This is a genomic window from Streptomyces sp. NPDC111516 (assembly GCF_055635345.1).
Genome location: NZ_JBVKBV010000016.1, coordinates 57,167 through 112,450, shown reverse-complemented (window position 1 = coordinate 112,450; position 55,284 = coordinate 57,167). Strand labels below are relative to the sequence as shown.

53 protein-coding genes and 7 tRNA genes (2 of these 60 only partly in view) are annotated in these 55,284 nt (G+C 70.9%); 18 read left to right on the top strand and 42 right to left on the bottom strand.

Going from position 1 to position 55,284, the window contains the following annotated elements; genetic code table 11:
- The 10 genes from ruvB to pgsA form a co-directional block, all read right to left on the bottom strand.
- On the bottom strand, positions 1-935 hold the 5' portion of the coding sequence (gene ruvB / locus ACZ7L9_RS26560) for a Holliday junction branch migration DNA helicase RuvB (protein WP_471418874.1). 163 nt of this gene lie to the left of the window's left edge; 935 of the gene's 1,098 nt are visible here — the first part of the coding sequence; its start codon is at positions 933-935; its stop codon lies beyond the left edge, outside the window.
- A gap of 88 nt (positions 936-1,023) precedes the next feature.
- Positions 1,024-1,647 carry a Holliday junction branch migration protein RuvA gene (gene ruvA / locus ACZ7L9_RS26555; protein ID WP_471418872.1) on the bottom strand — a complete coding sequence of 208 codons (624 nt, stop codon included), beginning with the start codon at positions 1,645-1,647 and terminating at the stop codon, positions 1,024-1,026.
- Complete coding sequence (gene ruvC / locus ACZ7L9_RS26550; RefSeq protein ID WP_471418869.1) at positions 1,644-2,219, bottom strand: crossover junction endodeoxyribonuclease RuvC; 576 nt, start codon at positions 2,217-2,219, stop codon at positions 1,644-1,646. Before ruvC ends, ruvA begins: the two co-directional genes overlap by 4 nt.
- A gap of 136 nt (positions 2,220-2,355) precedes the next feature.
- Entirely contained in the window at positions 2,356-3,108 is a 753-nt protein-coding gene (locus tag ACZ7L9_RS26545) for a YebC/PmpR family DNA-binding transcriptional regulator (RefSeq protein ID WP_471418868.1), read from the bottom strand.
- Between the two features lie 61 nt (positions 3,109-3,169).
- On the bottom strand, positions 3,170-3,763 hold the full coding sequence (gene pdxT / locus ACZ7L9_RS26540; protein ID WP_471418866.1) for a pyridoxal 5'-phosphate synthase glutaminase subunit PdxT: 594 nt from the start codon (positions 3,761-3,763) through the stop codon (positions 3,170-3,172).
- 6 nt (positions 3,764-3,769) lie between these two features.
- The gene (gene pdxS, locus ACZ7L9_RS26535; RefSeq protein ID WP_392187595.1) at positions 3,770-4,690 is read right to left on the bottom strand and encodes a pyridoxal 5'-phosphate synthase lyase subunit PdxS; all 921 of its coding nucleotides are present in this window, start codon (positions 4,688-4,690) and stop codon (positions 3,770-3,772) included.
- 168 nt (positions 4,691-4,858) lie between these two features.
- Positions 4,859-5,356, bottom strand: a complete 498-nt coding sequence (locus tag ACZ7L9_RS26530) for a hypothetical protein (protein WP_389995719.1) — start codon at positions 5,354-5,356, stop codon at positions 4,859-4,861.
- Between the two features lie 188 nt (positions 5,357-5,544).
- Positions 5,545-6,753, bottom strand: a complete 1,209-nt coding sequence (locus ACZ7L9_RS26525; RefSeq protein ID WP_471418864.1) for a glycosyltransferase family 4 protein — start codon at positions 6,751-6,753, stop codon at positions 5,545-5,547.
- A complete protein-coding gene (locus ACZ7L9_RS26520) occupies positions 6,750-7,685 on the bottom strand; it encodes a phosphatidylinositol mannoside acyltransferase (RefSeq protein WP_471418862.1) in 936 nt (311 codons plus the stop codon). Before ACZ7L9_RS26520 ends, ACZ7L9_RS26525 begins: the two co-directional genes overlap by 4 nt.
- On the bottom strand, positions 7,682-8,368 hold the full coding sequence (gene pgsA / locus ACZ7L9_RS26515) for a phosphatidylinositol phosphate synthase (protein WP_471418860.1): 687 nt from the start codon (positions 8,366-8,368) through the stop codon (positions 7,682-7,684). Before pgsA ends, ACZ7L9_RS26520 begins: the two co-directional genes overlap by 4 nt.
- A gap of 268 nt (positions 8,369-8,636) precedes the next feature.
- On the opposite strand from pgsA, the gene ACZ7L9_RS26510 reads away from it, so the two are divergent.
- Complete coding sequence (locus ACZ7L9_RS26510) at positions 8,637-10,862, top strand: elongation factor G-like protein EF-G2 (protein WP_471418858.1); 2,226 nt, start codon at positions 8,637-8,639, stop codon at positions 10,860-10,862.
- A 147-nt stretch (positions 10,863-11,009) separates the two neighbouring features.
- Entirely contained in the window at positions 11,010-12,680 is a 1,671-nt protein-coding gene (locus ACZ7L9_RS26505; RefSeq protein ID WP_471418856.1) for a hypothetical protein, read from the top strand.
- Between the two features lie 67 nt (positions 12,681-12,747).
- On the opposite strand, the gene ACZ7L9_RS26500 is transcribed toward ACZ7L9_RS26505, so the two are convergent.
- Positions 12,748-13,308 carry an HIT family protein gene (locus ACZ7L9_RS26500; protein WP_471418854.1) on the bottom strand — a complete coding sequence of 187 codons (561 nt, stop codon included), beginning with the start codon at positions 13,306-13,308 and terminating at the stop codon, positions 12,748-12,750.
- A 66-nt stretch (positions 13,309-13,374) separates the two neighbouring features.
- Here ACZ7L9_RS26500 and ACZ7L9_RS26495 point away from each other — a divergent pair, with 66 nt between their 5' ends.
- Positions 13,375-14,052 (top strand): potassium channel family protein, encoded by a 678-nt coding sequence (locus tag ACZ7L9_RS26495; RefSeq protein ID WP_471418852.1) that lies wholly within the window; start codon positions 13,375-13,377, stop codon positions 14,050-14,052.
- 29 nt (positions 14,053-14,081) lie between these two features.
- Here ACZ7L9_RS26495 and thrS read toward each other — a convergent pair whose 3' ends face one another.
- The 3 genes from thrS to ACZ7L9_RS26480 all read right to left on the bottom strand — a co-directional run bounded on the left by thrS (position 14,082) and on the right by ACZ7L9_RS26480 (position 18,101).
- On the bottom strand, positions 14,082-16,067 hold the full coding sequence (thrS, locus tag ACZ7L9_RS26490) for a threonine--tRNA ligase (RefSeq protein WP_471418850.1): 1,986 nt from the start codon (positions 16,065-16,067) through the stop codon (positions 14,082-14,084).
- Positions 16,068-16,209: 142 nt separating this feature from the next.
- Positions 16,210-17,535, bottom strand: coding sequence for a hypothetical protein (locus tag ACZ7L9_RS26485; protein WP_471418848.1), 1,326 nt, complete (start codon positions 17,533-17,535; stop codon positions 16,210-16,212).
- Positions 17,535-18,101, bottom strand: coding sequence for a DUF4365 domain-containing protein (locus ACZ7L9_RS26480; protein WP_471418847.1), 567 nt, complete (start codon positions 18,099-18,101; stop codon positions 17,535-17,537). The genes ACZ7L9_RS26485 and ACZ7L9_RS26480 overlap by 1 nt, the downstream gene beginning before the upstream one ends.
- A gap of 205 nt (positions 18,102-18,306) precedes the next feature.
- On the opposite strand from ACZ7L9_RS26480, the gene ACZ7L9_RS26475 reads away from it, so the two are divergent.
- Entirely contained in the window at positions 18,307-19,032 is a 726-nt protein-coding gene (locus ACZ7L9_RS26475; RefSeq protein WP_471418845.1) for an exonuclease domain-containing protein, read from the top strand.
- Between the two features lie 96 nt (positions 19,033-19,128).
- Here ACZ7L9_RS26475 and ACZ7L9_RS26470 read toward each other — a convergent pair.
- Positions 19,129-19,200 (bottom strand) — tRNA-Val (locus tag ACZ7L9_RS26470).
- 39 nt (positions 19,201-19,239) lie between these two features.
- A complete protein-coding gene (locus ACZ7L9_RS26465) occupies positions 19,240-19,686 on the bottom strand; it encodes an SRPBCC family protein (RefSeq protein ID WP_471418843.1) in 447 nt (148 codons plus the stop codon).
- An 83-nt stretch (positions 19,687-19,769) separates the two neighbouring features.
- Between ACZ7L9_RS26465 and ACZ7L9_RS26460 the strand changes: the two genes are divergently transcribed.
- A complete protein-coding gene (locus ACZ7L9_RS26460) occupies positions 19,770-22,316 on the top strand; it encodes an SCO7613 C-terminal domain-containing membrane protein (protein ID WP_471418841.1) in 2,547 nt (848 codons plus the stop codon).
- A 284-nt stretch (positions 22,317-22,600) separates the two neighbouring features.
- Here ACZ7L9_RS26460 and ACZ7L9_RS26455 read toward each other — a convergent pair.
- Both ACZ7L9_RS26455 and ACZ7L9_RS26450 read right to left on the bottom strand, forming a co-directional pair.
- Positions 22,601-22,672, bottom strand: a tRNA-Val gene (locus ACZ7L9_RS26455).
- 54 nt (positions 22,673-22,726) lie between these two features.
- Positions 22,727-23,218 (bottom strand): TIGR02611 family protein, encoded by a 492-nt coding sequence (locus tag ACZ7L9_RS26450; RefSeq protein WP_471418839.1) that lies wholly within the window; start codon positions 23,216-23,218, stop codon positions 22,727-22,729.
- Positions 23,219-23,408: 190 nt separating this feature from the next.
- Between ACZ7L9_RS26450 and ACZ7L9_RS26445 the strand changes: the two genes are divergently transcribed.
- Both ACZ7L9_RS26445 and ACZ7L9_RS26440 read left to right on the top strand, forming a co-directional pair.
- Positions 23,409-23,822 (top strand): SsgA family sporulation/cell division regulator, encoded by a 414-nt coding sequence (locus ACZ7L9_RS26445; protein ID WP_003959770.1) that lies wholly within the window; start codon positions 23,409-23,411, stop codon positions 23,820-23,822.
- Between the two features lie 353 nt (positions 23,823-24,175).
- On the top strand, positions 24,176-24,748 hold the full coding sequence (locus ACZ7L9_RS26440) for a CGNR zinc finger domain-containing protein (RefSeq protein ID WP_471418837.1): 573 nt from the start codon (positions 24,176-24,178) through the stop codon (positions 24,746-24,748).
- A 4-nt stretch (positions 24,749-24,752) separates the two neighbouring features.
- On the opposite strand, the gene ACZ7L9_RS26435 is transcribed toward ACZ7L9_RS26440, so the two are convergent.
- The 3 genes from ACZ7L9_RS26435 to ACZ7L9_RS26425 form a co-directional block, all read right to left on the bottom strand.
- Entirely contained in the window at positions 24,753-24,908 is a 156-nt protein-coding gene (locus ACZ7L9_RS26435; protein ID WP_471418835.1) for a hypothetical protein, read from the bottom strand.
- Between the two features lie 285 nt (positions 24,909-25,193).
- The gene (locus tag ACZ7L9_RS26430; RefSeq protein ID WP_471418833.1) at positions 25,194-26,213 is read right to left on the bottom strand and encodes a LacI family DNA-binding transcriptional regulator; all 1,020 of its coding nucleotides are present in this window, start codon (positions 26,211-26,213) and stop codon (positions 25,194-25,196) included.
- A gap of 235 nt (positions 26,214-26,448) precedes the next feature.
- Positions 26,449-26,910, bottom strand: a complete 462-nt coding sequence (locus tag ACZ7L9_RS26425) for a hypothetical protein (RefSeq protein WP_471418831.1) — start codon at positions 26,908-26,910, stop codon at positions 26,449-26,451.
- 210 nt (positions 26,911-27,120) lie between these two features.
- Between ACZ7L9_RS26425 and ACZ7L9_RS26420 the strand changes: the two genes are divergently transcribed.
- Complete coding sequence (locus tag ACZ7L9_RS26420; protein ID WP_471418829.1) at positions 27,121-27,636, top strand: DsbA family protein; 516 nt, start codon at positions 27,121-27,123, stop codon at positions 27,634-27,636.
- A 12-nt stretch (positions 27,637-27,648) separates the two neighbouring features.
- Here the strand turns inward: ACZ7L9_RS26420 and ACZ7L9_RS26415 are convergent, their stop codons facing one another.
- The 3 genes from ACZ7L9_RS26415 to ACZ7L9_RS26405 all read right to left on the bottom strand — a co-directional run bounded on the left by ACZ7L9_RS26415 (position 27,649) and on the right by ACZ7L9_RS26405 (position 30,405).
- On the bottom strand, positions 27,649-28,485 hold the full coding sequence (locus tag ACZ7L9_RS26415) for a GNAT family N-acetyltransferase (protein ID WP_471418827.1): 837 nt from the start codon (positions 28,483-28,485) through the stop codon (positions 27,649-27,651).
- Between the two features lie 64 nt (positions 28,486-28,549).
- Positions 28,550-29,371: an aminotransferase class IV gene (locus ACZ7L9_RS26410; RefSeq protein WP_471418825.1), complete on the bottom strand. Its 822-nt coding sequence runs from the start codon at positions 29,369-29,371 to the stop codon at positions 28,550-28,552.
- Entirely contained in the window at positions 29,371-30,405 is a 1,035-nt protein-coding gene (locus tag ACZ7L9_RS26405) for a chorismate-binding protein (RefSeq protein ID WP_471418973.1), read from the bottom strand. Before ACZ7L9_RS26405 ends, ACZ7L9_RS26410 begins: the two co-directional genes overlap by 1 nt.
- Positions 30,406-30,568: 163 nt before the next feature.
- Here ACZ7L9_RS26405 and ACZ7L9_RS26400 point away from each other — a divergent pair.
- The 5 genes from ACZ7L9_RS26400 (at position 30,569) to ACZ7L9_RS26380 (ending at position 31,012) form a co-directional block, all read left to right on the top strand.
- Positions 30,569-30,641: transfer RNA gene (locus ACZ7L9_RS26400), tRNA-Gly, on the top strand.
- A gap of 37 nt (positions 30,642-30,678) precedes the next feature.
- A tRNA-Cys gene (locus ACZ7L9_RS26395) sits at positions 30,679-30,752 on the top strand.
- 1 nt (position 30,753) lies between these two features.
- Positions 30,754-30,825: transfer RNA gene (locus ACZ7L9_RS26390), tRNA-Val, on the top strand.
- 20 nt (positions 30,826-30,845) lie between these two features.
- A tRNA-Val gene (locus ACZ7L9_RS26385) sits at positions 30,846-30,917 on the top strand.
- A 23-nt stretch (positions 30,918-30,940) separates the two neighbouring features.
- A tRNA-Val gene (locus ACZ7L9_RS26380) sits at positions 30,941-31,012 on the top strand.
- 116 nt (positions 31,013-31,128) lie between these two features.
- On the opposite strand, the gene ACZ7L9_RS26375 is transcribed toward ACZ7L9_RS26380, so the two are convergent.
- The 3 genes from ACZ7L9_RS26375 to ACZ7L9_RS26365 all read right to left on the bottom strand — a co-directional run bounded on the left by ACZ7L9_RS26375 (position 31,129) and on the right by ACZ7L9_RS26365 (position 32,862).
- Positions 31,129-31,413, bottom strand: coding sequence for a TFIIB-type zinc ribbon-containing protein (locus ACZ7L9_RS26375; RefSeq protein ID WP_471418823.1), 285 nt, complete (start codon positions 31,411-31,413; stop codon positions 31,129-31,131).
- Between the two features lie 68 nt (positions 31,414-31,481).
- Entirely contained in the window at positions 31,482-32,438 is a 957-nt protein-coding gene (locus ACZ7L9_RS26370) for a phosphotransferase family protein (RefSeq protein WP_471418821.1), read from the bottom strand.
- 214 nt (positions 32,439-32,652) lie between these two features.
- On the bottom strand, positions 32,653-32,862 hold the full coding sequence (locus ACZ7L9_RS26365; RefSeq protein ID WP_471418819.1) for a hypothetical protein: 210 nt from the start codon (positions 32,860-32,862) through the stop codon (positions 32,653-32,655).
- 642 nt (positions 32,863-33,504) lie between these two features.
- Between ACZ7L9_RS26365 and ACZ7L9_RS26360 the strand changes: the two genes are divergently transcribed.
- Positions 33,505-34,899: a serine/threonine-protein kinase gene (locus tag ACZ7L9_RS26360; protein WP_471418817.1), complete on the top strand. Its 1,395-nt coding sequence runs from the start codon at positions 33,505-33,507 to the stop codon at positions 34,897-34,899.
- Between the two features lie 4 nt (positions 34,900-34,903).
- On the opposite strand, the gene ACZ7L9_RS26355 is transcribed toward ACZ7L9_RS26360, so the two are convergent.
- The 8 genes from ACZ7L9_RS26355 to ACZ7L9_RS26320 form a co-directional block, all read right to left on the bottom strand.
- Complete coding sequence (locus ACZ7L9_RS26355) at positions 34,904-35,722, bottom strand: TrmH family RNA methyltransferase (protein ID WP_362205524.1); 819 nt, start codon at positions 35,720-35,722, stop codon at positions 34,904-34,906.
- A gap of 103 nt (positions 35,723-35,825) precedes the next feature.
- The gene (gene cobA / locus ACZ7L9_RS26350; RefSeq protein ID WP_471418814.1) at positions 35,826-37,097 is read right to left on the bottom strand and encodes a uroporphyrinogen-III C-methyltransferase; all 1,272 of its coding nucleotides are present in this window, start codon (positions 37,095-37,097) and stop codon (positions 35,826-35,828) included.
- A gap of 259 nt (positions 37,098-37,356) precedes the next feature.
- Entirely contained in the window at positions 37,357-40,659 is a 3,303-nt protein-coding gene (gene cobT, locus ACZ7L9_RS26345) for a nicotinate-nucleotide--dimethylbenzimidazole phosphoribosyltransferase (RefSeq protein ID WP_471418812.1), read from the bottom strand.
- A gap of 332 nt (positions 40,660-40,991) precedes the next feature.
- Positions 40,992-42,230, bottom strand: a complete 1,239-nt coding sequence (gene cbiE / locus ACZ7L9_RS26340; protein WP_471418810.1) for a precorrin-6y C5,15-methyltransferase (decarboxylating) subunit CbiE — start codon at positions 42,228-42,230, stop codon at positions 40,992-40,994.
- Between the two features lie 107 nt (positions 42,231-42,337).
- Complete coding sequence (locus tag ACZ7L9_RS26335; RefSeq protein WP_471418808.1) at positions 42,338-43,024, bottom strand: GNAT family N-acetyltransferase; 687 nt, start codon at positions 43,022-43,024, stop codon at positions 42,338-42,340.
- 100 nt (positions 43,025-43,124) lie between these two features.
- Complete coding sequence (locus tag ACZ7L9_RS26330) at positions 43,125-43,991, bottom strand: MetQ/NlpA family ABC transporter substrate-binding protein (protein WP_471418806.1); 867 nt, start codon at positions 43,989-43,991, stop codon at positions 43,125-43,127.
- 72 nt (positions 43,992-44,063) lie between these two features.
- Positions 44,064-44,735 carry a methionine ABC transporter permease gene (locus tag ACZ7L9_RS26325; protein WP_471418804.1) on the bottom strand — a complete coding sequence of 224 codons (672 nt, stop codon included), beginning with the start codon at positions 44,733-44,735 and terminating at the stop codon, positions 44,064-44,066.
- Positions 44,732-45,793 (bottom strand): methionine ABC transporter ATP-binding protein, encoded by a 1,062-nt coding sequence (locus tag ACZ7L9_RS26320; protein ID WP_471418802.1) that lies wholly within the window; start codon positions 45,791-45,793, stop codon positions 44,732-44,734. Before ACZ7L9_RS26320 ends, ACZ7L9_RS26325 begins: the two co-directional genes overlap by 4 nt.
- Before the next feature lie 592 nt (positions 45,794-46,385).
- Here ACZ7L9_RS26320 and ACZ7L9_RS26315 point away from each other — a divergent pair.
- Both ACZ7L9_RS26315 and ACZ7L9_RS26310 read left to right on the top strand, forming a co-directional pair.
- Complete coding sequence (locus ACZ7L9_RS26315) at positions 46,386-46,745, top strand: hypothetical protein (RefSeq protein ID WP_406380183.1); 360 nt, start codon at positions 46,386-46,388, stop codon at positions 46,743-46,745.
- A gap of 2 nt (positions 46,746-46,747) precedes the next feature.
- Positions 46,748-47,185 carry a hypothetical protein gene (locus ACZ7L9_RS26310; RefSeq protein WP_471418799.1) on the top strand — a complete coding sequence of 146 codons (438 nt, stop codon included), beginning with the start codon at positions 46,748-46,750 and terminating at the stop codon, positions 47,183-47,185.
- A gap of 37 nt (positions 47,186-47,222) precedes the next feature.
- Here ACZ7L9_RS26310 and ACZ7L9_RS26305 read toward each other — a convergent pair whose 3' ends face one another.
- The 3 genes from ACZ7L9_RS26305 to ACZ7L9_RS26295 all read right to left on the bottom strand — a co-directional run bounded on the left by ACZ7L9_RS26305 (position 47,223) and on the right by ACZ7L9_RS26295 (position 49,600).
- The gene (locus tag ACZ7L9_RS26305) at positions 47,223-47,726 is read right to left on the bottom strand and encodes a GNAT family N-acetyltransferase (RefSeq protein ID WP_471418797.1); all 504 of its coding nucleotides are present in this window, start codon (positions 47,724-47,726) and stop codon (positions 47,223-47,225) included.
- Entirely contained in the window at positions 47,717-48,328 is a 612-nt protein-coding gene (locus ACZ7L9_RS26300) for a sigma-70 family RNA polymerase sigma factor (protein ID WP_471418794.1), read from the bottom strand. The genes ACZ7L9_RS26305 and ACZ7L9_RS26300 overlap by 10 nt, the downstream gene beginning before the upstream one ends.
- A 93-nt stretch (positions 48,329-48,421) precedes the next feature.
- Positions 48,422-49,600, bottom strand: coding sequence for a glycerophosphodiester phosphodiesterase (locus ACZ7L9_RS26295; protein ID WP_471418793.1), 1,179 nt, complete (start codon positions 49,598-49,600; stop codon positions 48,422-48,424).
- Between the two features lie 234 nt (positions 49,601-49,834).
- Between ACZ7L9_RS26295 and ACZ7L9_RS26290 the strand changes: the two genes are divergently transcribed.
- Entirely contained in the window at positions 49,835-50,506 is a 672-nt protein-coding gene (locus ACZ7L9_RS26290) for a lysophospholipid acyltransferase family protein (protein WP_471418791.1), read from the top strand.
- 111 nt (positions 50,507-50,617) lie between these two features.
- Here the strand turns inward: ACZ7L9_RS26290 and ACZ7L9_RS26285 are convergent, their stop codons facing one another.
- The gene (locus ACZ7L9_RS26285) at positions 50,618-52,162 is read right to left on the bottom strand and encodes an MFS transporter (RefSeq protein WP_471418789.1); all 1,545 of its coding nucleotides are present in this window, start codon (positions 52,160-52,162) and stop codon (positions 50,618-50,620) included.
- Positions 52,159-52,710, bottom strand: a complete 552-nt coding sequence (locus tag ACZ7L9_RS26280; RefSeq protein WP_471418787.1) for a TetR/AcrR family transcriptional regulator — start codon at positions 52,708-52,710, stop codon at positions 52,159-52,161. The genes ACZ7L9_RS26285 and ACZ7L9_RS26280 overlap by 4 nt, the downstream gene beginning before the upstream one ends.
- An 84-nt stretch (positions 52,711-52,794) precedes the next feature.
- Between ACZ7L9_RS26280 and ACZ7L9_RS26275 the strand changes: the two genes are divergently transcribed.
- The gene (locus tag ACZ7L9_RS26275) at positions 52,795-53,322 is read left to right on the top strand and encodes a hypothetical protein (protein WP_471418785.1); all 528 of its coding nucleotides are present in this window, start codon (positions 52,795-52,797) and stop codon (positions 53,320-53,322) included.
- A 39-nt stretch (positions 53,323-53,361) separates the two neighbouring features.
- Here ACZ7L9_RS26275 and ACZ7L9_RS26270 read toward each other — a convergent pair whose 3' ends face one another.
- Positions 53,362-54,261, bottom strand: coding sequence for a sigma-70 family RNA polymerase sigma factor (locus ACZ7L9_RS26270; protein ID WP_471418972.1), 900 nt, complete (start codon positions 54,259-54,261; stop codon positions 53,362-53,364).
- Positions 54,262-54,408: 147 nt separating this feature from the next.
- A protein-coding gene (locus ACZ7L9_RS26265) for an aldo/keto reductase (protein WP_471418783.1) crosses the window boundary here: on the bottom strand, positions 54,409-55,284 show its 3' portion. 135 nt of this gene lie beyond the right edge of the window; the window shows 876 of its 1,011 coding nt (coding positions 136-1,011); its start codon lies off the right edge, out of view; it ends in the stop codon at positions 54,409-54,411.

The following is a 55,284-nucleotide window of genomic DNA, read 5'->3' as shown; positions in this document are numbered from 1 at the left end:
TCCTCACCCACGGCAACCGCGAGGGTGGACAGCCCGACGGGGCCGCCGCCGAAAAGTTTCAGCAGGGCGCCGAGCACCGCACGGTCCAGCCGGTCGAGCCCGCGGGCATCGACCTCGTAGACCCCGAGGGCCGCGGAGGCGACGGCACGGTCGATCCGCCCGTCCGCCTTGACCTGGGCGTAGTCCCGGACGCGGCGCAGCAGCCGGTTGGCGATGCGGGGGGTGCCGCGGGAACGCCCGGCGATCTCGGCGGCCCCCTCCGTGTCTATCGCCACGTCCAAGAGGCGGGCGGAACGGTGGATGACGCGTTCCAGTTCGGTGGGAGCGTAGAACTCCATGTGGCCGGTGAAGCCGAAGCGGTCGCGCAGCGGGGGCGGCAGAAGTCCGGCCCTGGTGGTTGCGCCCACCAGAGTGAACGGCGGCAGTTCCAGCGGGATGGCGGTGGCGCCGGGGCCCTTGCCGACGATGACGTCGACCCGGAAGTCCTCCATCGCCATGTAGAGCATCTCCTCGGCGGGCCGCGACATGCGGTGGATCTCGTCGAGGAAGAGAACCTCGCCCTCCTGGAGCGACGAGAGAATCGCCGCAAGATCACCCGCATGCTGGATGGCGGGGCCGGAGGTGATCCGGATCGGTGCGCCCATCTCGGCCGCGATGATCATGGAGAGGGTGGTCTTGCCGAGGCCGGGGGCGCCGGAGAGCAGGACATGGTCGGCGGTGGCGCCGCGGGCCCTGGCCGCCTTGAGGACCAGGTCGAGCTGTTCGCGCACCTTCTCCTGGCCGACGAATTCATCGAGGTCCTTCGGCCGCAGCGCCGCTTCGACCGCGGTGTCCTCGCCGTCCGCGTCGGCGTCGACAAGGCGTTCGTCCTGCCGCTCACCGAGGCGCTCGCCGAGCGGCTCTTCGGTGTCGGGTCCGATCTCGTCCCAGTTCATTCAGTCTGTCCCGCCTCGGGTGTTTCGGTGCCGTGCGGTGCCCGGCCCTGCGTCGGGGTTCAGGTGCCCCGGGGGTGTCGCGCTCCGGTCAGCGCGCACGGTTGAGGGTCTGCAGCGCGGCGCGCAACAGTTGCGGCACGGGGGCCTGCCCGCCCTCGGCCAGCGCCGCCTCGGCCTGCGGGATGACCGCGGTGACCGCTTCGTCGGCCTCGCGGGTGGCGTAGCCGAGACCGATCAGGGCGGCCTGCAGCTGGTCGCGCCAGGAGGAGGTGACGGCGGTGCCGATGCCCTGCCGGCCGATCTGGGCGACGGGCTCGCCGAGTCTGTCCTTCAGTTCCAGGAGGAGTTTCTGCGCGCCCTTCTTGCCGATACCGGAGACGGCGGTGAGCGCCTTCTCGTCGCCGGCGGCGACCGCGATCCGCAGGGCGTCCGGGGTGTGGGTGGCGAGCATGGCCTGGGCGAGCCGGGGACCGACTCCGCTGGCGGTCTGGAGCAGCTCGAAGACCTGCCGCTCGTCGTCGTCGGCGAAGCCGTAGAGGGTGAGCGAGTCCTCCCGTACGACGAGGGAGGTGGCGAGCCTGGCCTCCTGGCCGATCCGGAGGCCGGCCAGGGTGTTCGGTGTGCACTGGACGGCCATGCCGATGCCGCCCACCTCGATCACGGCCGTGGTCGGGGCGAGCGCGGCCACGGGGCCGCTGACGAAGGCGATCATCGGGGGACCTTCCGGACGGGAGCTGCGGGTGTACGGGGAACACGAGCGGTGCGAGCCGCGGCGGCGGCCGCCGCGTGTGCCTGCTGGAGGCGGTTGACGGCGGGGACGCGCCAGATGTGGCAGATGGCGAGCGCGAGGGCGTCGGCCGCGTCGGCCGGTTTCGGCGGGGCGTCGAGCCGCAGCAGCCGGGTGACCATCGCGCCGACCTGCGCCTTGTCGGCGCGGCCGCTGCCGGTGACGGCCGCCTTGACCTCGCTGGGGGTGTGCAGGGCGACGGGGATGCCGCGCCGGGACGCGCAGAGCATGGCGACGGCGCTGGCCTGGGCGGTGCCCATCACCGTACGGACGTTGTGCTGGCTGAACACCCGCTCCACGGCGACGAATTCGGGCCGGTACTCGTCCAGCCATTCCTCCATGCCGCGCTCGATGGCGACCAGCCGCCGGCCGAGCTCCGCATCGGCCGGGGTGCGGACGACGCCGACGCCGAGCATCGTCAGGGGCCGCCCGGCGACGCCTTCGACGACGCCGACACCGCACCGGGTCAGCCCCGGGTCGACGCCGAGTACCCGCATGGGGCGCCCCCTCCGTACCGATCGGTCAACTGTTCCCGCAGGCTATCGGCTCGCACTGACAACGCGTCGGGCAAAGCGACGGGCCGACGGGGTGTGTCCCCGTCGGCCCGTCCATGAAGGCTGTGCCGATCCCGGCTCAGGCGTCCACCTTCTCCATGACCTCGTCCGAGACATCGAAGTTGGCGAAGACGTTCTGCACGTCGTCGCTGTCCTCCAGCGCGTCGATCAGCTTGAAGATCTTGCGCGCGCCCTCCTCGTCCAGCTCGACCTGCATGGTGGGCAGGAAGTTGGCCTCGGCGGAGTCGTAGTCGATGCCGGCCTGCTGGAGCGCCGTACGGACCGCAACCATGTCGGTGGCCTCGCTGACGACCTCGTAGCTGTCACCGAGGTCGTTGACCTCCTCGGCGCCCGCTTCGAGGACGGCGCCCAGGACATCGTCCTCGGTCAGCTCGCCCTTGGGGACGATCACGACGCCCTTGCGGTTGAAGAGGTACGAGACCGAACCCGGGTCGGCCATCGAACCGCCGTTGCGGGTCATCGCGACACGCACGTCGGAGGCGGCACGGTTGCGGTTGTCGGTCAGGCACTCGATGAGCACCGCGACACCGTTCGGGCCGTAACCCTCGTACATGATCGTCTGGTAGTCGACGCCGCCCGCTTCGAGACCGCCGCCGCGCTTGACCGCGGAATCGATGTTCTTGTTCGGGACGGAACTCTTCTTCGCCTTCTGGATCGCGTCCACAAGGGTCGGATTTCCGTCGGGGTCCACACCGCCGGTGCGGGCCGCCACCTCGATGTTCTTGATCAGCTTCGCGAAGAGCTTGCCGCGCTTGGCATCGATCACGGCCTTCTTGTGCTTCGTCGTAGCCCATTTAGAGTGGCCGGACATCTGCCTTCTCCTTCGCGTCACCCAAAACGATTCGAACCCGAGAGATCCTACCGGGATCGAGTCAGCCGACTGCGCGCACCATGTCCACGAACAACGCGTGAACCCGGTGGTCTCCGGTCAGTTCCGGGTGGAACGACGTAGCAAGGGCGTTTCCCTGGCGTACGGCGACGATGTGACCACCGTGCTCCGCCAGCACCTCGGCCCGTGCGCCGACCGATTCCACCCACGGGGCGCGGATGAACACGCCCTCGACCGGGCCGCCTTCGACACCGGCGACCTCGACGGCCGCCTCGAAGGACTCGTTCTGCCGCCCGAAGGCGTTACGGCGCACGATCATGTCGATCCCGCCGACCGTCTCCTGGCCCGCGCGCGGGTCGAGGATCTTGTCGGCGAGCAGGATCATTCCGGCGCAGGTGCCGTAGACCGGCATTCCGTTCCGTACCCGCTCGCGCAGCGGCTCCAGCATGCCGAACAGAGAAGCCAGCTTGGACATCGTGGTGGATTCGCCGCCGGGAATGACCAGGCCGTCGACCTCGGCGAGTTCCTCGGGACGCCGGACCGGCCTGGCCAGGGCATCCGCCGAGGCCAGGGCGATCAGGTGTTCCCGTACGTCGCCCTGGAGAGCCAGGACTCCGATCACAGGGGTGTCGCTCATCAGTGACTACCAGCCGCGGTTGGCGTAGCGCTCGGCCTCGGGCAAGGTGTCGCAGTTGATGCCGACCATGGCCTCGCCCAGGTTCCGGGAGGCGTCCGCGATGATCTTCGGGTCGTCGTAGAAGGTGGTGGCCTTCACGATCGCGGCGGCGCGCTTGGCGGGGTCGCCGGACTTGAAGATGCCGGAACCGACGAAGACGCCCTCGGCACCGAGCTGGCGCATGAGCGCGGCGTCGGCGGGGGTGGCGACGCCGCCCGCGGAGAACAGCACGACGGGCAGCTTGCCGAGCTCGGCGACCTCCTTGACCAGCTCGTACGGGGCGCGGAGGTCCTTGGCGGCGGCGTACAGCTCGTTGTTGTCGTAGCCGCGCAGCCGGGCGATCTCGTTCTTGATCTGGCGCAGGTGACGGACGGCCTCGACGACGTTGCCGGTGCCGGCCTCGCCCTTCGAACGGATCATGGCCGCACCCTCGGCGATACGGCGCAGGGCCTCGCCCAGGTTGGTGGCGCCGCAGACGAACGGAGTGGTGAAGGCGAACTTGTCGCTGTGGTTGACCTCGTCGGCCGGGGTGAGGACCTCGGACTCGTCGATGTAGTCGACACCGAGCGACTGCAGGACCTGGGCCTCGACGAAGTGCCCGATGCGGGACTTCGCCATCACCGGGATGGAGACGGCCTCGATGATCTCCTCGATCATGTTCGGGTCCGACATCCGGGCCACGCCGCCGTCCTTACGGATGTCGGCCGGCACCCGCTCCAGGGCCATGACGGCCACGGCGCCCGCGTCCTCGGCGATCTTCGCCTGCTCGGCATTGACGACATCCATGATCACGCCGCCCTTGAGCTGTTCGGCCATTCCGCGCTTGACGCGGGCGGTGCCGGTGGCCGGGGAGTCGGCGGACTGCGGGGTGGTGGGAAGCGTGGACACGGATCGACCTCACTCGGAGAAAAGTTGCTGAATGCGCTGGTTGGTGCAGAGGAAGCAAACTCTCCGGAACCAGTCCACAGCAAGGGCCAATGGAAGGCCGGTGGATCGTTTTGGACTCGTACGGGACGGGTTGTGGCCCCGGTCACGTGCGGGTGAGGCGCCGCCGGATCAGCTGACGGGGCGGTCCGCCAGGGCCACGGGCGGTTCGTCGTCCATCTCGAAGGCGAGCGGGAAAGGGGCGTGCCCGGCCAGCCGGAACCACCGCACCGTACGATGCCTGCGCAGCGCACGCGCCGCGCGCACCGCGTCGTTGTGGAACCGCCGGGCCATCGGGACCCGGCGCACGGCCGCGGCGAGTTCGGACGCCGCTTCCTCGCCGCCGGGGATCTCCTTCACGGTCTCCACCTGCGCCCGCTCGCCGAAGACCGCCCGCAGCGCGGTGCTCAGCTCGCTCTCCGCGACCTCGCGGTGTTCCTCCTCCGCCTGACGGGCGGCGTGTGCGGCCTCGTACAGCACGATGGACGCGGCCGGATCGAGAACACCCGAGGTGGCCAGTTCCTGGGTGACCGAGGCGCGACGCAGGAGCTGCGCGTCGAGGGCTGCGCGGGCGGCGTCGATACGCGTGTGCAGCCGGTCCAGCCGTCCGGCGGTCCAACTGAGGTACATGCCGATCGCGATGACCGCGACGGCGATCCAGATGAGGGTTTCGATCACGGGCGGCAAGGCTACCGTCGGGGCGCGGGCGGTGCGGCCGTCCGGCCCGGGGCACGGGGCGGATACGGGCGGGCTCGATTGCCGCCGGGGCCCGCTGCCCCGGGGCCCCGCGAAGATCGACAGGACAGGGGCCTAGCCGGCTAGTCCCGCGCCATTCCGAAGCGGGCGCGCAGGCCCGTGCGTTCGTCGGCCGCCACGGATGCCGCGCCGTCCGTCACCGTCTCGTACACCGCGAGGATGTCCGCCCCGACCGTCGACCAGTCGAAGCGCCGCACGTGCGCGGTTCCCCGCTCGCGCAGCTCCGCACGCCGCTCCGGATCGCCGAGCAGCCGGATCGCCGCCGACGCCAGCGCGTCCGCGTCCTCGTTGGCGAAGAGTTCACCCGCCGCACCCAGATCCAGGACCTGCGCGAACGCGTCCAGATCGCTGGCCAGCACCGGCGCGCCGGCCGACATCGCCTCGACCAGGATGATGCCGAAGCTCTCGCCGCCCGTATTGGGCGCGACGTACACATCGACGCTGCGCAACAGCCGCGCCTTGTCCTCGTCGCTCACCATGCCGAGGAATTCGACGCGCCCGCGCATCTCCTCGGGCAGCGAGGCGACGGCCTCCTCCTCGTCGCCGCGGCCCGCCACCAGGAGTCTGGTGTCCGGACGTGCGGCAAGGATCGTGGGCAGCGCCCTCATCAGGACGGGCAGGCCCTTGCGGGGCTCGTCGATGCGCCCGATGAAGCCGATCGTGCCGCCCTCCCGTCTCCCACCACCGCCCTCGACCGGGCTTCGCGTCCCCTCCGATTGCCACTCGGCCTTGGGCTCGGCGCCGGCGAAGAAGCCGACATCGACCCCGTTCGGGATGACGACCGCGTCACCACCGAGGTGCTCGACCAGGGTCCGGCGCGCGTACTCGCTCACCGCGATGCGCGCGCTGATCTTCTCCAGCGCGGGCTGCAGGATCGGGTACGCGGCGATCATCGCCCGGGAACGCGGGTTCGAGGTGTGGAACGTCGCGACGATGGGGCCCTGCGCGGCCCAGCAGGCGAGCAGCCCCAGCGAGGGCGACGTCGGCTCATGGATGTGGATCACGTCGAAAGTGCCGTCGTGCAGCCAGCGGCGCACCCGGGCGGCCGAGAGGAAGCCGAAGTTCAGCCGCGCCACGGAGCCGTTGTACGGGACGGGCACGGCCCGGCCCGCGGAGACCACGTACGGCGGAAGCGGAGTCTCGTCGTCGGCGGGCGCCAGCACCGACACCTGATGCCCCAGCCGGATCAGGTGCTCGGCCAGGTCCCGGATGTGGAACTGCACGCCGCCCGGCACGTCCCAGGAGTACGGGCACACGATGCCGATCTTCACAGCCGGTCCTCCCGGTTCTCCAGATCGGCCGACCAGAGCCGCTGCAGCATGTGCCAGTCCTCCGGATGTTCGGCGATCCCGACGGCGAAGGCATCCGCCACCGCCTGTGTCATCGAGGACGTCTTCTCGTCACGGTTGCCTGACTCGGGCACCTCGACGGGTGGATGAATGCGTGCCTTCATCACCGGCGTCTCGTCGTACCGGAGCGTCACGGGCAGCAGCAGCGCCCCGGTCTGCTGGGCGAGCAGCGCCGGTCCTGCGGGCATGCGCGCGGTTTCCCCGAAGAACGTCACCTCGATGCCGGAGGCCGACAGGTCGCGGTCGGCGACCAGACAGACCAGGCCGCCCGCGCGCAGCCGTCGCGCCAGGGTGCCGAAGGCGGCGCCGCCGCTGTGCGGCAGGACCTCCATGCCGAGCCCCTCGCGGTAGGCCACGAACCGGTCGTACAGCGTCTCGGGCTTGAGCCGCTCGGCGACCGTGGTGAAGGGCACCTTGAGGTCGGTGGTGACCCACGCGCCCGCCAGGTCCCAGTTCCCCAGGTGCGGCAGGGCGAGGATGACGCCGCGGCCGGTGCCCAGCACGTCGGTCAGCCGGTGCGCGTCCGTCACCTCTATGGACGCCTTGATCCGCGCCGGACTCCAGGTGGGCAGCCGGAACGACTCCATCCAGTAGCGCATGTACGAGCGCATCCCGGCCTTGGAGAGTGCGGCGAGCCGGGCCGGGGACGCCCCGGGCACGACCCGCGCCAGATTCGACTCCAGCCGCAGCACGCCCTTGCCTCGCCGCTTCCACGCCTGGTCGGCGATGGTCCGGAAGAGGGCCCTGGCGACCGGCTCGGGAAGCTTCTTCACAGCGGCCCAGCCGAGCCCGTAGAGCCCGTCGGTCAGCCGGTCCCGCAGGCCGGTCCGCGCGTCACCCGGTGCGCCGCTCACTGCGCGGCCCCGCTCCCCCGGTCCGCGGCGTCGGCCTCGGCCTCGGCCTCGGCGGCATCGGCCTCGGCGGACTCACGGCGCACCGTCACGACCCGCTGCACGAGCGTCACCAGGCTGCCCACGGCGACGATCCACAGCGCGATCGGCAGCAGTACCTGGATACCGGGGACACCGAACTTGTGCAGACCGGCGAGCCCGGCCGCGACCAGCGAGATCACCAGCCGCTCGGCGCGCTCCACGAGCCCGTTGACCGCGACCGGCAGCCCGATCGACTCGCCACGCGCCTTCGTGTACGAGACCACCTGGCCGCTCGCCAGGCAGAAGATCGCGACCGCGCACATCACGTCGTCGTCGCCCTTGCCCGCGTACCAGAGCGCGAATCCGCCGAAGATCGCCCCATCGGCGACCCGGTCGAGGGTCGAGTCCAGGAACGCGCCCCAGCGGCTGGAGATACCGGCCTGCCGGGCCATGTTGCCGTCGACGAGGTCGGAGAACACGAAGATCGTGATGACGATCGTGCCCCAGAAGAACCCCCCCATCGGGAAGAAGACCAGCGCACCTGCCATCACCCCGGCCGTACCGATCAGAGTGACCGCGTCGGGGCTCACGCCGAGACGGAGCAACAGTGCGGCGAACGGTGTGAGGACACGCGTAAAAAATGCACGCGCGTACTTGTTCAGCATGGCCTTCCCGAGGGTCGGTGGGCCGAGCGGCCCCTTCGGCCACCGGCTGGCCCATCGTAGTCACGCCCGCCGGACTCCACCGTCCGGGCACCCGGCCTCGCGCGGCGGCGCTCGACGTATGGACGCGCCCCGGCGGGAGTGGAAAGCTCGAATTACCGCGGGCGTCGCCGTAGCCGCCGTGGCGGCTCACCCGTGCCCGTGCACCCTTCTCCCCACACCGCGCCGGCTTTTCTTCCCGCTCCGCGCCACTACCTGGGAGGCACGCATCATGGGCGACAAGGCACACGTACACACCGGGGCCGCCGGCAGGGCAGCGGCGGCCGACCAGCCCTCATCGATACGGAATGTGGTGCTGGTCGGCCACAGCGGCTCCGGCAAGACGACCCTCGTCGAGGCCCTCGCACTGACCGCGGGTGCGGTCAACCGGGCAGGCCGGGTCGAGGACGGCACGACGATCTCCGACTACGACGAGATCGAACACCGCCAGCAACGCTCCGTACAGCTCTCCCTCGTCCCCGTCGAATGGGGCGGATACAAGATCAATCTGCTGGACACCCCGGGGTACGCGGATTTCGTCGGGGAGCTCAGGGCCGGTCTGCGCGCAGCGGACGCGGCCCTGTTCATCGTGTCCGCCGCCCAGGAGGCCGATGCCGTGGCGGGCGCCACCCGCGCCGTGTGGGACGAGTGCGCCGCCGTCGGCATGCCCCGCGCCATCGTCGTCACCCACCTGGACACCGCGCGCACCTCGTTCGACCGGATGACCCGGATCTGCGGCGAGATCTTCGGCGGCGACGACCCCGACGCCGTCCTTCCGCTCTATCTGCCCGTCCTCGGCCCCGAGGGCCCCGACGGGCACGCCCCGCTCACCGGTCTCACCGGACTCCTCTCCCAGCGGATCTTCGACTACTCCTCGGGCGAGCGGCAGGAGCACCCGCCCGCCGACGCCCAGCAGACCCCGCTCCAGGAGGCCCGCAACCGGCTCATCGAGGGAATCATCGCCGAGAGCGAGGACGAGACCCTGATGGACCGCTACCTCGACGGGGCCGACATCGACATCAAGACACTCATCGACGACCTGGAACGCGCCGTCGCCCGGGACGCCTTCCACCCCGTACTCACCGCGGCCCCCGCCGCCGAGGGCGCCCGCCAGGGCGTCGGTACCGTCGAGCTCCTCGACCTCATCACCGGCGGCTTCCCGACCCCGCGGGAGCGCCCGCTCCCCGAGGTCACCCCCCTGCACGGCGCGCCCCGCCCGGTCCTCACCTGCGCCCCGCAGGGCCCGCTCCTCGCGGAGGTCGTCAAGACGGCCTCGGACCCGTACGTCGGCCGCGTCTCGCTCGTACGCGTCTTCTCCGGCACCCTGCGCCCCGACGAAACCGTCCATGTCTTCGGCCACGGCCTCACCGACCCCGGCCACGAGACCCGCCCCTTCCACGAGGCGGAGGTACGCGTCGGCGCCCTCTCCGCCCCCTCCGGCAAACAGCAGCAGCCCCTCACCGCATGCATCGCCGGAGATCTGGCCTGCGTCGCCAAACTGGCCGGTGCCGAGACCGGGGACACCCTCTCCGCCAAGGACCAGCCGCTGCTGATGGACCCCTGGGCCACACCCGACCCACTGCTGCCGCTCGCCATCCAGGCACACAGCAAGGCCGACGAGGACAAGCTGTCCCAGGGGCTGTCCCGGCTCGTCGCCGAGGATCCCACCATGCGCCTCGAACAGAACCAGGACACCCACCAGGTGGTCCTGTGGTGCCTCGGCGAGGCCCATCAGGACGTGGCGCTGGACCGGCTGCGCAGCCACTACGGAGTCCAGGTCGACGCCGTACCCCACAAGGTGCCGCTGCGCGAGACCTTCGCCGGCCCCGCGACCGGGCGCGGCCGGCATGTGAAACAGTCCGGCGGCCACGGCCAGTACGCCGTCTGCGAGATCGACGTGGAGCCGCTGCCACCGGGTTCGGGCATCGAATTCGTCGACAAGGTGGTCGGCGGAGCGGTACCGCGCCAGTTCGTTCCGTCCGTCGAGAAGGGCGTGCGCGCCCAGGCCGCGCGCGGAGTGGCGGCCGGGCATCCGCTCGTCGACGTGCGCATCACCCTGCGGGACGGAAAGTCCCACTCCGTGGACTCCTCCGACGCCGCGTTCCAGACCGCGGGCGCCCTGGCCCTGCGCGAAGCGGCCGCGGACACCCGCATCCAGCTCCTAGAACCCGTCGCCGAGGTCCGGGTCCTGGTCCCCGACGACTACGTCGGGCCGGTCATGAGTGATCTGTCCGGGCGGCGCGGCAGAGTGATCGGAACCGAACAGTCCGGCCCCGGACGCACCCTCGTACGGGCCGAGGTGCCCGAGCTGGAGATCGGCCGGTACGCCATCGAGCTCCGCTCCCTCTCCCATGGGGCCGGTCGCTTCGACCGGACGTACGCCCGGCACGAAGCCATGCCCCCACAGCTCGCGGAACGCATCCGCGAACAGCAGCAGAACAATCCGAATGACGCGTAATCGACTGTGCCGCCCGCCCTTGTCCACAGGGGCGGGCGGCGCGTTGATCCGGACGATACGCTGTGGTCCCAGCTCAGAAGGTGTGCCGGGCACGCCAGTTGGGAAACAGCCGCAGGAGCGGTTCCTCGGCGGCGAGTGGGGGCGACAGTGGCGAACGACGGATTCGATTTCTCTCCCGGAGCGCAGATCCCGCTCCAGGGTTCGGGCGGACAGGCGGTGGCGACGAACGCCCTCGCCTCCGCCGCGTACCGCGACAGCCCGGTGGAGACGATCCTTGACGCCAACAGCGAATGGCACAAGTCCGAAGTCAAAGCAGGCCGTTCCAAGCTCTTCAAGTCCGACTACTTCAAGCCCAATCTCGGCGAGGCATTCTCCCGCGCCGTCCAGGAACGCATGCTGGGCGGCGCCCGGAAGGCCCTCATCCAGTCCTTCGGGACCGACCCGCAGACCGTCGTAGAACACTGCCTGTCCGCGACCCGCCTCCGCAGGGCACGCGACACCAAACTGACCGCCGTCACCGCCCTGTTCGGCTTCCTCTTCCTGCCCGGCATGCTCCTGTGGGTCATCGCCTTCCGACTGCGCGACGGGCTCGGCAACACCAAGGACAAGGCCCTCGCCACCCTGGGCAACGCCCTGCTCCCGGTCATCGGCATCGTGGCCCTGTTCTTCCTGATCAAGCTGCCGCTCACCGGATTCCTGGCGCTCTACCTACGGGCGATGATCGTCGCCCCCGTCATCGGCTGGCTCATCGCCAAGCGGATCGCCGAATCCTCCGCCAAGGACATGCGCGCCCGCTGGGAAGGACTGCTCTCCGGCGGCGGCGTCATCGCCAAGATCCCCGAGGCCGTACCCAAGAACCCCAACGAGACGTCCCGAGAGGCACTCCGCCAGGGCCTGGAGAAGCTCTCCGCCGAGCAGCAGTCCAACTCGGTCTTCTACGCGGGACCCAAGGGAATCCTCGGCATGGGGACCCGTTGGGGCAGCTGGCAGCTCGCCGAAGAGCTCGTCCCCAAGGAACCAGGCAAGGAATTCCACCAGTTCCGCAGCTGGGACCTGATACGCGTCATCCACGACCAGCTCAAGGTGCTGGAGCGCGGCCCGCTGAACACCGGTGGATTCCCCACGCCCTCGGTCACCCACTGGATCGTCTCGCCCGTCGGCGAGAACGCCGACTCGGTCTCCCGCCCCGACGGCGAGGACGTCGCCACTTTCCAGGTCAAGCCGCACGAGATACAGCGGATCTGCAACCATCAGCAGTTCGGCGGCGGCGACCGGCACTACCTGGGCGTCCAGTTCACCCTCTGGGACGGCCAGTTGGTCATCACCATGATGATCACGGTCACGGTGCTCTACGAAACCCTGCGCATCGAAGTCACCGGACACGCACTCGGCCCGGTCCACTCGCTCTTCACCAGCAAGCCCGCGGCCAAGACCAAGACCGTCAACAAGACCGTCCGGTTCTGGGAGACCCGCGACATCACCCTCGCGCTGGTCGAACCCCGCGAAGTCGTCCGCCTCGCCCTGCGCGCACCCTTCACCTGGTACCCGCCACTCCTCGACTACCTGGGTGGCAAGATCGCGCTGCCGGAGCCGTTCGGCCTGCGCCACGCCTGGGCCGAGAAGCCTTGGCGCCATCGCTTCATGGCCGACGACGCGATGCGCGCCGCCACCCCCGTCCTGCGTGCCGTGCACAGCGCCGCCCTGCGCGTCCTGGAGGAGAATGGGGTGAATACCGAACGCTTCGACAACCGCTCGATGATACTGAGCGGCCTGGTCCAGGACCCGACACCCCGCAAGGCCGACCTGTACGACGCGTAGAAAGCGAAAGGCCGCCCCGGCGACAAAGCGTGGACCGGGGCGACCCCCTTCGAAGCAACAGCCCGGATCAGCCCACCGGCCAGACGTCGGCCAGCATCTTGCGCGTATCGGCGAGCAGTTGCGGCAGCACCTTCGTGTGCCCGACCACCGGCATGAAGTTGGTGTCACCACCCCAGCGCGGTACCAGGTGCTGATGCAAGTGGGCCGCGATACCGGCTCCCGCCACGGTCCCCTGGTTCATACCGATATTGAACCCGTGCGCCCCCGACGCCGTCCGCAGAGCGACCATCGCCCGCTTGGTGAAGTCGGCCAGTTCCAAGGTCTCCGGGCCGTCCAGCTCCGTGTAGTCCGCGACATGCCGGTACGGCACCACCATCAGATGACCGCCGTTGTACGGGTACAGATTCAGCACGGCATAGACATGCTTGCCGCGCGCCACGACAAGCCCGTCCTCGTCCGACTGCGACGGAATGGCGCAGAACGGACAGCCATCGCCGGCCTCCGGACCGGACGGCTTGTTCTCGCCCTGGATGTACGCCATCCGGTGGGGCGTCCACAGGCGCTGGAACGCGTCGGGCGTCCCGACTCCGATCTGCTGCTCCGGCTCACTCGTCATGCCGATCAGCATATTGCTTCGCTCCCGGGCAGCGTGTCGCCGGGGCCGCACCCGTCGGCGTCCGGCGATGCTGAGGCGATGATCGACCAGCCGGCGGACTCCACCCCTCCTCGTTTCAGGCGTTGGGAGCAGCGCACGGAAGTGCCGCTCTTCGGCGCCTCGCTGCTCTTCCTGCTCGGTTACGCGGTCCGCGTGCTCGCCCCGCACGACGCCCGGGTCTGGCGCGACCTCGCCCTCGCTCTGGTCTGCGCGACCTGGCTGGTCTTCGCCGCGGACTATGCGGTACGGCTCCGCCTCAGCGGCCTCGGTCACCGTTTCGTCCGTGTGCACTGGCTGGACACGGTGGTCCTGCTGCTTCCCCTGCTGCGGCCGCTGCGCCTGATCCGGATCTACACGGCGGTCCAGCAGCGCAGGGAGCAGCCGCGGCTGAGCCTGTACACGCGCGTGATCGCTTACGCAGGTGCCAGCGCCCTGCTGCTCGGCTTCTCCGCCGCGCTCGCCGTTTACGACCAGGAGCACACCGCGGAGGGTGCCTCGATCCGTACGTTCGGCGACGCGGTGTGGTGGGCCTGCGAGACGCTCACGACGGTGGGGTACGGGGACACGGTGCCGGTGACCCCGGGCGGCCGGGTCGTGGCGACGGGCCTGATGGCCTGCGGGCTGGCGCTGCTGGGGGCGGTGACGGGTTCGTTCTCGTCGTGGCTGCTGCACGTCTTCCGGCGGGAGGACGAGAAGAGACCCCCGGAGGGCGGGTAGCTCTCCGGGGGTCTCTCACTCCGTGCCCGTCAGACCTGGACGCGGTCCTCGACGGCCTTCTGGATCTTGGCGATGGCGTCCTCGACGGGGATGCCGTTCTCCTGCGATCCGTCGCGGTAACGGAAGGAGACGGCGCCGTTGGCCATGTCCTCGTCGCCGGCGATGATCATGAAGGGCACCTTGGCCTTCTGCTGGTTCCGGATCTTCTTCTGCATCCGGTCGGACGAGGCGTCCACCTCGACCCGCAGCCCCTTCTTCCTGGCCTTCGCCGCGAACTCCTGGAGGTACGGGATGTGCGCGTCACCGATCGGGATGCCGACCGCCTGGACCGGGGCCAGCCACACCGGGAACGCACCCGCGTAGTGCTCCAGCAGCACGGCGAAGAAGCGCTCGATCGAACCGAACAGGGCACGGTGGATCATGACCGGGCGCTGCTTGGCGCCGTCCGGGCCGGTGTACTCCAGGTTGAAGCGCTCCGGCAGGTTGAAGTCGAGCTGGACGGTCGACATCTGCCAGGTACGGCCAATGGCGTCGCGCGCCTGCACGGAGATCTTCGGGCCGTAGAACGCGGCGCCGCCCGGGTCCGGGACCAGCGGCAGGCCTTGCTTCTCGGCGACCTGGCGCAGCGTCTCGGTGGCCTCTTCCCACACCTCGTCGGAGCCGACGAACTTGACCGGGTCCTTGGTGGAGAGCTCCAGGTAGAAGTCGGTCAGACCGTAGTCGCGGAGCAGGTTCAGGACGAAGGTGAGCGTCTTGTCGAGCTCCTCCGCCATCTGCTCCTTGGTGCAGTAGATGTGCGCGTCGTCCTGCGTGAAGCCCCGGGCCCGGGTGAGGCCGTGCACGACACCGGACTTCTCGTACCGGTACACCGTGCCGAACTCGAAGAGACGGAGCGGCAGTTCACGGTACGAACGCCCGCGCGCATCGAAGATCAGGTTGTGCATCGGGCAGTTCATGGGCTTGAGGTAGTAGTCCACGCCCTCGTCGAGCTGCATGGGCGGGTACATACCCTCGGAGTACCAGTCCAGGTGGCCGGACTTCTCGAAGAGCTTGCCCTTGGTGGCGTGCGGCGAGTAGACGAACTCGTAGCCCTCCTCCTCGTGACGCCGGCGCGAGTAGTCCTCCATGGTGCGGCGGATGATGCCGCCCTTGGGGTGGAAGACGGCAAGACCGGAGCCGATCTCGTCCGGGAAGGAGAAGAGGTCCAGTTCGTTGCCGAGCTTGCGGTGGTCGCGCTTGGCGGCCTCCTCCAGGAACTCCAGGTGCGCCTTCAGCTGGTCCTTGGTGGGCCAGGCAGTCCCGTAGATCCGCTGGAGCATGGGGTTCTTCTCACTGCCCCGCCAGTACGCCGCGGCGTTCCGCATCAGCTTGAACGCGGGAATGAACCGGGTGGTGGGCAGGTGCGGACCACGGCAGAGGTCCTTCCAGCACAGCTCGCCGGTCTTCGGGTCGAGGTTGTCGTAGATGGTCAGCTCGCCGCCGCCCACCTCGACATCCGCGCCGTCGCCGGCGTTCTCGACGGAGTCGGAGCCCTTGATGCCGATGAGCTCCAGCTTGTACGGCTCCTCCGCCAGCTCCTCGCGCGCGGCCTCGTCCGTCACGACCCGGCGGGAGAACCGCTGACCGCGCTTCTGGATCTCCTGCATCTTCTTCTCGATGGCCTTGAGGTCCTCGGGGGTGAACGGCTTCTCGACGTCGAAGTCGTAGTAGAAGCCGTCCTTGACCGGCGGGCCGATGCCCAGCTTGGCCTCGGGGAAGAGCTGCTGAACGGCCTGCGCCATGACGTGCGCGGTGGAGTGCCGGAGGATGTTCAGGCCGTCCTCGGAGGAGATCTCGACGGGCTCGACGACCTCGCCGTCGGCGACGGCGTACGCGAGGTCCTTCAGCTCACCGGCGACCCGGGCGGCGACAACGGTGCGCTCGCCGGGGAAGAGCTCGGCTGCCGTAGTGCCCGTCGTCACCACGCGCTCTTCCCGCTCGGAATCGCGTTGGATGATCACACGGACGTCTGACACCGGTCTCTCCTGACTCAGGGGGTACGCACGCATGCGTGGTGCGCGTGCGATACGAATCGTACCGAGCCGCGGGCCCCCTCTGCGAAACGGTGGAGCCGCGAAGGCCCCCGGCTCCCCCGCGGACCGCCCGCCATCCCCCCTGTCAGCTGTGCGTGTACGGCTCTGTCGGCCACTCACGCCGCCCCTGTTCGCCCGTGCACGCCTCCTCGAAATAGTCGACGTTCTCCTGGAGCGACTTCATCAGCCGGTCCCGTTCCGCCTCGTCCACCTGCACGGGCACCACCTGCGCGGTCCGGGTCAGCCGCCGGAAGCCGCCGCGGCTCTCCAGCCTGCCCTCCACCCTGATCGGAAGCCCCACCAGGTGGGCGTGGCCGGCGATCCGGTACGCCTCCTCGTCCAGCTCCAGCCGTACGTGCGACACCTCGGCGCCGGCCAGCACCCGCAGCCGTACGATTCCGGCGCCACGCGGTCCCGAGCGGCGCAGCCGGACGACGGCGCCGGTGATCCGTACCGTCACCGCGGGCTCGTCCCGAAGGTAGCGGGCGCCGGCGCGGCGCAGGGCGGGCAGGTCGCCCGGGGAGAACTCCACCGGCTCGGGACGGGCAGGGCAGCCTTCGGGGATCCCGGCGGCGGGCGCCCACTGAAGGGCGATCCCGGCCCCTTCCGAGCCCTGGACCAGCGCGATGAGGGCCTCGGTGAGTTCCCGGCCGGCTCCTGCCTCGACAGCGGCGTCGAAGGCGTCGAACCCGCCGGTGGCCCGCTGGTAGTCCACGGCGTCGCGGGTGGCGTGCAAGGCGTGGTAGAGCCGCACGGCGACGGGTCGGCCCGGGTCCACGGGGACGAACGCGGCGAGCTCGCGACCGCCGGGCGCGGGCCCGACGAGGATGCCGTCGAGGGCCGCCCGGGCCCTGCGGCGGTGGCGTGCGCCGTGGTAGCCGGCGCGTGCCCGGACGGCGAGGGCTCCGGCGAGCAGGATCTGCCGGGCGGCGCTGTGCAGCTGCTCCGCTCCCGTCCAGTCGGCCGCCCCGGCCGCTCCCCCGGCCGGTTCGGGGACCTCGCGCCACCACCGGATCTCGTCGCTGGGCACGGCGAGGGAGACCAGGACCTCGCGGGCGGAGGGCGCGGCGCTGCGGGCGAGGGCGGTCAGCGCCTCGCCGAGGAGGTCCTCGCTGTCCGGGAAGGCGGTGGTGTCGGGAACGAGGAGGCTCGTACCGCCGCCGGGCGGGGCCGGTGGTCCCGGTGGGGTCCAGCGGCTGTACCGTCCGGCCGCTCCGCCGCGGCGGAGCCAGCCGTGCCGGTCGAGCAGGGCGGCGAGGACCGCGGGGTCGACCCGGGCGGGGTCGGGGATGTCCCCGGGCTGCCGGGGAGCGGTGGACCACGGTCCCGCGGATTCGCCGGGGTGCGGACGTATGGCTGCCGGGATCACTTCGTTGACGGAGTTGACGGACTCGTCCATCGGCCGGTGCATCAGGGTCTCCCTCCCGCCCCTACGCGGGTCATGATCTCGCAGAGCGCCCGGTCGTCGAAGATGCTCGAGGTCGGGATCCGCACGGTGGTCCGGTGCCGGCCGGTGACCGCGTGACCGGCCAGGTTGGTCCAGTAGCAGCAGTGCCGCAGGTCGAGCCGGTCGTGTCCGGCGCGCAGCCACTCGTCCTGGCTGCGCGGCACGATCATCACGACGAGGATCTTGTGCACCGACACGGGGGTCCGGGCGAGCTTCACGAGATGTGCGTTGTCGAGCGTGAAGGAGAACGTCGGTCCCGGCGGGTGCGGCGGGATTTGGTAGGTGCATTTGAGCTGCACCTTTATGGTCACTTCGTCGTCCACGGAATGGCCGGGGGCGCCATGGCTGACGTGCCAGTCGATGCCGTTGTCGGGGAACGGCTGCGACAGGGAGCACCCCGCCGCGGCCGCGACCGCGTGCAAGTAGCCCACCTGGAGCGTCTCCATGCAGGCGGTGGTGGCGAGTGTGCCGCGCAGCGGTGCGATCCGCTGGGGCAGCAGCCCGCTCGGTTCGGGCTGCGCGAGCGCCATGGCTGCGTGGGCCTTCCCGGCTGTGCCGATCGGTATTCGACGGATGGTTCTCGATGGCGGGGTGACGGACAACTTCCGTTCCCCCCACCTGTGTTGTCACCGCACGGAACGGCGCGCAAACGGCGTATCAGGCAAAGGGTGCGGGTATCACCGGACCGGGCAGGGGAATCACGCCATCTGCCGCTCGGGCACGAGGAGTTCGGAGATGACTCACTGGTACGAAGGGCCACTGGCCGCATTTGACACCGAGACAACGGGAGTGGACGTCGAGGAGGACCGGATCGTTTCGGCCGCCCTGGTCGTCCAGGACACGGCAGGCGGGCGGGTGCGGGTCACCCGTTGGCTGGTGAATCCGGGGGTTCCGGTGCCCGTGGGGGCAACCGCGATCCACGGCCTGACCGACGATCATCTTCAGCGCAACGGCCGCTGGCCGGCGCCGGTGGTGGAGGAGATCGCCCGTGCGCTCGCCGAGCAGTGCGCGTCCGGCCGGCCGCTCGTCGTGATGAACGCACCGTTCGATCTGACCCTGCTGGACCGGGAGTTGAGGCGCCACCGCGCTTCGTCACTCGCCCGGTATCTGCAGAACACACCGCTGTGCGTGCTGGATCCGCGCGTGCTCGACAAGCATCTGGACCGCTACCGCAAGGGGCGGCGGACCCTCACCGATCTATGCGAGCTGTACGGGGTGGTGCTGGACGGCGCGCACGACGCGGCGGCCGATGCGGCGGCCTCGCTGGAGCTGGTACGCGCGGTGGGGCGGCGGTTCTCGTCCCGCCTGGAGCGGCTGTCCCCGCCGGAGCTGCACACGTTGCAGGCCGTGTGGCATGCGGCACAAGCGCGTGGGCTGCAGGCGTGGTTCGCGAAGAACGGCACGGTCGAGGCGGTGGATCCCGCGTGGCCGCTGCGCCCGGAGCTGCCCGCCGCGGCGTGATCGGACGCGTCGGGCCGATGGCCACCGGCACGGCTCCCCGCGCCTGGACATGCAGAGGCCGGTCCGTCGATTACTGACGAACCGGCCTCTTCCGGGTGGGCGATACTGGGTTCGAACCAGTGACCTCTTCGGTGTGAACGAAGCGCTCTCCCACTGAGCTAATCGCCCGGGAACGGGTTGAACCATACAGGGCTCGTGGCGTCCGGTTCAAACTCCTTCCAGCCAGGCCGTGAGGCCCCGGCGCCCGGAGCGCATCATCAGGGCGTGGTTGGCCCGGAACACGGCGCGTCCGGGCACGGCGAGGAGCCGCATCAGCCGTCGGTGCACCTCGACCTCCTGCTCGTACGTGGCACGGCTGCCGGCGCCGTGCGCGGTGACCGTCCACCGGGCCCAGCCGACGAGGTCGCCGCCGAGGGCCGCTTCGAGAACCCGGGCCGCGGGGTCGCGGCGGCGTTCGCGGACGGTCATGACGAGGTCGTACGGGAGGAAGGAGCGGATCCGGGTGGTGCCGGTGGTGCCGTCGACCGAGGTGACCTCGCGGACCTGCGGCCACCATCGCGGGTAGTCGTCGGGGCGTCCGAGGATCTCGTACACGGTGTCGGGCGGTCCCGGCAGGTCCCAGACACTCACGAATCGGTAGCGGCTCCAGTCCATGGCCCCAGTCTGCGCGTACTCAGCCGGGGAACTGAGTATCCGAGCCCATGTCCGGTCCTGTTGCCCGCGCCACACTCCCGTTCATGGAACATGTGCCGCCGCCCGCCGAGGAATTGGCGCTCCTCGATCGCGAGCTGGCCCGGCTGGATGCCCGCCGGTCCCAGTTGCTGGTTCGTCGCGCCTGGCTGGTGAGTGTGCTGGCGCGCCCCGCCGCGCCGCCGTTCGCCGCCCCGTTCGGGCCGTCGGCGCCGGTCCGGCCGCCGGCCCCGTTCGCGGCTCCCTTCGGCCCTCCCGCCGCGCCGGCCGGGCCGCGCAGCGCGCAGAACGTGCTGCTCACCCTGGGCGGTCTGCTGCTCACGGTCGCCGCGATCGCGTTCACCCTGGTCAGCTGGGGTCAGATGGGCATCGGTGGCCGCTCGGCGGTGCTGACGACGGTGACGGTCGCGGCGCTCTTTGCTCCCGCAGTGCTGCTGCGACGCGGGTTGCCCTCGACGGCCGAGTCGCTCGCCGCTCTGGCGTCGGTGCTGATGGTGCTGGACGCGTACGCGCTGCACCGGATGGCGGTGCCGGAGGCCGACGGTCCCGGTTTCGCCGCGGTCGCCTCGGCGGTGCTGGCGGTGCTCTGGGGCGCGTACGGGCTGCTGTTCGGCCGGCTTCGGCTGCCGCTGCCCCTGGCAGTGGTGACCGCGCAACTGCCGCTGTTGCTGTGGGCGTGGTCGGCGGGTGCAGGGGCCACGGTGTTCGGCTGGGCGTTGCTGGCGACAGCAGCGCTGGACTGTGCGATCGCGGTGTGGGGCAAGGGAGTTGCGGTACGGGTGACGGCCTGCGTCTGCTGCTGGACGACGGGTCTGCCGGCCCTGCTGGTTGGCCTGGGGCAGTCGGTGTCCGCCGATGCGGTGTCGGCCGCGGTGGCGCCGGGTGTGCTGTTGCTCGCGGGCGCGGCGGTCGCGGTGGCCGGGGCGTGGCGTGCGCCGGCGGGGCTCGCGGTGGCCGGTGGGGCGGTGGCCGGGCTCAGCGGGGTGGCCGCGGTGGGCGGTGTGCCGGGTGCCGGGGTGGCCGGGGGCTGGTCCGTGCCGCTGTACCTGCTGTGCGGTGTGGTGCTGTTGGCGGCGGTGCGTGCTCCGCTGCCCCGCCCGGTCGGGAAGGGGCTGCTGTGGGCCTCGTCGGCGGTGACCGTGGGCTCGCTGCTGGCTGCGGTGCCGCCGGTCGGCCTGTCGCTGGTGGGCACGGTGTCGCAGACGGCCCGGATGTGGTCGGGGGTGCCGGACGGCGGGGTCCGGGGCGCGTTGGGTATGGAGGGCATGGCGTGGTCCGGAATGGCTTCGGCCCCGGTGGTGCTGTTGGCGGTGGCCGCACTGTCGGGGTTGGCGTACCGGTCGTGGGCGTCGTGGGTGCGGATGGCCGGGCCGGGCGTTGCGCCGGGGGCGGCGTGGCGGGGCGCGGCGGGGGCTGGTGCGGTGGCGCTCGGCTGGGCGGGGTTCACCGCGTTGCCCGCGGTGCTGGGACTGTCGTACGCGGCTGCTGTGTCGGTGCAGTCGGTGCTGGTCGCCGGGGTGTTCGCGGTGGCAGTACGGGAATTGCGCCGGGGGACGGACGGGGTGGGGCCGACCGCGCTGGTGTGCGGTCTGCTCGGTGCGGTGAGCGTGGGGATGCTGTCGCTCGCCACGGAGACGGCCACGTACGCGGTGTTCACGGTGCTGCTGGTGGTGTTCGGGGCGGCTGCGGTGGTGCTCGGCGGTACCGCGGTCCCGGCGGCGCGGGCCTTGCCACCGCTGCCGGCCGCTCAAGCGGCGCGTGGGGCAAGGGTGTTGCGGATGGCGCAGGCGGTGCCGGCGTGTGGTGCGGTGGTGTGCGGGATGGTGGTGGCCCGTGCGGTGGGGGCGTCGTGGGGGCTCGCCGGGTATCGGGCGGCGCCGGTCATGCTGGTCGTCCCTGCGGTGACGGTGCTGCTCGGGGCGCGGCTGCGGGGCCGCCCCCCGGCTCTGCCGGTCGAGCTGACCGGGGCCGTGGCGGGTGTCGTGGCCGTGGGCATGGCGGTGCCGGACCGGCCGTTCCTGGCGTCGGTGCTGGCGCTGTGCGGGGTGCTGGCGGCGGGCACGGCCGTACGGGCCGAGCGCCGGCCGGTGGCCGGGTATCTGGCGACGGCGCTGTTCGTCCTGGCGGCCTGGGTGCGATTGTCGGCTTCGGGGGTGTCGGCCCCGGAGGCGTACACCCTGCCGGTGACGGTGCCCGCTCTGGCGGTCGGTGTGCTGCGTCGGCGCCGTGATCCCGAGGCGTCGTCGTGGACGGCGTACGGGGCGGGTCTCGCGGCGACTCTGCTGCCGAGCCTCTTCGCGGCATGGGCCGATCCGTACTGGGTGCGGCCGCTGCTGCTCGGTGCGGCGGCGCTGGTGATCACCCTGGCGGGGGCGCGGCTGCGGCTGCAGGCTCTGCTGCTGCTCGGCGGTGCGGTGCTGGCGCTGGACGCCGTGCACGAACTCGCGCCGTACGTGGTCCAGGTCGTCGGCGCGCTGCCGCGCTGGTTGCCGCCCGCGCTCGCCGGCGTGCTGCTGCTGGTGGTCGGGGCGACATACGAGCAACGGCTGCGCGATGCGCGGCGCCTGAAGGACACCCTGGGCCGGATGCGTTGAGGTGTGCTGCACGGCCGGGCCCGGGGCGCCCTCGGGGGCCTCGGGCCCGGCCTGTGGTCTGCGACGTGGGGGCGCCGGCCGGGACGAGTCGGGCATCCGAACAGGCAACGTCAACGGTTGCGACGAAATCGGTGGAAGCGCTTCGACCACATGCGCGGCGCAGCGGCTCGTACCGCCCCTGCGGGCGCGAGCCGCTCCGTACGGGAGCGTCGCCTCGCCTCGCCTGCGCGGGAAACGCAGAGAGCCCGTGAGACTCTGCAGTCTCACGGGCCCTCTGTCCCGGGTGGGCGATACTGGGTTCGAACCAGTGACCTCTTCGGTGTGAACGAAGCGCTCTCCCACTGAGCTAATCGCCCGGGCGCAGGCCAAACATTACCGCATGTCAGCGGCGCCCCATGACCATCCCCCGGTCACTCGTGGATCTTCCACGGCATGGTCACGCCGAACTTCCAGACGTAGATCCCCAGGAGCACCGCGATGATCACCAGACCGGTCACGGTGAGGATGACGTTGCGCCGCCGGACCTTGGGATCGAGCGCCCGCTGAGCGGCCTCGGTGACCTTCCGCCGCGTCCAGCGCAGCACCAGCTGCGCCCAGACGAACTCGGTGGCCCAGATCGCCATGCCGCCGAAGATCACCAGCCAGCCTGGACCGGGCAGCGGCAGCATGATGATCCCCGCGACGACCACCGCGAGACCGACCACGAAGACGCCGACCTGCCAGCTCAGATGCAGCGCCCGCGACGCCTTGATGAACCCGGGTGCCCGGGAACCGAGCTCCCGGTCCTCCTTCGTCACACCCTCCGTGATCTCAACGGTCACGCTCCGTGTCACATCCCCCGTGGCGGACAACGGTTTCGCCGGTCCGGCGCCTCCGTCCCGCTCGTCACTCTCCGCGTTCATGGGAGCCAATCTACCGGAACGCCCTTCATCACCAGAATGGCCGCATAACCCAAAGTTACCCACCGCTGTACGAGCTACCTGAAGCCACACAAAAAGGTCAGAGGGGTTTACAACGCCACCGTAGGTGGCATGTCGATTTCGCCGACGTGCGAATCCCCGAGCGCACACTGAGCGAAAGGCCCTGGCGCTTATGAACACCACGGTCAGCTGCGAGCTGCACCTGCGCCTCGTTGTGTCGAGCGAGTCCTCACTGCCTGTACCCGCGGGCCTGCGGTATGACACGGCCGACCCTTATGCCGTGCACGCCACCTTCCACACCGGAGCGGAGGAGACGGTCGAATGGGTTTTCGCCCGCGACCTCCTTGCCGAGGGGCTGCATCGGCCCACCGGCACCGGAGACGTCCGCGTCTGGCCATCACGTAGTCACGGCCAGGGCGTCGTCTGCATCGCACTGAGCTCCCCAGAGGGCGAAGCCCTGCTCGAAGCCCCGGCGAGGGCCCTGGAGTCGTTCCTGAAAAGGACCGACGCCGCGGTTCCGCCAGGCACCGAGCATCGTCACTTCGATCTCGACACGGAGCTCTCACACATCCTGGCCGAGAGCTGAGCCAGGCCGAGAGCTGCACGGCGCCGTCCGACTCGGGGAGACGGCGCCGCGCGGACAACCTCATAGGGCTGACACCGACGCCGTCATCACGGAATCCACCGTGGTGACGGCGTCGGTGCACGTTTCCCGCCCACCCGTGCGGCCACGCTCCGCTCACCGGTACGCGCCACGCAGGCCCACCGCCCCGCCACGGCCCGGACGGGCGGCCACCGGCCATGAATACCCGGAGGTGGCCGGTACGCACCCCTCGCGCCCCGCACGGACCCTCTCGGGCCTCTGTGCGGCGACACCGAGCCAGTAGAGTCAGCCGGCATCGGCGGGCACCCGCCCGCCGGAGGCCAGGGAGCGAAAGCGTGCTGATCCCCCACGACACCCGGATCGCCCTCGACACGGTGGTCGACCTGCTGAACACGGCGCCGGAGAGCGGGCAGCCGGAGGGCGGGCCGGTCGACGGTCTCGCCGACATCGAAGCGCTGCACGACTTCGCGCGCCGTCATCGCATCAGCGGCGTGGGCGAGCTCCACGAGAAGGACCTGCGGGCCGTACGGGACGTACGGAGACGCTTCGCCGAGATCTTCGCGACGGACGCCGCCCGGACCGCAGCCTCGCTCGTCAACGCCCTCGTCGCAGCCGCCGGCACCACACCGCAGCTCAGCAACCACGACGGCTACGACTGGCATGTGCACTACTTCGCACCGGATGCCTCGGTCGCCGACCACCTCGCGGCCGACTGCGGCATGGCCCTGGCGTTCATCGTGGTGGCGGGCGAGCAGGAACGGCTACGTCGCTGCGAGGCGCCGGACTGCCGACACGCCTTCGTCGATCTCTCCCGCAACCGCTCCCGGCGCTACTGCTCAAGTCGCACCTGCGGTAACCGTCTGCATGTGGCCGCGTACCGGGCACGCCGCAAGGAAGCGGCCGACTGACCGTTCACAGGATGAAGAGATCATGCACCGCGGCCATCAGCAGCAGGCTGCCGATCACCGCGAGGAAGATCATCAAAGGGGGCTGGGAAAGCGCGAAGAGGCAGCCGCGCGGCTCTTCGTCAGGGGGTGCGGGGGCATCGCCCCGGGAGGTGTCCACCATCTCGAGACGATCATGACTCAGACCGGGCCCCGTTGGCGATCAACACGCCTTTTCGCGCCGGGAGTTCACCCGCCGCGGAGTGCGGCGCGATTCGCTCCGGCGTCCGATCACCCGTCAGGTTTTCGGTACGACGACCCCTGAACCACCCGTCGTTGACGTCGACGTTGCACAACGCCACAGCATTCCCACCGAATTCGATCCCCTGCCGGACTGGACCAGGCGCCGGGCGCGGAGTCGGACCGGGAGTTGCGGGCAGGAATCGCGGGGAGGCGGCACAACCCGGTCTCAGCGAGGTGTCGCGCTGGAGGCGCGCACCACGAGCTCGGGCTGGAGCACCACACTGCGGTGCTCGTGGGTACCGCCCTCGTCGTCCGCCTCCTCCAGCAGGAGCTCCGCGGCCATCCTGCCCATCACGACGGCGGGCTGACGGACCGAGGTCAGCGGTACGGCAGCGGCCGCCGCGAACTCGATGTCGTCGTAGCCGACGATGGCGATGTCGTGCGGCACCCGCACGCCCGCCGCGTACAGCGACTGCAGCACACCGAGGGCGAGCAGGTCGTTGGCACAGAACACCGCGGCCGGCCGGGGCACGAGTCCGAGCAGCCGGGCCCCCGCATCGCGCCCCGCCGCCACGTCCAGACGGTCGGAGGGGATCTCGACGAGTGCCTCCGGCGGCAGTCCGGCCTCGGCAAGGGCCGACAGGGCGCCTTCGCGCCTGTCCCTGATCTGGTGGAGGTCTCCGGTGCCGCTGACGTACGCCACGGAGCGGTGCCCGGACGAGACCAGATGACCGACGGCGAGGGCGCCGCCACGGACGTCGTCGACGGAAACCGCACAGGTCCCCGCACCGGACGCGACCCGGTCCACCAGCACGAACGGAATCCGGTGCCGGCGGAACGCCTCCAGGTTGCGGCCGGTCGCGTCGGCCGGGGTGACCAGGACGCCGCACACCCGTTGCTCGGCGAAGAGCCCGAGGTACTCGGCCTCCTCCGTCGGGCTCTGGCCGCTGTTGCAGACCATGACACCGAGGCCGGCCTCACGGGCGACGCGCTCGGCGCCGCGGGCCACGTCGACGAAGAACGGGTTGCCCATGTCCAGGACGAGCAGTGCCATGATCCGGCTCCGGCCGGCCCTCAGCTGACGGGCAGACTCGCTGCGCACGTACCCGAGGTCATCGATGGCGGCCAGCACCCGGGTACGGGTCTCCGGCAGCACCGCCTCGGGCCGGTTGATCACATTGGACACGGTGCCCACGGAGACTCCGGCCTGCCGCGCCACATCCTTGATCCCTGCCACACGCGCCACTTGCCCTGCCCCACTGATGCCCTCGGCCGCACCGGTCCGCGGCGCCCCCCATCGTACGGACGCCACCGCGGGCCCCCCCGTCGTCCCGGGCCGGCCCCCCGGCATCACCCCCGGTCCGAATGAATTGTTTCAATCCGATCGCGACGCCGGCTCCACGGCTTACACCGCCGTCAAGGCAATCCGTGAATCGATTCAGTCGCCCATCACGCCCACACCCCCGCCGCGGTGGTGCGGATCAGATGCCGTGCTTCTTCAGGATGGCCTCGATGTCGCTGAAGTCCTCGCCCGGGGATGCGGACTGCTCCTTCGCGTTGGTCTTCGGGGCTGCCTGCGCCCGGGTCGCCGGGAGCCCGGAGCCGAGGGAGGGCGCCGAAGCCGCCGGAGCGACGGCCCCGCCCTGCGCCGCCCGTGCGGCGGCCTTGCGTTCCTTACGGGTACCGACGCCTCGGCGCTCGATCGCGCGCGTGGTCATGAACAGCAGCCAGGCCACGGCGAGGAGCCCGAAGCCGAGCCAGATGCTCGGCTTGAAGGCGATTCCGGCGACCCAGTCCACGATCCCGGTCAGCACCAGCCCGATCGGGACCAGGGAGTAGGCGGCGATCCGGGCCGCGGCGAGGAAGCGCTTCCGGTACGCGGTCACGGCGGCGATGCCCAGGCCCGCCGCTGACACCGCGGAGCAAATGGTCTCGGCAAGCATCGGGGGCCTCCAGGCACAAGGGGAAACGTCCCTTCCATCCTGCACCGCCCACCGCCCGGGTGGCCACGATCCGGGACCACATCAGGGACATTTCAGGGCCGGGATCCTCCCGAGGTGCCGATTCGGAAGCACTCCGGTCGTTCGAAGCCGGAGCGGACCGGACGGGGATGCGGATTGGGATGCTCGCGCGCGCCCTGGGAGACTGGCCGCATGAGCGATTCCACCGCCGCAGCGCCGGTCGTCCTCGACCTCTGGTGCGAGCTCCAGTGCCCCGACTGTCACCAGGCCCTCACCGATGTGCACGCTCTGCGGGCCAAGTACGGCGACCGGCTGGAGGTGCGGCTGCGGCACTTTCCACTGGAGAAGCACAAGCACGCCTACGCCGCCGCGCAGGCCGCCGAGGAAGCGGCTGCCCAGGGCAAGGGCTGGCCGTACGTCGAGGCGGTTCTCGCCCGCACCGCCGACCTCGGCCGCACCGGCGAGCCGCTCCTGATCGAGGTGGCACGGGAAATCGGCCTGGACGCCGAGGAGTTGGACACAGCCCTGATCGACGGCCGCCACATGCTGATCGTCGACGCCGACCAGGCCGAGGGCAAGGCGATCGGGGTCACCGGCACGCCGACGTATGTGATCGGCGACGAGCGGCTGGACGGCGGCAAGAGCCAGGACGGACTGCGCGAACGGATCGAGGAGATCGCCGACCGGCTGCTCGCAGCGCAGGGCTGAGCCGACGGAGAGTCAGAGCGTCTTGGCCAGGTTGTACTGAGTCGTTCGGTAACCGAGCGACTCGTACAGCCGCAGAGCCGGTGTGTTGGCGGCGAAGACATGCAGCCCGAGGCGGTGGGCGCCCGCGTCCAGGGTGATGCGCTCCGCCTGCCACATCAGGGCACGTCCGTAGCCTCGGCCCCGGTACTCCTCGTCCACTTCGACGTCGAAGACGTATCCGGCCTTTTCGCCCGGGCTGTCTTTGCCCACCGACACCCAGACATGGCCGACGACCGCGCCCTCGTGAACGAGGACGTGGAAATGCATACCCTCGGTGTCGATGCCATCCGGCAGGTTACGGGCATGGTCGGACCGGGACTTCTGCATGGCCTGGTCAGCCGGAACGCCCTGGTCGACCCAGGACTGCGCATAGGTGTCGACGCTGGTGCGCTGCCAGTGCGCGAACTCCTCGGCACTCATCTGCCGGGCGACGACACCGTCCGGCAGCGGCGGCGCCGTCCGGTCGAGCTCCTTGAGCATGTTCCGGCTGCGTTCGATGTAGCCGAGTGCGGCCGCCAGGCCCTGGGCTCCCTCGTTGCCCTCGGGTACCACCAGGCACACCTGGGTGCAGCCCCAGCCACGCAGCACCTCCTCGGCCGCCAGCGCCGCGATGGTGCCGCGGCCTCGCCTGCGGCGGGATTCGTCGACGCTCAGCGAACGCAGCACGCCGGCCGACCCTCCGAACCGCGGATCCGTGCCGATCTCGACGGCGCCGACGGGCCGCCCGTTGTCGCACACGTCATACGCGCGGCTCTTCGCGCCGTCGGCGCCTTGCTGGATCGGCCCGGTCGGCCGGAGGGTCGTAGTCATCGGAGTTGTTCTATCCGCTGGGCCCCGGCCCGTCACCCGGTTTTACGGAGTCGAGGCGTGGGTTCTACGGGTCGAGGTCGTTCCCGGCCCGCTCGTCGAAGATCCTCATGGCCTTGGCGGTCACCGGTCCGGGCCCGCCGGCCAGTTCCAGGCCGTCCACCCGGTGGACGGCCTGCACATCGCGCAGGGTGGAGGTCAGGAAGATCTCCTCGGCCCGTTCCAGGACGTCGAACGGCAGGTCGGTCTCCTGGGCCCCTGTCCACTCCACGGCCAGTGCGCGGGTGATCCCGGCGAGGCAGCCGGAGGCGACCGGCGGGGTGTGCACCTGCCCGTCGAGCACTACGAAGACATTGGACCCGGTGCCTTCGCAGAGCTGTCCGACCGTGTTGGCGAAGAGCGCCTCGGACGCGCCGTGCTCATGGGCGCGGGCGAGTGCGACGACGTTCTCGGCGTACGAGGTGGTCTTGAGCCCGGCGAGCGCACTGCGTTCGTTGCGCGTCCAGGGGACGGTGATCACGGCGGTGGTGTCGGGGCGGCGCCGCGCCTCCCCGAGGGCGACGACGAGGCCGGGACCGGCGTCGCCGCGGTCGGAACCGAGCGGGGAGAGCCCTCCGGTGTAGGTGATGCGCAGCCGGCCGAACGCCATCGGGTTGGCGTCGATGACGGCGGCACAGGCGCGGCGCACCTCGTCGAGGTCGGGCGCGGGGAGGCCGAGGCCGCGGGCCGAGCGGGTCAGCCGGTCGAGGTGGCGGGTGAGAGCGAAGGGCCTGCCGTCGACGGTCTTGACCGTCTCGAAGATGCCGTCCCCCACAGTGAGTCCGTGATCGAGTACCGACACCCGGGCGTCGTCGGCGTCCCGCAGTTCGCCGTTGACCCAAATCCTCATCACGCGGTCCTTCCAATCGCTTCGTGAGCGCCCGACGCTACAGCGAGCAGCCGGGAGGCCTTCAGTTCGGTCTCGTCCCATTCGCGCTCCGGGTCGGAGCCCCAGGTGATGCCGGCCCCGGTACCGAAGCGGAGGACCGGAGCGGCCGCGGTCCGGTCGATCCAGAACGTACGTATACCGACGGCCAGGGAGGCGGTGCGGCGGTCGGCGTCGACCCACCCGATGCCGCCGCAGTAGGGCCCGCGCGGTGCGGTCTCCAGTTCCTCGATGATCCTGAGAGCGCTGGATTTCGGCGCTCCGGTGACGGAGCCGGGCGGAAACGCGGCGTCGAGGAGTTCGGGCCAGCCGGCCCCCTCGGCGAGCTCCCCTCGCACGGTGGAGACGAGGTGGACGAGCCCGGGGTGCTTCTCCACCACGCAGAGGTCGGGGACCCGGACCGATCCGGTGGCGCAGACCCGCCCGAGGTCGTTGCGGACCAGGTCGACGATCATCACGTTCTCGGCGTGATCCTTCTCCAGCAGATCGTCCTCGGTCCGCCCGGTGCCCTTGATCGGTCCGGACTCGATGGTCCGGCCGTCCCGCTTCAGGAAGAGTTCCGGGGACGCGGTGGCGATCTCCACGCCGTGCGCGGGCAGCCGGATCGTTCCTGCGTAAGGGGCGGGGTTGCCGCGCGCGAGCAGCGCGGTCAGCGCGTCCACGTCCGAGGCGGCCGGGTCGGGCAGTGGAGCGGTCATCACCCGGCAGAGATTGGCCTGGTAGACCTCGCCGGCCGCGATGTACTCGCGTATCCGCCGTACACCCGCGGTGTACGCGCCACGGTCCAGGGACGAGTTCCAGTCACCGGCCGCGGGTCCGCGCCAGCCGCCGCGCACCGGGGCGGCCACCGCCTCCGTACGTACGGAGGCGAAGCGGGCGCAGACGAGACGGCCCTCGAAATCGGCGGACACGGCCCAGAAGCCGGACGAGTCGAGGGCGGTGGGATCACTGGTCACGTCCCGTAGGTCGGACGCGACGAGGCCGCCGAAGCGGGCCATCGGAGCGAGGTCGTGCACGCCGTTGAGTCTAGGACGGCGCACGACGACCTGCGCCGGGGCGAACGCACCTCAGCACGCTGCACAAACGCGTTTTTGTACTGGCCCGGGAATCCGCTAGAGTTCAACACGTCGCCGGGACGCGCAAGCGGGCCGGAAAAGACAAGCGGACGTAGCTCAGTTGGTAGAGCGCAACCTTGCCAAGGTTGAGGTCGCCAGTTCGAACCTGGTCGTCCGCTCGCAGAAAGTGGGGGATCTTCCCGAGCCCTCACTCCTGGTGGAGTGGCCGAGAGGCGAGGCAACGGCCTGCAAAGCCGTCTACACGGGTTCAAATCCCGTCTCCACCTCCAAGGACGATTAGCTCAGCGGGAGAGCGCTTCCCTGACACGGAAGAGGTCACTGGTTCAATCCCAGTATCGTCCACCGGTCCGCAAGGATCCCCCGCGCGATTAGCTCAGCGGGAGAGCGCTTCCCTGACACGGAAGAGGTCACTGGTTCAATCCCAGTATCGCGCACGCAGTACACGCAGTTTCACCCTGCGCGATTAGCTCAGCGGGAGAGCGCTTCCCTGACACGGAAGAGGTCACTGGTTCAATCCCAGTATCGCGCACGCAGTACAAGCCCCGGTCGTCTCGGCGACCGGGGCTTTGTCGTCTCCTCGATGGGCAGCGGTGCGAACGCACGGCGGGCCCGGACGTCTTCCGTCCGGGCCCGCCGGCGGTTCACTCAGGACGAGAAGAGCATGCGTCCGAAGCTCTTGTGCCGGTAATGACCGCCGTGGTGCTGAGGGGCGCCCCAGGCGGGCGCCTGGGCGGCCGGGTAGGCCTGCGGGGCGGGCGGGTAGGCCTGCGGGGCGGGCGGGGCCTGCTGCGTCCACTGCGCCTCGATGCGGGTCAGGGTCTCCAGCTCGCCGTAGTCGAGGAAGATCCCCCGGCAGCCGCTGCACTGCTCGATCTGTATGCCATTGCGGTTGTACGTCTGCATCTGTGCGTGGCACTTGGGACACTGCATGGTTCGACTCACTCCTCGCCGTCGGGTCACCGTCCCCGGAATGCGTGCCCGGCGACGGTCGGTTCAGCCTACGACGAGTGCTCGGTGGCCAATTCGGGCTGAAGGGAGGCAATTCGGGCACAGGCATCGATCACCGTCTGCTCCACTTCATCCGGACTCCGGTCCTCCGCCGCGGACTTGGCAAGTGCGAGCGCTGCGGTCTGCACGGTCAGGGCGCGGGCCGGGACGTCCAGTTCGGGCCAAGGGTCGCCCTCGGCCCGTACGGCGGGTCCGCCCGCCTTACGGTAGGCGCCCAGGAAGCGGTGCCAGACATCGGGGGGCAGCAGCCCGGCCGCGTACCAGGCGGCGGGGCGGGCGAGGTCCCAGGCGGGGTCGCCGAGGCCCGCGTCGTCGATGTCGATGAGCAGCCAGGGGCCGTGCGGCGCGGGGTGGCGGACGAGTTGGCCGAGGTGCAGATCGCCGTGGCAGAGGAAGCCCGAGCGGTGCGGGGGCGCGGCGGCTTCGTCGCGGGCCCAGGCCGGCAGGCGGCGCCAGGCTTCGAGTACGGGGGCGGTGGCCGGTTCGCCGGGCCGGGTGGCGCGCATCCGGGCAACGGCGAGCGCGGCCTTGGCGGGGCCCCGCATGGGTGGGAGCGGGACGGCGGGCGGGGTCCGGTGCAGCGCGGCCAGCAGTACGGCGGCCTCCTCCCAGGGGGCGGCGTCGGGGTCGTCGGGGTCGACGGGCCGGCCGTGGGGCCACAGGGTGACGGGGCGGCCGTGGAGCGGGGCGGCGGGCCGGGGCCGCAGGGGAGCGAGCAGGATGCCGGTCAGGCGGGGGTCGTTCGCGAGCGTCAGTCGGGTCAGTAGATCGGGGGTGTCCGTGCCGGGGGCGTGGGCCTTGGCGACGACGGGCCCGCTGCGGACCACCGTGCCGTCCGCGCGGTCCGCGAGCACGGCCGGTGGCGGGCAGGCGCAGTCGGCCGAGGGTCCGGTGTGGGCGGCCCGGTGGGCGAGGGCGCCCAGCGCGCGTACGACTGCGGTGGTCACGTTCTCCCCCGGTGGCGGACAGATGCGGGCGGGCCGGTCCGCGCCGGGCCCGTCGATGAGCGTACGCGCGCCGCGGAAAGGCCCCGGACAGCGCGATGTCCGGTCAGCTCCCCAGCTGACCGGACAAACGCTGCCGTCCGCCGCACCCCCGTCCCCACGGGGTTGTTGGCCGGATGTCCCGGTCCGGACCGCTCTTCCGGACCCGGGGCGCCGCTCAGCGCCCCAGCATCACGCCCACGGACGACGCCTGTGTGACCACCGCGTCCCAGCCGCCGAAGACGACTACGAGCAGGGCCGCCAGGGGAAGAACCATCGCCGTCGCCACCAGGGGGTGGCGCGTACCGGACGACGGGCGGCTGCCGAACGCGGCATGGGCCCTGCGTCCTCGCGTGCGGATCATGGTCCGCGTTGCCGTGTCCGCCATGGTTCCTCTCCTGACCGGATGTGGAGCGGCGGGCGTGTGACCTCGGGGGACGAGTGCTGCGCCCGCCGCTTGACCTCAACATTAGGGAAGCGGAGGGCGTACGACGTCATGCCCGCGTACCGAATGCCGGGCCTCCCGGAGGATGAGCCGTGGGTAGCCGATGTACTCCCCTGGGTGGAGATCGGGCGCCTGGTCCCGGGGTCATCCCGGAGGGATGCCCGGAATGTTGCGGATCAGGTGGCCGGACGGGGTACGGCGGCCGGTCGTCGCTGGGCCCCGGACGAGGCCGTCGGCAGGTCGGGCGACGACCGTGACTTCACTCACTCGCCCGCGTCGCGGCTCCGGGCAACGGGCCGGGGTCGCGTCGCCCCGGTCGGCGCCGTCCTGTCCGTGCCGGGTCGGTGTGCCGCGCGGCCGCCGTCGGGGCCGAGGCCCTCATGGCACCAACCTCTTGTCACCGCAACCGGTTTGGGCAACCGGCGCCGTCCGGCACACGAACGGCCGCGGCCGCACACCCTGTCATGCGCCGTGCTGTGCACCGACAATCGATCGGCGGGCGAGGGCGCGGCCTCTGAGCGCCCCGGGCGCCGGGTACGTAAGCTGTGCCTCGTCAGGCGTACCAGGCAGCGGGGATGGGCAGACATGGCGATGATGCGGCTCCGGCGCGAGGACCCGCGTGTCGTCGGCTCGTTCAGGCTGCACCGGCGGCTCGGAGCGGGCGGCATGGGTGTCGTCTACCTCGGTTCGGACCGGCGGGGCCAGCGGGTGGCCCTGAAGGTGATCCGCCCGGATCTGGCGGAGGACCAGGAATTCCGCTCGCGGTTCGCGCGCGAGGTGTCCGCCGCGCGGCGGATCCGCGGCGGCTGTACGGCACGCCTGGTGGCCGCCGACCTGGAGGCGGACCGCCCGTGGTTCGCCACGCAGTACGTCCCGGGGCCCTCGCTGCACGACAAGGTGGCCGAGGAGGGCCCGCTGTCGGCGGCCGAGGTGGCTTCGATCGGGGCGGCGCTCTCCGAGGGGCTGGTGGCGGTGCACGAGGCCGGTGTCGTCCACCGCGACCTGAAGCCGTCGAACATCCTCCTCTCCCCCAAGGGCCCCCGGATCATCGACTTCGGGATCGCCTGGGCGACGGGGGCGTCCACCCTCACCCATGTCGGTACGGCGGTCGGCTCGCCGGGATTCCTGGCTCCCGAACAGGTGCGCGGCGCGGCGGTGACGCCCGCGACGGACGTGTTCTCCCTCGGTGCCACGCTGGCGTACGCCGCGATGGCCGACTCGCCTTTCGGGCACGGCAGTTCCGAGGTGATGCTGTACCGCGTGGTGCACGAGGAGCCTCAGTTGTACGACGTGCACGACGCGCTCGCGCCGCTGGTGAGCGCCTGCCTGGCGAAGGACCCCGAGGAACGGCCGAGCACGCTCCAACTGTCCATGCGGCTCAAGGAGATCGCGGCACGGGAGGCGCAGGGTCTGCACGAGAGCCGTCCGCCCGTCCAGCGTTCGGCACAGGAACTGGACCGCCCGACCGGCCGGATGGACGGCCCGTACACCGAGCAGCAGACCCGGCGTACGGCTCCTCCGGCGCCTCGCCGGCAGAAGCAGAAACAACCGCAGAGCGGCCGGCAGGCCACGTCGTCGCGAGCCGGGTCGCCCCGTACCGGTGGTTCACGCCCTCAGCAGCATCAGCCTCCGCGCAACACGACACGGTCCGGCAGACGCCCGCAGAGCACGAACGGGACGAACGGCCGGCCGGGAACGCGCCCCGGGGCCCGCAAGACGTCGACCGGGCGGCGTCCCGCCAATCCGCGGCTGCTGCGGCAGCGGCTCGTCGTCTTCGTCGTGGTGACGCTGCTGGTGGCGCTGGGCATCGCGGCGGCACAGGGCTGCCAGGGTCCGGCCCGCGGGCTGGGCACGGACCGCCCCCAGGGCCGGGCGCAGAGCCAGGGCGCGCTATGGGCCCGGGCCCAGGGTCTGGACGAGACGCGGAGTGGGAGTCCGGGCCTGGCGGGGACCCTGGCGCAGAGTCCAGGACTTCGGTAGCCGGTCAGCTCTGCGGGCGGCCCGATGCCACGGCGTAGAACGCGACCGCCGCGGCGGCTCCCACGTTCAGCGAGTCGACGCCGTGCGCCATCGGGATGCGCACCCATTCGTCGGCGGCGACCAGGGCCTGGGTGGACAGCCCGTCGCCCTCGGCACCGAGCATCAGCGCCACCTTGTCCATCCGGTGCGGTGCCGCCTCGTCGATGCTGCTGGCCTTTTCGTCCGGGGTCAGCGCGAGGAGTTCGAAGCCCGCTTCCCGTACGGTCTCCAGGGCCTTGGGCCAGGTGTCGAGACGGGCGTAGGGGACGGAGAAGACCGCGCCCATCGAGACCTTGACCGAGCGCCGGTAGAGCGGATCGGCGCAGTCCGGCGAGAGCAGCACGGCGTCCATGCCGAGGGCGGCGGCGCTGCGGAAGATCGCCCCGATGTTGGTGTGGTCGTTGACGGCCTCCATGACGACCACCCGGCGGGTCGTCGCCAGTAGTTCGTCGGCCGTCGGCAGCGGTTTGCGCTGCATCGAGGCGAGGGCGCCGCGGTGGACGTGGTAGCCGGTCACGCGTTCGGCGAGCTCGGGGCTGACGGCGTACACCGGGGCCGGGACCTCGTCGATGACGTCGCGCATGAGGTCGACCCACTTCGCCGAAAGCAGCATCGAGCGCATCTCGTACCCGGCGTGCCTGGCGCGTCTGATCACCTTTTCGCCCTCGGCGATGAAGAGGCCCTCGGCGGGCTCACGCCTGCGCCGGAGTTCGACATCGGTCAGTCCGGTGTAGTCGCGCAGGCGGGGGTCGTCGGGGTCGTCGACGGTGATGAGATCAGCCACGGGTTCGATACTGCCTTGTCCGGTGTGTGATGCCAACGGCTCGGGGGAAGATCTGTTACCGCTGGTTACTCTGCGGGGTGCGGGCGGCGGGTGCTCGGGCCGGCTATCCGGCTGTCAGCGGTGCGGCGCTCGTGCCGACCGCGACGACGTCGCCGATGACGATGACGGCCGGGGGGCGTACGTCCTCGGCGACGGCCCGTTCGGCGACGGTCGCGAGCGTCGCGTCGACCCGGCGCTGGGCTGCCGTGGTGCCCTCCTGGACCAGGGCGACCGGGGTCTCGGGCGCCTTGCCGTGGGCGATGAGGGTACGGGCGATGGCGCCGATCTTGTCGACGGCCATCAGGAGCACGAGGGTGCCGCGCAGCTTGGCGAGGGCCTGCCAGTCGACCAGCGAGCGTTCGTCGTCGGGGGCGACATGGCCGCTCACGACGGTGAACTCATGGGCCACACCGCGGTGGGTGACGGGGATGCCGGCAGCGCCGGGCACGGAGATCGAACTGGAGATGCCGGGGACGACGGTGCAGGCGATGCCTTCGGCGGCGAGCGCCTGGGCCTCCTCCATGCCGCGGCCGAAGACGAACGGGTCGCCGCCCTTGAGCCGCACGACGGCCTTGCCCGCCCTGGCGTGCTCGATGAGCGCCTGGTTGATCGCCTCCTGGGCCATGTAGCGGCCGTACGGGATCTTCGCGGCGTCGATCACCTCGACGTGCGGCGGGAGTTCGTCGAGCAGGTCGCGCGGGCCGAGGCGGTCCGCGATGACGACGTCGGCCTCGGCGAGGAGACGGCGGCCGCGGACCGTGATCAGGTCCGGGTCACCGGGGCCGCCGCCGACCAGGGCGACGCCGGGCGTCCGGGTGCGGTGATGAGGTGCGGCGAGGGTGCCGTCGCGCAGGCCCTCGACGATGGCGTCGCGGACGGCGGCCGAGTGGCGCGGGTCTCGCCCGTGGGTGTCGGTGGTGAGGACGGCCACGGTCACGCCCTCGCTGCGGCCCGTGGCCGGCGTCCAGGCGGTGGCTGCATCGGCGTTGTCACTGCGGACGCACCAGGTGCGGGTGCGCTCGGCCTCGGCGGAGGCGGCGTCGTTCGCCGCGGTGTCGTCGGACGCGATCAGGGCGTACCAGGCGTCGGCCAGGTCCCCGTCGGCGTACGGGCGGCGCTCCCAGCGGATCTCGCCGGCGTCGGCCATCGCCTCGACGGACGGGGTCGCGGCCGGCGATACGAGGACGATGTCGGCGCCCGCCGCGATGAGCGCGGGGAGACGGCGCTGAGCGACCTGGCCGCCGCCGACCACGACGACTCGGCGTCCGCCGAGACGCAGTCCGACGGGGTACGCAGGGTGATCGGCGTGATCGGCGTGATCCGCGTGCTCGGCCATGACGGTGCGGGCTCCTCGTGCAGGGGACGGAATGCGGCGGCCGCTGCGGCGGTGGAGCGGCTGTGACGTGCGGGTTCGTGGGGGCGGGATCCACGATACGGGGTGAGTGCGGGGGTGCGGCCGGGTGCGGGTGGCGGCGCCCGCGGCGGGCTTGTTCCCCTACCCGCCCCTTCCCGTAACCGGGGCTGCGCCCCCGGACCCCTGCTCCTCGATCGCCGGAGGGGCTTGAAGGTGTCCGGAGACGGAGATCCAGGCCTGGCTACTTCTCCGTGACGCCTGCCGCGTCGAACGTCGCCACCTCGTGCATCGCCCGCGCCGCGCTCTGCACGATCGGCAGTGCCAGCAGCGCACCGGTGCCTTCGCCGAGGCGGAGGTCCAGATCGACCAGCGGGCGCAGGCCCAGCTTGTTGAGTGCGGCGACGTGGCCGGGCTCGGCGCTGCGGTGCCCCGCGATGCAGGCGGCGAGGGCCTCGGGGGCGATCGCCCGGGCGACCAGGGCCGCGGCGCCCGCGCTCACGCCGTCGAGGATGACCGGCGTACGGAGCGAGGCACCGCCCAGCAGGAAGCCGGCCATCGCCGCGTGTTCGAGGCCGCCGACCGACGCCAGGACACCGATCGGGTCGGCCGGGTCGGGCTGGTGGAGTTCGAGCGCCCGGCGGACCACATCGACCTTGCGGGCGTGCATCTCGTCGTTGATGCCGGTACCGCGACCGGTCACCTCGGCCGGGTCCAGGCCCGTGTACACGCAGATCAGAGCGGCCGACGCGGTGGTGTTCGCGATGCCCATCTCACCGATGAGCAGGCCCTTGTTGCCTGCCGCGACCAGGTCGCGGGCGGTCTCGATGCCGACCTCGACGGCCGCGATGACCTCTTCGCGGGTGAGGGCCGGGCCGGTCGTGAAGTCGGCCGTTCCGGCGCGCACCTTGCGGGGAAGAAGGCCGGGCGTCGCGGGCAGTTCCATGGCCACGCCGACGTCGACCACGCACACCTCGGCACCGACCTGGGCCGCGAAAGCGTTGCAGACCGCGCCGCCGCCGAGGAAGTTGGCGACCATCTGGCCGGTGACCTCCTGGGGCCACGCGGTGACGCCCTGGGCGTGCACCCCGTGGTCCCCCGCGAAGATCGCGACGGCCGCGGGCTCGGGGATCGGCGGCGGACACAACCGGGAGAGTCCCGACAGCTGCGCGGAGATGATCTCCAGCATGCCGAGTGCACCGGCGGGCTTGGTCATCCGCTTCTGGCGTTCCCACGCCTCGCCGAGCGCCTTGGCGTCCAGCGGACGGATGCTGGAGATGGTCTCCTGCAGCAGGTCGTGCGGTTCTTCGCCGGGCAGGGCGCGGCGACCGTATGTCTCCTCGTGGACGACCCAGGACAGCGGGCGGCGCTTGGACCAGCCCGCCTGCATGAGCTCGGGCTCCTCGGGGAACTCGTCGACGTAACCGACACAGAGGTACGCGACGACTTCGAGGTGCTCGGGCAGGCCCAGGGCGCGGACCATCTCGCGCTCGTCGAAGAAGCTGACCCAGCCGACACCGAGGCCTTCGGCGCGGGCGGCGAGCCAGAGGTTCTCGACGGCGAGCGCCGAGGAGTACGGGGCCATCTGCGGCTGGGTGTGCCGGCCGAGGGTGTGGCGCCCGCCGCGGGTGGGGTCGGCGGTGACGACGATGTTGACCGGGGTGTCGAGGATGGCCTCGATCTTCAGTTCCTTGAACTGCTTGGCCCGGCCCTTGGGAAGCGACTGGGCGTAGGCCTCGCGTTGACGCTGTGCCAGTTCGTGCATGGAACGACGGGTCTCGGCCGAGCGGATGACCACGAAGTCCCAGGGCTGCGAGTGACCGACGCTGGGCGCCGTGTGCGCGGCTTCGAGGACGCGGAGCAGCACCTCGTGCGGAATCGGGTCGCTGCGGAAGCCGTTGCGGACGTCGCGGCGCTCGCGCATGACCCGCAGGACGGCCTCGCGCTCGGCGTCGTCGTAGCCGGGGGCGGGCGCGGCGGCGGGAGCCGCGGACTCCTCGGACGCGGATCCCTCGGGGGCCGCCGCTTCCTCGGCGAGGGGCTGGGGCTCGGGTTGCACGGACTCCACGGGCGCGGTCTGCGTGGTTTCCGCCGTCTCCGTGGCGGTCGTGATTTCCGGGGTCTCGATGACCTCCGGGCCCGGCTCGGGCTCGGGCAGAGCCTCGGCCTCGGGTACGGCTTCGGCTGCGATGACCGTCTCGGGAGCTTCGGCGGTCTCGACGGCTGCCAGGACCTCGGCGGCAGCGGACTCGGTGGGCTGGACCGGCTCCATGACGATCGCGACCCGCTCGGGTTCGGGCTCGGCCTCCACGGCCTGCTCCACCACGGGCGTCGGCGCCAGGTGCGGAGTTGTCGGCACCGCCCCCTCCACGGGCACGAACCGGCCCATGGGAGCCGTTTCCACGGCCTCCTCCGGTGCGGCCTCCACCGACGCGGTCTCCTCGGACGCGGTCTCCTCGGAGGCGAGGGGGGCGACCTCGGTGGCAGGCACCTCGGCGGCAGCCTCGGTCTCGGACTTCGCCGCGCTCTCGACATCTGCCTCGGCAGCAGCCTCGGCCGGAGCTTCTACAGCGACCGGCGCCGCATCGGCCACCGGCGCGCTCACTGCTTCCGGCACCACCACCGGCGCGACCTGCACGGGCTGTGCCTCAGGTACCGGCTCGGCAACCGGCTCCGGTACGACGACAGGCTCCGGGGCGACTGTTTCTGCCGGCGCCGGGGCGGCGACCGCCTCCGGCGCCTGGGCCGCCCACGGGCTTCCGCCCTGCGGCAGGATCTCACCGAGCTGCGGGCCCGGCAGTACGGCCGCCTCCTCGCCCGGCGTCTCGAAGTACTCGGGTCCGATCGTGGGCGGTCCGGCGTGCCGTGCGGGTGCCTGGGGCTGGATCTGGGCCTGTGTCTGGGGCGCGCCCGCGGGTCCGCGGTCGGCGAGCGAGCGGACCACTCCCCCGGTCGGCGATCCGCCGTAGGACGGCCCACCGTCGGCCGCGACCGGACCGCGGTGCAGCGGTCGACGCGCCGGGGTCTGGGGCTGCGGCTGGCTCTGGGCCGCAGCGGCGGGAGCCGGGGTGGGCGCGGGGATGCGTACGCCCCTCAGATCGACCGAACCGGAGTCGCGGCCACCGGACTCGTGCGTCCCCTGACCGGTCTCGGGCACGGCACCGGGCGCCGACTGCTGCACGGCGTACGCGTCCGCGGCCTGGACCTGCACCTGACTCCGGACGGGTTCCTGCGCCTGTACCTGCACGGGCCCCTGGGGCTGCCCCGGAGCCTCGAACGCGAGCTGCGGCTGGACCTGGTAGGCGGCCTGTTCGGGCAGTGGTGCCTGCGCGGCGACGCCCTCGGGGTACTGGCCGGGGGCCGGTACCGCCTGCGGGTCGCTCCAGGCTCCCTGGGGGCTCGGCATCAGCAGGAGATCATCGTCCTCGGAGACATGCTCGGAGGGAGCGAGGTAGGTGTAGGCATCCGGGGCGGCGATGCCCGGCTGCTCCACCATGCCTGCGTTCTCCGGCAGTCCCTCACCCGGGATCTGGCCGGTGTCACTCATGCGTACCCCTCGCCCATCGTCAGTGCTCCTTCGGCCCTTCGCCCGGGACGCCCGAACACGGCACGCCGGCGCTCGTCAACAAGAACGAGCGGGCGCGCCGCGCGGCACGAAACGGTCGCGGACATACTGCATTCTCGCGGCCGTTCGCCGCCGCGGCAGCTCATTTCGCCACGGCCCGCTGTGGACTGCGCCACGTCGCGCATCTCCCGGTCTGCCGTACCACAGCGAGGGCCAAAACGGTCCCCTTTTCCGGACATTGACGAACGAAACGACGAACGTCCAGCCGCGGTGCAACGATCGGCCAGCCTACCTCGCGCTGTACGCCGACCGGGTCACGGGGCGAGGTCCGAACGCAGCGCGGAGAGCAGGAACACGACCGAGCGTTCGCGCTCCGACCATGCGGCCGTCTCGAGTTCGACGGACTGGAGGAGCGAACACCGGACGGTGTATCCGTTCCCGGCGAGTGCCGCGCCCAGCGCCTCGGCCTCGTCGCGCGTGGAGGCATGGGTCACGATGCGTTCCGGCCGACGTTCGGTGACGGCGGTGACGACGGGGACTCCGCCGCCTCCGATCCGTACGACGTCCGGCTCCGGCAGCCGCTCCAGCACATGCGGTGCCCGGCCCTCGACGACCTGGAGCTGGACGCCGAAGGACCGGGCCGCCGCCGCGGTGCGGGCACAGGCCGCCGGGTCGCTGTCGACCGCGAGGACCGCTGCCCCGAAGCGGGCGGCCTCCACGGCCAGGGCACCGCTGCCGGAGCCGATGTCCCACAGGAGGTCGCCGGTGCGGGGGCCCAGGCGGGCCAGTTGAGCGGCGCGCAGCCCCGGGGACTCGCCCTCGCCGCTCCCTTCCCCGGCGTCGGTGGCGCCGCCCGGGTAGGCCTCCGGGGGCAGTGCCCAGCCGCGTACGCCACGGGGGTAGGCGGGGTGGCGGCCGGCGATCCAGGCGCCGGTGGCCTGCGGTTCGGGGCCGCCGCCGATGACGATCACCACGTTGGGGTCGCGCCAGACGTGGTCGGCGGCCATCTCGGATGTGACGACGCTGACCTGTTCGCGCGCGGTGCCGAGTTCCTCGCAGATGACGAAGGTGCGGTGGACGCCTTCGAGGAGCAGGGCGAGTTCGGCGGGGCCCGCGCCGGGCGAGGTGAGGACGGCGACCTTGTGGTGGGCACGGCAGACGTTGACGGCGCGGCGCAGGGTACGGGGGTGGGCGACGACGATCTGGGCGTCCTCCCAGGGCATTGCGGCGCGGGCGAACGCGGTGGCGACGGAGGACACGGCGGGCACCACTTCGACTTCGAGGCCGTGCTCGGGTGCGCGGAGATTGCGTACGACTCCGAAGAAGCCGGGGTCTCCGTCGGCGAGCACCACGGCGCTGCCGCGGTGTCCGGCGATCCGGCGGGCGGCCAGGTCGATGGAGCCCAGGCGGATCCGTTCGGCGTCGGCCGGGACTTCGGGAAGTGCGAGGTGGTGGGCGGCTCCGGCGACGAGCGTGGCGGCCGAGAGGGCGGCGGTGGCCGCTCCGGTCAGTGGCGAGCCGTCCCAGCCGATCACGGTGACCCGATCGGCCATCTGTCGTCAGTCTCCTGGAGTCGTCGCAGGTACGGATGCCCGTACGGGGCGGGCAGGGTGAGAGTACCCGGTCCGTACCAGTACGGTCCCGGGACCCCTTCGAGGGCTCAGTTCCAGTCGTTGTAGGTGCCGTAGCCGCCCGCGTCGGCGAGCTGCTCGGCCACGCCTTCGAGGTCCTCCGGAAGCAGACCCCAGACGATCAGGTCGGTCCTGATGTCGGTCCAGCCTCCGTCTGTGCCGTTCTCGGTACGGGTGCGCGCTATGCGGGCGTTGCGCAGGACCCCCTCACTGATGCAGCCGAGCTTCTGGGCGACCTGCTGCGAGGCGGTGTTGTCGGCGGCGGTGCGCAGTTCGATGCGCTCGAAGCCCTGGTCTCGGAAGAGCCACTGGGCCAGCGCCAGGACGGACTCGGTGGCGTATCCCTCGCCGCGCGCCCATGGGGCGGTGATGTACGCGACCTCGGCGGCGAGGGTGCGCCAGTCGGTGTTGTGCAGGCGGACCGAGCCGACGAGCCGCTGGGTGAGGAACTCGGTGACGGCGAAGACGATGCCGTCGCCCGTGGTGCGCTGTGCGGGTGCGATCCTGCGGACCCAGCGTTCGGCGTCGACCTGGGTGTAGGGGTGGGGGGCCTCGGTCCAGGCGGTGACGAGTTCGTCGTTCATCATCTCGACGTACGCCGGGATGTCCGTCATGTCGAAGGGGCGCAGCACCAACCGATCCGTGCTGATGGAGATGGACGGAAAGGTGGAAGTCATGCGCAGCTCCATGCCGAAGACCGTGTAAAGGCACAGCATGCAGCATCGGACCGGCGTTGTGCATGGGCGGGTCCGTACGACGGAGCCCCGCGCCCCTGGTGGGGTGCGCGGGGCTCGTCGGTCACATGCCGTGCGGGTGTCAGGACTTGGCGGCGGTGCCGAAGGCCGGGACGACCGAGCCCTGGTAGGTGTCCTCGATGAACTTCTTGACCTCGTCGGAGTGGAGGAGCTTCACGAGCTTCTGGACGCGGGCGTCGTTCTCGTTGCCCTTCTTCACGGCGATGATGTTGGCGTACGGGTTGCCGTCGGCCTTCTCCAGCACCAGAGCGTCCTTGGAGGGCTTGAGCTCGGCCTCGATGGCGTAGTTGCCGTTGATGACGGCGGCGTCCACATCATTCAGGGCGCGGGGCACGGTTGCCGCCTCCAGCTCCTTGAACTGCAGGCCCTTCTTGTCGGTGATGTCGCTCAGCTTGGCGTCGGTGCCGACGCCGGACTTGAGGGTGATCAGACCGTTCTCGGCGAGCAACTGGAGGGCGCGGCCCTCGTTCGTGGTGTCGTTGGGCACCGCGATGGTCTGGCCGGACTTGATGTCACCGAGGGCCTTGACCTTCTTGGAGTAGAGGCCGAGGGGCTCCAGGTGGACGGTGCCGACGGAGACGAGGTGGGTGTTGTTCTTCTTGTTGAAGTCGTCGAGGTACGGCTGGTGCTGGAAGAAGTTGGCGTCGACCTGTCCGGTTTCGGTGGCGGTGTTCGGCAGGACGTAGTCCGTGAACTCCTTGACCTCCAGCTTGAGGCCGGCCTTGGCCGCCAGGTTCTTCTTGACGAAGTTCAGGATGTCGGCGTGCGGTGTCGGGGACGCGGCGACGACGAGCGCCTTGGATGTGTCGGCCTTGGCACCGGTCTCGCTCTTGGAGGCCGGGTCGGACGACGTGCCGCAGGCGGTGAGGCCGAAGGCCAGGGCGGCGGTGGCGGCGGCAGCCGCGGTGATCTTGATGTTCTTACGCACGAAAAGTGCCTCTTTCGGTGGTGAGGGTGGTGCGCCCGGACAAGGAGTTCGGGCTTGAGCGGAGAGGAGGTCTCAGGTGGTGGCGCGGCCCCGGCGGGCCAGCAGGCGTACGACTGTGTCGCCGATCAGCTGGATCACGGTCACGATGACGATCAGCAGCGCGACGGTGATGAGCATGAACTGGTTGTCGAAGCGCTGGAATCCGTAGGTGACGGCCTTGGAGCCGAGCCCTTCGCCGCCGACCGCGCCGGCCATCGCGGAGTAGCCGATGAGCACGATGACGGTGGTGGTGACGCCGGAGACGAGCGAGGGCAGTGCCTGCGGGAGCAGCACCTTGCGGACGATCGTCGGGATGGATCCGCCCATCGACTGGACGGCCTCGACGAGCCCGTGGTCGACCTCGCGGACGGCCGTCTCGACGAGCCGCGCGAAGAACGGGATGGCGCCGACGGCGAGCGGCACGATCATCGCGGTCGGGCCGATGAAGGTGCCGACGACCCAGGTGGTGAAGGGGATCAGGGCGATCAGCAGGATGATGAACGGCAGTGAGCGGCCGATGTTCACGATCACGCCGATGACCTTGTTCACCGGGGTGTTCCGGAGCAGTCCGCCCTTGTCGGTGAGGACCAGCAGGACGCCGAGCGGGAGTCCCACGAGGACGGTGACGACCGCGGACCAGAGCACCATGTAGAGGGTGTCGATGGTTCCCTGGGTGAGCAGTGGCTGCATTTCGGACCAGGTCACTTCGCCACCTCCTTGGTGAGCGGGGCGAGGGGCCGGGCGGGGACGGGGGCGGTGTCGTGCTCCACGACCTCGGCCTGGAGGCCCTGTTCACGCAGGAAGCCGATCGGGACGACGTTCTCCTCGAAGCGGCCGGGCAGTTCGATACGCATCCGGCCGATCTGCTTGCCGCCGACGGTGTCCATCGCGGCGCCCAGGATCGAGATGTCGATGTTGTATGTACGGGAGAGCTGCGAGATCACCGGCTGGGTGGCGGCCTCGCCGTGGAAGGTGACGTCGACGACCGTACGGTCGGGGCCGGAGGCCGTACCGCCGACGGGGAACAGTTCGTGGGCCAGTTCGGAGCCGGGGGTGGCGAGGAGTTCGCCGACGGTGCCGGATTCGACGACGCGTCCCTTCTGCATCAGCGCGGCGGAGTCGCAGATCGTCTTCACGACGTCCATCTCGTGCGTGATGAGCAGGACGGTCAGGCCCAACTGCTGGTTGAGGTCGCGGAGCAGTTGGAGGATGGAGCGGGTGGTCTCGGGGTCGAGGGCGGATGTCGCCTCGTCGGAGAGCAGCACCTTGGGGTCGCCGGCGAGTGCGCGGGCGATACCGACGCGCTGCTTCTGGCCGCCGGAGAGCTGGCCCGGGTAGGACTTGGCCTTGTCGGCGAGGCCGACCAGGTCGAGGAGTTCGAGGGCTTTGCGGGCACGGTCCTTGCCGGATACGCCGAGGATCTCCAGCGGAAGTTCTACGTTGTCCTGGACGGTGCGGGAGGCCAGCAGGTTGAAGTGCTGGAAGACCATGCCGATGCGGCTGCGTGCCTCGCGCAGTTCCTTGCCGGCCCGGCGGCCCCGGCCGGCGAGGGCGGTGAGGTCCTGGCCGGCCACGGTGACGGTGCCCGAGGTGGGGCGTTCCAGGAGGTTGATGCAGCGGATGAGGGAGGATTTTCCGGCGCCGCTCTGTCCGATGACGCCGTACACCTCGCCTTCGCGGACGTGCAGGTCGACGCCGTCCAGGGCGGTGACCTCGCGGTCGCGCGACTGGTAGACCTTCGTGAGGCCCGTAGTGGTGATCACAGGGTTTCCGTCACTGTCGAGTGCGCGGCGCGGTGTCCGCCGGGCACGGGGCATTCGTCTGATGAGACTGTCCGGGCGTTTCGATCGGCCGTCCCGAGCGGGGGTCTCGGCGCGGCTGCGGGCGGCGGGTGGCCGGGCAGCGGTGCTCGGACGAGCTCGTTCCGCCGGGTGCGGACGGCTCGGGCTCGGTCTCGCTTCGGGGCGCGAGGATCGGGCGGGGGCCCTCAGAAGGTGCGCATTCGACACATACAACGAGCACCGGGCGTCATGATCGCCTCGGTCGCAAGGGTGCGGTCGCTCGTCGTGGTCATGCACGAAGTAAAACAGACGTAACGTTCCGCCCGACCTGCCTGTCCGAATAGCGGACAGGCATGGATGGTGGCGTGAGACGGTTCGGCCGGCCGTCGTGATTCCCGTTTCCTGCGCCGTGACCTGCACCGATACGGCAGAGAGGGCATCGACGACGAATTCCGCGGCCGGCGCGGAGCGGTCGCGCGTTGTGGTCAAGGCCACGGTCCCACCCGGGTGCGGGCAGCGCCCCGGGTGCGGGGGCGCACGCAGCGGGCCGTTCGGTCCGTAATACCCTCGCCTCATGCTTGACGCCCTGACGGTCGCGGTCGCCGTGACCGCGCTCGCCCTCACCGCCTGGTGCGGACTCGCCGCTTACCGGGACCAGCCGACCAAGGACTGGCACTTCATCGGGATGGCCGTGGTCTCGCTGCTGGCGCTGGCCCAGCTGGTGGTGGGCATCGTGCAGATGTCCCGGGGCGAACGGCCCGAGCAGGGCATGACGATCTTCATCGCGTATCTGATCGGGTCCTTCCTCGCCGTGCCCGCGGCCGGATTCCTGTCGCTCACCGAGCGGACCCGGTGGGGTTCGGTGACGGTGGCGGCGGGCGCGGTCGTGCTGGCCGTCCTCGAAGTACGGCTCTACGACATCTGGGGAAACTGACCGTGACCGACACCGATCGCACCCCCGCCGCTGCCACCGGTGAGAAGGGGCCCTTCGACCTCGGCACCGGCCCCGGCCGGGTACTGGTCTGGTTCTACGGGGTGTTCACCGTCGCGGCGGCCTCCCGCTCGATCGTCCAGATGATCCTGGACTTCGGCAGGGCACCGCTCGCCTATGTGCTGTCGGCCGTCGCCGCCGTCGTGTACGGGTTCATCACGTACTCGCTGGTGCGCGGCGGCGAGAGGGCGCGCAGGTCGGCGCTGGTGTGCTGCGCCGCCGAGCTCCTGGGTGTGCTGGTCGTCGGGACCTGGACGATGGTGGAGCCCTCGGCGTTCGCCGACGCCACGGTCTGGTCCGACTTCGGCATGGGCTACCTGTTCATCCCGGTGATCCTGCCGATCACCGGGATGATGTGGCTGCGCCGCGCGAAGAACGCGTAGGACGGGCACGGGACGGACGGCGTACGCGTAACCGTCGCTACGCGCTCGCCACGTAGGCGGGCGCGGTCGCGTCCTTCTCCAGCAGGATCATCCGGACGCCGTCCTGACTGGTCTTGTTGCCCACGGGGGCGTATCCGGCCCGCCGGTAGAGGCGCAGGTTGCCCTCGCTGCGATGCCCGGTGTGCAGCCGGAAGCGGGTGGCCGACCGCTCGTCGGCGAGTCCCGACTCCGCGGCCCGCAGCAGCCGGGCGCCGAGGCCGTGCCCCTGGAGCCGCGGGTGGACGCAGAGCCTCCCGATCTGCCCGGCGCCGTCCTGATCGATGGATCCGCGGACGGAACCGACGACTTCGTCACCCAACCGCGCCACGAACACCAGATTCGTGGCGATCTCGGCGCGCACCGAATCGAGCGTCTGGACGAGCGGGTCGATCCGGTAGTTCCCGTACAGCTCCGCCTCGGTCTGGAAACAGAGGTACTGAAGCTTCAAGATCTGTTCGGCATCCTGTGCCGTCGCCGCCGAGATGATCACACTCATGCCCATGTGCGCATGCCTCCGCCCACCCGATCCACCGGTTGTCCAACGCTCCTTCCCCGCGGTTCAGGAGCGACAACCTCCGCCGCGAGAATTCTGCGCAGACATCCAAGGCATCGGGAACGGATCGGACCCAAACTCCCCTGTGACATACCCAACTTCCCTGCGATTTCCCGGTAGGTGGGATCACCGGGCGCCAGCATCGCCGCCAGTAGCCGGGAGCAGCGGCCGGGCAGCCGGTCCACCGCGGCGCGCAGCGCCCGGCGTTCGTAGGCACCGACGGCGATCCGCTCGGGGCAGGCCGCCGGGTCCGCGGAGGTCTCGTCGCGGTAGGGGCGTTCGCGCCGGGCGGTGCGGCGGGCCCGGCGAGCCTCCGCCCGTACGGCGTTGCGCACCCAGCGCGCCGGGTCCGGCGGCGGCCCGTCCAGCGCGAGCCGCTCCAGCAGCCGTAGCCAGACGGCCTGTTCGAGGTCGGCGGGTTCGATCGCCGCGCCCGTCGCCGAGGCGGCCGCCTCGGCCGTGGCCTCGGCGCTCACCAGCGGATGGAGGATGCGGACGACGGCCGCGGGGGCGGCTTCGGTCCCTGCGGGGGCATGCTCGAGAAGCGTCATGCCCCGGCCAACGCACCGGACCGGCGGCCGGTTGCCGTACCTGGCGCGCACCACCCGACCGGGGCACGCCCCGGCCGGGTGCTGACGCCGGTCTCACTTGGCGGCGAAGTCCGCCGCGGCGAGAAGAGCGGTGTCCGGGTTGTCGGAGAAGATCCCGTCGATACCCGTCGCGAAGTACGCCTGGAACGCGCCGAACGCGTCACCGTACGCGGCGGGATCCGTGCCGCGCCTGAAGTCGGCGGGCAGGAAGGTGTTCTCGTTGCGCAGGGTGTACGGGTGCAGGACCAGGCCCTGGGCGTGCGCGTCCGCCACGAGGGTGGTGGGTGCGGTGAGCCGCCCGGAGGAGTCCTTGGGAATGATCAGGTCCAGGGTGGGTCCGATGCCCTGGGCGAAGGACGCCATCCACCTCAGACCCTCGGGCTTCACCAGGTCGGCGACGGTGCGCGGATCGCCGGACGTGACGAAGTCCCAGGGGCGCTCGCCCGCGCCGGAGAGCAGGACGACGCGCGGGGTGGCGACGAGTCCGGCCAGGCGCTGGATGCTGCCGGGCTCGAAGGACTGGAGGATGAGCGGCGACTGCTTGTGGTGGCGGTTGTAGCGGCGCAGCAGCTTGGCGAGGGGCTCTTCGAGGCCGAGGCCGAGGCCCCGGAAGTAGGTGGGGTGCTTGGTCTCGACGTACAGCCAGACCGGCTTGCCGCGCCTGCGTCCCTCGCGGTCGGCCCAGCCCAGCACCTCTTCGAAGGTGGGGATCTCCCAGCGGCCGTCGTAGAGCGTGTTCTTCTGACGGGTGCCGGGTATGCGCTCCTTGGCCCGCAGTGTCTTCAGTTCGGCGAGGGTGAAGTCCTCGGTGAACCAGCCGGTGAGCGAGACCCCGTCGACCTTCTTCGTGGTCTTGCGGCTCGCGAACTCGGGATGGGCGGAGACGTCGGTGGTGGCGGTGATGTCGTTCTCGTGACGGCAGACGAGGTGGCCGTCCTTGGTCGGCACCAGGTCCTGCTCGATGATGTGCGCGCCCATGTCGAGGGCCAGCTGGTAGGAGCCGAGGGTGTGCTCGGGCCGGTAGCCGCTGGTACCGCGGTGCCCGATGACGGTGGGCACCGGCAGATCGAGGCGGAAGCCGTGGCCGCTCGACCGTTCGGCGGTGTTCCCGGCCGCGTTCCCGGCGGCGTCGGCCGGGCCGCCGGCCAGTCCGAGGGCGGCCGTGCCCAGTACGGCGGCCCCCGCACCGAGCAGGGTTCTGCGGCCGGGACCGGTCTGCGCGCGCTCTGTCATGAATGCTCCTCGCGTGTGATGTCTCGCACCTGTCGGGCGCGGCCCGAGCGTAGGCAGTCGTACCGTCTCAGGAGCAGCTCCTGGACGAACATGGCGGAAACACGCGTCAACACTGCGTATCCACTCGGTGAACCCGATGTGCGGTGGGCGAGATCCCGCGAGTATCGTCCTCACCTGCATGGACCGTCACGATCCCGCGCCTCGGCCGGCCCGGCCACTACACCGGAGGAACCGTTGTCCCGACACGCACTCATCAAGGCAGTGCTCGGACCGATCTTGCGCCTGATGTTCCGCCCCCAGGTGGAGGGCGTGGAGAACATCCCCGGGGACGGTCCGGTGATCCTCGCGGGCAACCATCTGACGTTCATCGACTCGATGATCATGCCGATCTGCTGCGACCGGCCGGTGCACTACATCGGCAAGGACGAGTACGTGACGGGCAAGGGGATCAAGGGCCGGGCGATGGCCTGGTTCTTCACGGGCTGCGGCATGATCCCGGTGGACCGGGACGGCGGCCGCGGCGGTGTGGCGGCGCTGATGACGGGCCGTCGGGTGCTGGAGGAGGGCAAGGCCTTCGCCATCTACCCCGAGGGCACCCGCTCCCCCGACGGCCGCCTCTACCGGGGCCGTACCGGCATCGCCCGGCTGACGCTGATGACGGGTGCGCCGGTGGTGCCGTTCGCGATGATCGGCACGGACAAGCTGCAGCCCGGTGGTGCGGGTCTGCCCCGCCCCGGCAAGGTGACGGTCCGCTTCGGTGAGCCGATGGAGTTCTCCCGCTACGAGGGCATGGATCGCGACCGTTATGTGCTGCGGGCGGTCACCGACTCCGTGATGGCCGAAGTGATGCGGCTGTCCGGTCAGGAGTACGTCGACATGTACGCCACGAAGGCGAAGGCCGCGTGAGCTGACGCACCGCGGAGGATACGCGGATGGGCCCGTACCCCGGTTGGCGGTACGGGCCCATCCGCATGTCGAGCGTGTCGTCCGGGCCCGTACGGGCCGGGACGCGGGCGGCTACTGGTGGACGATGCCCTCCTCCAGCTTCTGACCGCGCAACAGGAACCAGGCGGTGGCGGCCGTCGCCAGCAGGACCGCCGCGCCGACCCCCGCGGCGAGCCGCAGCCCGTCGACGAACGACTCCTGTGCGGCGGCGACCAGCGCGCTCGCCTGCTGCGCCGGAAGGCCGTGGGCCGCTTCGACGGCACCGCCCAGCGATTCGTGGGCCGCTGCGGCGTTGGCGGACGGGACGCCCGCCGGGGTGGCGAAGTCCTGGTAGACGCCGGTGACGATGGAGCCGAGCAGGGCGATACCGAGGGCCGCGCCGAGTTCGTACGCCGTCTCGGAGACCGCGCCCGCAGACCCCGCCTGCTCCTTCGGGACGCTGGAGAGGATCACATCGGAGGTGACGGTGAAGGCGAAGCCCGCGCCGACGCCGACGACCAGCAGCAGCGCGCCGATCAACGGGTAGGCGGTCTCCTTGTGGATCAGGGCGACCGCGGCGAGCGCCAGGCCGATCGCCCCGAGACCGCCGGACACCACCAGCCGTACGGAGTAGCGACGGGCCGCCACACCGGCGAGCAGTCCCGCGGTGACCGCGCCGACGGCCGCGGGCAGTTCGGCGAGTCCTGCCTCCAGCGGTCCGCGCCCCTGGACCAGTTGCAGGAACTGGGAGAGGAAGAAGACCAGCCCGGACAGGCCGAGGATGGTCAGCAGATCGGCGAGGACCGCACCCGAGAAGCCCCGGTGGTGGAAGAGCCGCATGTCCAGCAGCGGCGCGGGGAGCGTGAGTTGTCTGCGCACGAACCAATGGAGCGCGGCCAGGCCGCCGAGGCCCGCGACGGCGATTCCCCAGCTCGTACCGTGCGCGGCCAGCTCCTTGACGGCGTATACGACACCGATCATGCCGATGAAGGAGAGTGCCACGCTGACCAGATCCCAGGGGCCCGGCGTCGGATTCTTCGACTCGGGGATCATTTTGACGCCGATGACCACCAGGACGGCCATGACGGGCAGGTTGATCAGGAAGACCGAGCCCCACCAGAAGTGTTCCAGGAGGAATCCGCCGACGACGGGACCGACGGCCGCGCCCGCTGAGGCCATGGCGCCCCAGATGCCGATGGCGAGGCTGCGCTCGCGCGGATCGTGGAAGAGGTTGCGGATCAGGGCGAGCGTGGACGGCATCAGAGTGGCGCCCGCGACACCGAGCAGCGCCCGCGCCAGGATCATCATCTCGGGGGTGCTCGCGTACGCGTTGAGCACGGAGACCCCGCCGAAGGCGACGGCACCGCTCAGCAGCAGCTTCTTGCGGCCGATGCGGTCACCGAGGCTGCCCATGGAGACCAGGAGCCCGGCGATGACGAAGGAGTAGACGTCGCCGATCCAGAGAAGCTGGGTGCCGGACGGCTTGAGGTCCTCGGTGAGGAAGGGGGTGGCGAGGCCCAGGACTGTGGCGTCCACCGCCACGAGCAGCACGGCGAGAACGAGGACGCCCAGGGCGATCCACCGACCCGGAGGGCGCAGCTCGTCGGAGGTTTCCGCGCGCTGTTCGAGACTGCTCATTGATCCACGCTCCGGCGTGCGCCGCCGAGCAGCAACTCGACGATCATGTGCTGGAAGTCCTGCCCCGCGACCCGGCCCGTCTGGACGACCCAGGCTCCGGAGGAGATGAGCCCGTAGAGGGCCTCGGTCAGCCAGGCGGGGGTGAGGTCGATGCGGAACTCGCCGCGTTCCTGGCCGCGCCGGAAGAAGGCGGAGACCCGGGCGTCGAGCCGGTTCCAGCCCTCGTTGACCTCGTCTCCCTCGAAGAGCTGGTTCTCGGTGACGAGGAAGGAGAGGAGTCCGGCGCTCGGCTCGACGGCGGCGACGAGTCGGCGCAGCGCCTCCTCGGAGGCCCCCTCGTCGAGCGCGGCGGCGTCCAGAGCTGCTCCGAACTCCTGGATTCCCAGGTTCTCCAATGCCCTGACCAGGGCGTCCCGTCCGGCGAAGTGCCGGTGCAGAGTGGCGCGTCCGATGCCTGCGGCTCTGGCGACCTCGTCCATGGTGGCGGTCGATTTGCGGGTCAGCAGGGCGGCTGCGCTGCGCAGCACCTGCTCACGGTCGAGAGTCATGAGACGACCATAACCCATATGAGACACGAATGTCTCACCGTAGATTCATCGCCCTCTGCCGACGCGAGAGAGGACCATGTCGGCATGAAGCCGCTGCTGCTGATCGACATCGACGGCCCGCTCAATCCGTACGCGGCACTGACGCGCCGCCGGGTTCCGGACGGCTATGCGCTGCATCTGATGCGGCCGACGGGGTGGGACTACGGGCTGCCGCTGCCCGTCCTCCTCAACCCGGAACACGGGAAGGCGCTGCGTGGCCTGGCAGGCCGCTACGAGCTGATCTGGGCGACGACCTGGAAGGACGAGGCCAACCAATGGATCGGGCCGCGTCTCGGGCTGCCCCCGCTGCCGTACATCGACTGGCCGTCGATGCACGGCAGCGCGCCGGACGACACGTACTGGAAGACGCAGTACGTGGTGGAGTACGCGGCGGGCCGGCCCTTCGCCTGGGTCGACGACGAGATCTCCGAGCAGGACCGGGAGTGGGCCGCCGAGCAGGGGGCGGCCGAGGCTCTGCTGATGTGGATCGATCCGTGGATCGGACTGCTGCCGGCCGACTTCGAGGTGCTCGCCGCGTGGGCGGAGGGCCGCCGGGGCGGCGAGCTCCTCTGAGTCCACCACCCCGTTCGAGTCGCTGCCGCCCGTCCCGAGTCAGTCGTTGAGGACGGTCAGATCGAGGCCGGGCAGGCGGGCCGGATCGTTGACCACGAACATCTCGGTGACCTTCCCCCGCGCGATGGTGAAGATCATGACCGAGAACCGATCGCCATCGAGCGCCGAGACGACGGCCGGTTGCCCATCGACCTGCGCGGGCAGCGACGACCGGGCGAACGGTGCGAACATCATCGCCTGGCGGGCCACGGTCGCGGCGCCCCGCACCAGGGACGGCGCACCGACACCACCGGCTTCCGCATCGGACCGCACCACGACGTCCGGGTCGAGCACGGCGACGAGGGCCTCGAAGTCACCGCGGCGGGCGGCGGCCAGGAAGGCGTCGACGACTTCGCGCTTGCGGGTGAGATCGGGGTCCGGATCCGGTTCCACGCCCCGCACCCGGCGACGGGCCCGGCTGGCGAGCTGCCGGGCCGCGGCCGGGGTGCGGTCCACGACGCGGGCGATCTCGTCGAACGGCACGGCGAACATGTCGTGCAGGACGAAGGCGAGCCGCTCGGCGGGATCGAGCGTTTCGAGCACGACCAGCATCGCGAGACCGACCGAATCGGCCATCATCGCCTGCTGCTCCGGGTCGGCCTCCGGCCCGGAGTCGAGGACCGGGTCCGGGGCGTGCGCCTCGGGCGCGCGCGTGTCGAGCAACTCCTCTCGGCGGGAGCGGCGGGAGCGGAGCATGTCCAGGCACACCCGCCCGACCACCGTCGTCAGCCAGCCGCCCAGGTTCTCGATCGCCCGGCTGTCGGTACGGCTGAGCCGGATCCAGGCTTCCTGGACGGCGTCCTCCGCCTCGTTCGTCGAGCCGAGCATCCGGTAGGCCACGGCCTTCAGCTGGGTCCGGTTCTCCTCGAAGCGTTCGGCCAGGAACTCGCGCCCGTCCACCTCACGTCCGTTCACCCCGTGTCCGCCCCACTCATGTCCGTGCACAGTCGCATTCCTCCGTAGTGTGCCGTCACTGCGATGACGAACCGGGGCTCACCGATGTGACAGGTGGATCAGCGCCCCTTCACCGGCGCCGGGCGCGCCCGCTCAGCTCCACGGCAGCGCGGCGCGGCGGTGCCAGTACGCCTCCGGCTCCTCCACGAGCGCCTCGAGCCGGGCGCACCGTGCCTCGTCGAGGTCGACGACGGCCGCGTGCAGGTTTCCGGCGAGCTGGTCGAGGGTCGCCGCGCCGGAGAGCACCACTGAGGCCCACGGCTGGTGCATTACGAGCGCCAGCGCGATCGCGTCGCTGCCCACGCCGGCGTCGGCCGCGATCTCCTGGACCACGGCGGGGGCATCCGTTCCGGCGAGCCGGCCGTTGGCCATGGCTTCCTTGACGATCACGGTGAGCCCGGCGTCATGGGCCTCGGCGAGCGCGGCTCCGGCCGAGGTCTCCAGGGCGTTGTAGGTGGCCTGGACGGTGCGGAAGAGCGGTTCGCCGTCGACGGTGACGGCGAGGGCGGCCCGGATGGCGTCGGCCTGGGCGGGTCCGCTGGTGGACAGCCCGACGCTGACCCCTGCCGCGACGAGTTCGGCGAGCCGCGCGTGCAGCTCCCTGTCGGTGAGGGCCGGGCTGTCGGCGGTGACCGAGTGGATCTGGTAGAGGTCGAGCCGGTCCCCGAGCAGCGCCTCCGTCTCGGCGCGCTGGCGCAGATACGTGGCCAGGCTGTGGTCCTTGACCTCGTGCGCCTCGGCTTCCACGCTCCAGTCGGCGGTGTAGGTGTAGCCCCACTTGCTGCCGATGACGACATCGTCCGCCTCCGGGTGCGCCGTCAGCCAGCCGGCCAGGAACTCCTCCGAACGACCGTAGGAGCGGGCCGCGTCGAAGTAACGGACGCCCTGCGCGTAGGCGGCGTCCAGCAGTTCGTGGGTGCGCACGCGCAGCGCCTCGACGCCGCGGTCGGCGGGCAGATCGCGGTCGCG

Bases quoted from the DNA above. Each gene is read 5' to 3' on its own strand.
- ruvA (WP_471418872.1), bottom strand. From the start codon at position 1,647: ATGATCGCCTTCGTCAGCGGCCCCGTGGCCGCGCTCGCCCCGACCACG.
- ruvC (WP_471418869.1), bottom strand. From the start codon at position 2,219: ATGCGGGTACTCGGCGTCGACCCGGGGCTGACCCGGTGCGGTGTCGGC.
- ACZ7L9_RS26545 (WP_471418868.1), bottom strand. From the start codon at position 3,108: ATGTCCGGCCACTCTAAATGGGCTACGACGAAGCACAAGAAGGCCGTG.
- pdxT (WP_471418866.1), bottom strand. From the start codon at position 3,763: ATGAGCGACACCCCTGTGATCGGAGTCCTGGCTCTCCAGGGCGACGTA.
- ACZ7L9_RS26530 (WP_389995719.1), bottom strand. From the start codon at position 5,356: ATGTACCTCAGTTGGACCGCCGGACGGCTGGACCGGCTGCACACGCGT.
- pgsA (WP_471418860.1), bottom strand. From the start codon at position 8,368: ATGCTGAACAAGTACGCGCGTGCATTTTTTACGCGTGTCCTCACACCG.
- ACZ7L9_RS26510 (WP_471418858.1), top strand. From the start codon at position 8,637: ATGGGCGACAAGGCACACGTACACACCGGGGCCGCCGGCAGGGCAGCG.
- ACZ7L9_RS26500 (WP_471418854.1), bottom strand. From the start codon at position 13,308: ATGCTGATCGGCATGACGAGTGAGCCGGAGCAGCAGATCGGAGTCGGG.
- ACZ7L9_RS26495 (WP_471418852.1), top strand. From the start codon at position 13,375: ATGATCGACCAGCCGGCGGACTCCACCCCTCCTCGTTTCAGGCGTTGG.
- ACZ7L9_RS26485 (WP_471418848.1), bottom strand. From the start codon at position 17,535: ATGCACCGGCCGATGGACGAGTCCGTCAACTCCGTCAACGAAGTGATC.
- ACZ7L9_RS26480 (WP_471418847.1), bottom strand. From the start codon at position 18,101: ATGGCGCTCGCGCAGCCCGAACCGAGCGGGCTGCTGCCCCAGCGGATC.
- ACZ7L9_RS26475 (WP_471418845.1), top strand. From the start codon at position 18,307: ATGACTCACTGGTACGAAGGGCCACTGGCCGCATTTGACACCGAGACA.
- ACZ7L9_RS26465 (WP_471418843.1), bottom strand. From the start codon at position 19,686: ATGGACTGGAGCCGCTACCGATTCGTGAGTGTCTGGGACCTGCCGGGA.
- ACZ7L9_RS26460 (WP_471418841.1), top strand. From the start codon at position 19,770: ATGGAACATGTGCCGCCGCCCGCCGAGGAATTGGCGCTCCTCGATCGC.
- ACZ7L9_RS26450 (WP_471418839.1), bottom strand. From the start codon at position 23,218: ATGAACGCGGAGAGTGACGAGCGGGACGGAGGCGCCGGACCGGCGAAA.
- ACZ7L9_RS26445 (WP_003959770.1), top strand. From the start codon at position 23,409: ATGAACACCACGGTCAGCTGCGAGCTGCACCTGCGCCTCGTTGTGTCG.
- ACZ7L9_RS26435 (WP_471418835.1), bottom strand. From the start codon at position 24,908: ATGGTGGACACCTCCCGGGGCGATGCCCCCGCACCCCCTGACGAAGAG.
- ACZ7L9_RS26425 (WP_471418831.1), bottom strand. From the start codon at position 26,910: ATGCTTGCCGAGACCATTTGCTCCGCGGTGTCAGCGGCGGGCCTGGGC.
- ACZ7L9_RS26420 (WP_471418829.1), top strand. From the start codon at position 27,121: ATGAGCGATTCCACCGCCGCAGCGCCGGTCGTCCTCGACCTCTGGTGC.
- ACZ7L9_RS26415 (WP_471418827.1), bottom strand. From the start codon at position 28,485: ATGACTACGACCCTCCGGCCGACCGGGCCGATCCAGCAAGGCGCCGAC.
- ACZ7L9_RS26410 (WP_471418825.1), bottom strand. From the start codon at position 29,371: ATGAGGATTTGGGTCAACGGCGAACTGCGGGACGCCGACGACGCCCGG.
- ACZ7L9_RS26405 (WP_471418973.1), bottom strand. From the start codon at position 30,405: ATGGCCCGCTTCGGCGGCCTCGTCGCGTCCGACCTACGGGACGTGACC.
- ACZ7L9_RS26375 (WP_471418823.1), bottom strand. From the start codon at position 31,413: ATGCAGTGTCCCAAGTGCCACGCACAGATGCAGACGTACAACCGCAAT.
- ACZ7L9_RS26365 (WP_471418819.1), bottom strand. From the start codon at position 32,862: ATGGCGGACACGGCAACGCGGACCATGATCCGCACGCGAGGACGCAGG.
- ACZ7L9_RS26360 (WP_471418817.1), top strand. From the start codon at position 33,505: ATGGCGATGATGCGGCTCCGGCGCGAGGACCCGCGTGTCGTCGGCTCG.
- cobA (WP_471418814.1), bottom strand. From the start codon at position 37,097: ATGGCCGAGCACGCGGATCACGCCGATCACGCCGATCACCCTGCGTAC.
- cobT (WP_471418812.1), bottom strand. From the start codon at position 40,659: ATGAGTGACACCGGCCAGATCCCGGGTGAGGGACTGCCGGAGAACGCA.
- cbiE (WP_471418810.1), bottom strand. From the start codon at position 42,230: ATGGCCGATCGGGTCACCGTGATCGGCTGGGACGGCTCGCCACTGACC.
- ACZ7L9_RS26335 (WP_471418808.1), bottom strand. From the start codon at position 43,024: ATGCTGTGCCTTTACACGGTCTTCGGCATGGAGCTGCGCATGACTTCC.
- ACZ7L9_RS26315 (WP_406380183.1), top strand. From the start codon at position 46,386: ATGCTTGACGCCCTGACGGTCGCGGTCGCCGTGACCGCGCTCGCCCTC.
- ACZ7L9_RS26305 (WP_471418797.1), bottom strand. From the start codon at position 47,726: ATGGGCATGAGTGTGATCATCTCGGCGGCGACGGCACAGGATGCCGAA.
- ACZ7L9_RS26300 (WP_471418794.1), bottom strand. From the start codon at position 48,328: ATGACGCTTCTCGAGCATGCCCCCGCAGGGACCGAAGCCGCCCCCGCG.
- ACZ7L9_RS26295 (WP_471418793.1), bottom strand. From the start codon at position 49,600: ATGACAGAGCGCGCGCAGACCGGTCCCGGCCGCAGAACCCTGCTCGGT.
- ACZ7L9_RS26285 (WP_471418789.1), bottom strand. From the start codon at position 52,162: ATGAGCAGTCTCGAACAGCGCGCGGAAACCTCCGACGAGCTGCGCCCT.
- ACZ7L9_RS26280 (WP_471418787.1), bottom strand. From the start codon at position 52,710: ATGACTCTCGACCGTGAGCAGGTGCTGCGCAGCGCAGCCGCCCTGCTG.
- ACZ7L9_RS26275 (WP_471418785.1), top strand. From the start codon at position 52,795: ATGAAGCCGCTGCTGCTGATCGACATCGACGGCCCGCTCAATCCGTAC.